Source organism: Actinoplanes sp. NPDC021490 (genome assembly GCF_055562135.1).
The window spans coordinates 57280-113496 of record NZ_JBVHFW010000001.1 but is presented as its reverse complement, the minus strand read 5'-3'; the positions used below and the strand labels follow the sequence as shown (position 1 = coordinate 113496).

The following is a 56217-nucleotide window of genomic DNA, read 5'->3' as shown; positions in this document are numbered from 1 at the left end:
GAGCAGCGCACCCTGCAGGAAGACGGTGGGACCGTCGACGGCGACCGCGCCGCCGATCGTGATCTTCCGGGTGTTGTGCTGGACGACCACGGCCACGAACGACGCCGCAATGGCCAGGAACCCGAGGGTCAGCTGGATCGCGTGGCGCGAGCGCCGGGGTGCGAAGACCTCGATCAGGATGCCGACGCACGCCGCCCCGAAGAGGATCAGCATCGGCAGCAGCGCGCCGTAGTCGATGCTGGGCAGGTTGAGCTCTCCCATGGCTAGCGCGCCACCCTTTCGTTAGCGACGACCGACGTCGGGCCCGGGTCCTGGACGCCGACGTCCTGCATGGTCGCCTGCACCGCCGGGTTGATCACGTCGGTGACCGGCTTGGGATAGAAGCCGAGCAGAATGATCAGCAGGATCAGCGGAGCCACCACGACCTTCTCGCGAAGCGTGATGTCCTTCTTCATCTCCGGCACCTCGGCGAGGGCCGGGTTGAGGGTGCCCTGCGTGGTGCGCTGCACCATCCAGAGCACGTAGGCGGCGGCCAGGATGATGCCGGCCGTGGCCACCACCGCGTACGCCGGGTGCACGGTGAAGGTGCCGATCAGCACGAGGAACTCGCTGATGAACGGGGCCGTGCCGGGCAGCGCGAGCGAGGCCAGACCGGCGAAGAAGAACACCCCGGCCAGGACCGGGACGAGCTTGCCGGCGCCGCCGAAGTCGCTGATCAGGTTGGAGCCGCGGCGGGCGACGAACATGCCGACCACGATGAACAGCAGGCCGGTCGCGAGACCGTGGTTGACCATGTAGAGCACCGATCCGGTGCCGGCCTGCGTGGTGAAGGCGAAGATGCCGACGCCGATGAAACCGAAGTGCGCGATCGACGTGTACGACACCAGGCGCTTGAGATCGTTCTGGCCGACCGCGAGCAGCGCGGCGTAGATGATCCCGATGACGCCGAGCACCAGGGCGGCGGGCGCGAACCAGCGGGACGCCTCCGGGAACAGCGGGAGGCAGTAGCGCAGGATGCCGAACGTGCCGACCTTGTCCATGACGCCGACGAGCAGCGCCGCGGCACCGGCCGGGGCCGCACCACCGGCGTCCGGGAGCCAGGTGTGGAACGGGAAGAACGGCGCCTTGATCGCGAAGGCGACGAAGAACCCGAGGAAGAGCCAGCGGGCGGTGCCCTGGTCGATCGACGCGGCGACCTCGGTCAGCTTGCCGAAGTCGAACGTGTTGCCGCCGACCACCCACAGCCCGATGACCGCGGCCAGCATGAACAGACCGCCGACCAGGCTGTAGAGGAAGAACTTGACCGCCGCGTACTGGCGTCGCGGGCCACCGAACGACCCGATGATGAAGTACATCGGGATGAGCATGATCTCGAAGAACACGTAGAACAGGAAGATGTCGGCGGCCGCGAAGACCCCGATCATCGTGAACTCGAAGGCCAGCAGCAGCGCGAAGTACGTCGGGGCCGAGCGGTTGCTCTTGTCGACGTCGTGCCAGGACGCCAGGATCACGACCGGGAACAGGATCGCGATCAGCATCAGCATGACGAGCGCGATGCCGTCGGCGGCGAACGTGAACCGGGCGTCCCAGGACGGGATCCAGGCGTACGACTCGTGGAACTGGAAGCGGTCGCCGTCGACCTTGAAAGCGATCCACATGAAGATGCTGAGCACCAGCACGACAAGCGACCAGGCGAGCGCGACGATCTTGGCGAGCTCGGCCTTGGCCCGGGGGATCAGCGCCACGACGATGGCGCCCACCAGGGGCAGCAGCGTCAGGATGGACAGAAACGGAAAGTCGTTCACGCCAACCACCCAAGCTGGATCGCGAGGAAGGCGCCGACGACAAGGACGGCACCGGTGAGCATCGAGAGGGCGTACGAGCGGACGAAGCCGGTCTGGAGCCTGCGGAGCCGGCCGGAGCTTCCGCCGATGCCGGCCGCGATGCCGTTGACCAGACCGTCGATGCCCTTGTTGTCGAGGAAGACCAGCGCCCGGGTCAGATAGATGCCGGGGCGCTCGAACACCGCCTCGTTGACCGCGTCGGTGTAGAGGTTGCGGCGGGCCGCGGTGACGACGATCCCGGCCGGCTGCTCCTGCAGGGCCGTGCCCCGGCGGAACATCGCCCAGGCCAGACCCGCGCCCAGCACCGAGATCACGATGCCCAGGATCTGGATCAGCGTGTGCGGCATGACCGCCTCGTGGTGGGTCTCCTCGGGGCCGAAGACCGGCTCGAGCCAGCCCGGCACCGAGGTCGACATGAGCCAGCCGGCGCCGATCGAGCCCAGAGCCAGCAGCATCAGGGGCACGGTCATGATGAACGGCGACTCGTGCGGGTGCTTGTTGTCCTCGGTGTACCGCTCCGGCCCGTGGAACGTCAGCACGAACAGGCGGGTCATGTAGAACGCGGTCAGACCCGCGCCGAGCAGCGCCGCCATGCCGTACAGCCAGGAAGTCCAGTCGCCGCGCTCGAACGCCGCCGCGATGATCGGCTCCTTGGAGAAGTAGCCGGACAGCGGCGGGATTCCGATGATCGCCAGCCAGCCCATCATGAAGGTGAGCCAGGTCCACTTCATGTATTTGCGCAGGCCGCCGAAGCGCCGGATGTCCACCTGGTCGTGCATGCCGTGCATGACCGAGCCGGCGCCGAGGAACATGTTGGCCTTGAAGAAGCCGTGGGCCAGCAGGTGGATGATCGCCAGCGCGTACGCCCCGCCGCCGAGCCCGACGCCGAGGAACATGTAACCGATCTGGCTCACGGTCGACCAGGCCAGCACCCGCTTGATGTCGTCCTTGGCCGCGCCGATGATGCAGCCCATCAGCAGCGTGAGCGCGCCCACGCTGACCACGACCGTCTGCAGCGTGGTGTTCGCGGTGAAGATCGCGTTGGACCGGGCGATCAGGTAGACGCCCGCGGTGACCATCGTCGCCGCGTGGATCAGGGCCGAGACCGGGGTCGGGCCCTCCATCGCGTCGGGCAACCACGCCTGCAGCGGGAACTGACCGGACTTACCGGCCGCGCCCAGCAGCAGAAGCAGACCCATGATCAGTACGGTCGTCGAGCTCAGCGCGCTGACGTTTCCGAAGACCTCGTCGTACTGGGTGGTGCCGAGCGTGGCGAACATCAGGAAGATGCCGATGGCCAGGCCGGCGTCGCCGACCCGGTTCATCAGGAACGCCTTCTTGCCGGCGGTGGCCGCGGACGGCCGGGTGTACCAGAACGAGATCAGCAGGTACGACGCGAGACCCACGCCCTCCCAGCCGAAGTAGAGCATCACGTAGTTGTTGCCGAGAACCAGCAGCAACATCGCCGCGACGAAGAGGTTGAAGTAGGCGAAGAACTTCCGCCGGCCCGGGTCGTGCTCCATGTAGCCGACCGCGTACAGGTGGATCAGCGAGCCGACGCCCGTGATCAGCAGGACGAACACGCCGGCCAGCGGGTCGAACAGCAACCCGAAGTCGACGCGCAGGTTCCCGACGGCGATGAAGTCCCACAGGCTCAGCTCGGCCGACCGCTGTTCCGGGTCGAGACCGCGCAGGTTGAAGAAGAAGATCAACCCAAGCACGAAGGAGGCAGCCACCGCGAGGACGCCGAGCCAGTGCCCCCACTTGTCGGCCCGCTTGCCCAGGAGCAGCAAGATCGCGGCGCTGACCAGCGGAATGGCGACAAGCAGCCAGATACCGCTCAGCGCCCCCGTCGCGTGGGCGTACTCCACTGTTGGTTCCACGTGAAGGCCCCTTTAGTACTTCAGAAGGTTCGCGTCGTCGACGCTCGCCGAGCGCCGCGTACGGAAGATCGACATGATGATCGCGAGACCCACCACGACCTCGGCGGCCGCGACGACCATCACGAAGAACGAGATGATCTGGCCGTCCAGGCTGCCGTTGATCCGGCTGAAGGTGACCAGGGCGAGGTTCGCGGCGTTGAGCATGAGCTCGATGCACATGAACAGCACGATCGCGTTGCGGCGGACGAGCACCCCGGCGGCGCCGATGGTGAACAGGATCGCCGCGAGCACCAGGTAGTAGTCGGGTGTCACTTGTCAGTTCCCTTCGGTGCCGCCTCGTCCGCCGTCAGCTCACGGATGGGCAGGATCGCGGAGATGCTGCGCTCGGCGCCGTTGCCGTCGGGCAGTCGCGCGGGCGCGGCGACCGACATGGTGTTGGCGTAGACGCCGGGGCCGGCCTTGGGACCGGGGTAGTTGCCGGGCCGGAACCGCTCCTTCATCCGCGTCAGCTGGTCGGCCGCGTCCTCCTTGGCCCGCTCGACGTGCGCCAGCATCATCGCGCCGACCGCGGCGGTGATCAGCAGCGCCGAGGTGATCTCGAAGGCGAAGACGTACCGGGTGAACAGCAGCGCGGCGAGCCCCTCGACGTTGCCGTTCGCGTTGGCCTCGGTCAGCCCGGCGGCGGGGACGTCGCCCATCGCGCGGGCCAGTCCGGCGCCCATCAGCGCGGCCAGACCGACGCCGAGCACGATCGCGGCGACCCGCTGGCCGCGGAGCGTCTCGATCAGCGAGTCCGACGCGTCCCGGCCGACCAGCATCAGCACGAACAGGAACAGCATCATGATCGCGCCGGTGTAGACGATGATCTGCACCGCGCCCAGGAACGGCGCCGAGTTGACCACGTACAGGAAGCCCAGGCAGAGCATCGTGACGACGAGCCACAGCGCGGAGTGGACCGCGTTGCGGGCCAGCACCATGCCGAGGGCCCCGATCACGGCGAACGAACCGAGGATCCAGAAGGCGACCGCTTCACCGGTGGACACGTGGTCCATCACACGGCCTCCTTCGCGCTCTGGCCCGGACGGCGCAGCGTGCCCGCGGTCTCGGGCCGGTCCTCCGAACCGGTCGCGGTCGACGCGTCCTCCGTGCCCGAATCCGACCACGGCGCCCGCTCCGCGCCGGCCGAGGTGCCCGGGTTGGTCAGCGCGCCGACGTAGTAGTCCTTGTCGGTCTCGCCCAGGCGCATCGGGTGCGGCGGCTGCTCCATGCCTTCGAGCAGCGGGGCCAGCAGTTCCTTCTTCGTGAAGATCAGGTCCTGCCGGCTGTCGCGGGCCAGCTCGTACTCGTTGCTCATGGTCAGCGAACGGGTCGGGCAGGCCTCGATGCAGAGCCCGCAGAAGATGCACCGGGCGTAGTTGATCTGGTAGATCCCGGCGTAGCGCTCCCCCGGCGAGTAACGCTCCTCGTCGGTGTTGTTGGCGCCCTCGACGTAGATCGCGTCGGCCGGGCAGGCCCAGGCGCACAGCTCACAGCCGATGCACTTCTCCAGGCCGTCCGGGTGCCGGTTGAGGATGTGCCGGCCGTGGTAGCGCGGGGCCGGCGTCGGCGGCTTGAACGGGTAGTCGGTCGTGATGACCTTGCGGAACATGTGCGCGAAGGTCACACCGAAGCCCTTGAACGAGCCCGTGAACGTCCCCACGTCACACCTCCTTGTCTTCGGGAGTGGGCGAGGAGTCGCCGCCGACCGTGGCCGGGGCGCGTTCGGCCACTGCCCGGCGGGCACGTGGACTGGGGGGAACTTGAAGATCCATTGGTGGCACCGGGAAACTGCCCGGTGGTCGCGAGGCCAGCTCCTCCTCGATGGAGAGCTGCCTCGGCTTCCGAGCGGCCGGCCAGAGCATGGCGACCAGCAGGATCACGACCACGATGCCGACGATCGAGAACCACTTGGCCTGCTGCGAGAGCTCGTTGTTGGCGACCTTGACGTAGCTCAGGAAGAGGATCCACACCAGGTTGACCGGGATGAGGACCTTCCAGCCGAACCGCATGAACTGGTCGTAGCGCATCCGGGGCAGGGTGGCCCGCAGCCAGATGAAGCCGAAGAGCAGCAGCAGCACCTTGCCGAAGAACCAGATCAGCCCGAAGTAGCCGGAGTTCGCGCCCTCCCAGATCCACGTGATCGGCCACGGGGCCCGCCAGCCACCGAGGAACAGCGTGGTGGCGAAGGCCGAGACGGTGATCATGTTGATGTACTCGGCCAGGAAGAACAGCGCGAACTTGAACGACGAGTATTCGGTGTGGAAGCCACCGACCAGCTCGGACTCCGCCTCGGGCAGGTCGAAGGGCGCGCGGTTGGTCTCGCCGACGGCCGCGATGCAGTAGATGACGAAGCTGGGCAGCAGCAGAACGGCGTACCAGCTCGGGGTCGTCACCTCCCAGCCGAAGAGGTTGACCGGGTTGCCGTGCGCCTGGGCGGCGACGATCTGCGACGTGCTCATCGTGCCGGCCGTCATGAACACCGCGACGATCGACAGACCCATGGCGACCTCGTACGAGATCATCTGGGCGCTCGACCGCAGACCACCCAGCAGGGGGTAGGTCGAGCCGGACGCCCATCCGGCCAGCACGACGCCGTAGACGGCCATCGACGAGCAGGCCAGCAGCACGAGCACCGAGACCGGCACGTCGGTGAGCTGCAGCGCGGTCTGCCGGCCGAACATGTTGACGACGCCGCCGAACGGGATGACCGAGAACGCCGTGAAGGCGACCGTCGCCGAGATCACCGGAGCGATGAAGTAGACGACCTTGTCGGCCGTCTTCGGGATGATCTCCTCCTTGAACGGCAGCTTGACGCCGTCCGTGAGGCTCTGCAACCAGCCCCAGGGCCCGACCTGGTTGGGGCCCGGCCGAACCGCCATCCGGGCCACGACCTTGCGCTCGTAGACGATCGTGAAGAGCGTCAACAGGAGCAGCAGGACGAAGACGCCGAGCAGCTTGATCAGCGAGATCCACCAGATGTCGTTCTCGAACGTCTGCAGCGTCGGGTCGACGGCATGGGCCGCGAGAATCGACGTTTTCATGCTGCACCCCCGTTGTCATGCCGTTCCGGCCGTGCGCTTGCTTCGCTCAATCCGCTGCAAGCGGTCATGACGCAACCTCCGACGACGCGAGGATCGGGCCGCTGCGCCCGGCCGACAGCCGGACGACCGCACCCGCGGTCACGCCGAGGCTGCGACCGACGGTCGAGCCGGGCGAGTTGGTGGGCACCCACACCACACCGGCCGGCAGGTCGGTGATGGCGGCGGGCAGGGTGATCGCGCCGTGGTCGGTGCCGACGGTGATCGCGTCGCCGTCGACCACGCCGAGCGACTCGGCCAGCCCCTTGCCGATCCGCGCGACCGGCGGCCGGGCGGTGCCGGCCAGCGCCGCGTCGCCCTCGAGCAGCGAGCCCTGGTCGATCGCGTAGCGCCAGGTGGCCAGCACGGCCTCGTGCTCGCCGAGCGCGGGCAGCGCCGACGACGAGACCGTGGGAGCGGCCGGGCGGGCCGCCTTGCTCAGCGGCATCGCACCCAGCTCACGGCGGATCGTCATCACGTCGCCGGTGGCGAGCGTGGTGTCCATGAGCGCGGCGACCGCCTCGAGCACCCGGCCGTCGGTCATCGCCGTGCTCGGCAGGACCGTGCCGAAGGACCGCAGCCGGCCCTCCCAGTTCAGGTAGGTGCCGGACTTCTCGGCGGCCGGGGCGATCGGAAGGACCACGTCGGCGCGGCGGGTGACCGCGCTGTGCCGGATCTCGACGCTGACCACGAAGCCGACGTTGTCGAGCGCCTGCTCGGCCAGTCGCGGGTCGGACAGGTCACCCGGGTCGACCCCGGCGACCAGCAGGCCACCGAGCTCGCCGGCGGCAGCCGCCGCGACGATGCCGTCCGTGTCACGACCCGGGCCGCTGGGCAGGGCGCCGGCCTCGACGTCCCACGCCAGCGAGAGCTCGGCGCGGGCCGCCGGGTCGTTGACCGGGCGGCCGCCGGGCAGCAGGTTGGGCAGGCAGCCGGCGTCGATCGCGCCGCGGTCGCCGGCCCGGCGGGGCACCCACGCGAGGCGGGCGCCGGTGCGGGCGGCCAGGGCGGCCGCGGCCGAGAGACCACCGGGCACGGTGGCCAGGCGCTCACCGACGAACAGCAGCGAGCCGGGCGCGGACAGCGCGGCGGTCAGCGCCGGGTCTCCGGCCAGCAGCCGGGCCTCGTCGCCGGGCACCGCCTCGACCAGGGCGGCGCCGAGCTTCTCGAAGCCCCGCGTGAGGAACGGCGCGACCGCGGTGACCTGCAGCTTCTTGCGGCTGTGAGCCTTGCGGAGCCGCAGGAACAGGATCGGGCACTCTTCCTCGGGCTCGAGCCCGACGATCACGGCCGACGGGGCGTTCTCCACGTCGGCGTACGTGACGTCGGAGATCCCGGCGACCGAGGCGGCCAGGAAGTCGGCCTCCTCGGCGCTGAGCGGGCGGGCCCGGAAGTCGATGTCGTTGGTGCCGAGGGCGACCCGGGCGAACTTCGCGTACGCGTACGCGTCCTCCACCGTGAGCCGGCCGCCGGTCAGCACGCCGACGCCGCCCCGGGGCTTGGCCGCGGCCAGCCCCTCGGCCGCCGCCAGCAGGGCCTCGCTCCAGGACGCCTCACGCAGCTGACCGGTCTCGGGGTCGCGCACCAGCGGGTTCATGATCCGGTCGTTGGCGACCTGGTACTGGAAGCCCCAGCGGCCCTTGTCGCAGTTCCACTCCTCGTTCACCGCCGGGTCGTCACCGGCCAGGCGGCGCAGCACCTTGCCGCGGCGGTGGTCGGCCCGCATCGAGCAGCCGGCCGCGCAGTGCTCGCAGGCGGTCGGCGTCGAGACCAGGTCGAACGGACGGGCCCGGAACCTGTACTGCTCGCCGGTGAGCGCGCCGACCGGGCAGATCTGGATCGTGTTGCCCGAGAAGTACGAGTTGAAGGCGACGTCGCCCTCGCCCTCGCCGACCTGGCCGTCACCGGTGCCGGCGCCGCCGAAGAAGTCGTCGCGGTACACGTTGATCTGCTCGCCGGACGAGCGGTCCATCAGGTCGATGAACTTGTCGCCCGCGATCTCCTCGGAGAAGCGCGTGCAGCGCTGGCACAGGATGCAGCGCTCGCGGTCGAGCAGCACCTGGCTGGAGATGTGGATCGGCTTCTCGTACTCGCGCTTGTGCTCCTTGAAGCGCGAGTCGGCCCGTCCGTTGCTCATGGCCTGGTTCTGCAGCGGGCACTCGCCGCCCTTGTCGCAGGTCGGGCAGTCGAGCGGGTGGTTGGCCAGCAGCAGTTCCATCACGCCGCCCTGCGCCTTGGCGGCCACCGGCGAGGTGAGCTGGGTCTTGACCACCATGCCCTCGGCCACCGTCTGGGTGCACGAGGCGACCGGCTTGCGCTGGCCCTCGATGTCGACCAGGCACTGGCGGCAGGCGCCGGCCGGGGCGAGCAGCGGGTGGTCGCAGAACCGCGGGATCGCGATGCCCATCCGCTCGGCGACCCGGATGACCAGCTCGCCCTTCTCGGCGGTCACCTGGATGCCGTCGATGGTGAGCGTGACGGTGTCGGTTTGCTTGGCAACGTCCGTCATCAGTGCGCTCCAACCAGAGCCTTGGCGGACAGCCGCGGAGCGGTCCGGCCCTCGATGTAGTCCAGGTAGTCCTGGCGGAAGTACTTGAGCGTCGACATCACCGGCGTCGCGGCGCCGTCGCCGAGACCGCAGAACGACCGGCCGAAGATGTTGTCGGCCGTGTCCTGCAGGGTGTCGAGGTCGGCGTACGTGCCCTCGCCGGAGAGGATCCGGCGGTAGGTCCGCACCATCCAGTAGTTGCCCTCGCGGCACGGGGTGCACTTGCCGCACGACTCGTGGTGGTAGAACTCCAGCCACCGCCAGGTCGAATAGACCGGGCAGTCCTGGTCGCTGAAGATCTGCATCGCGGTGGTGCCCAGGATCGACCCGGCCGCGGCCACGCCCTCGAAGTCCATCGGGGTGTCGATGTGCTCGGCCGTGAGCAGCGGGGTGGACGATCCGCCCGGGGTCCAGAACTTCAGGTTGTGCCCGGGCTTCATGCCGCCGGCCAGCTCGATCAGCTCGCGCAGCGTGATGCCGAGGCCGCATTCGTACTGGCCGGGGTTGGCGATGCGGCCGGACAGCGAATAGATCATCGGGCCCGACGACTTCTCGGTGCCCATGCTCTTCCACCAGTCGGCCCCGCCGAGCACGATGTACGGCACGCTCGCGATGGTGCCGACGTTGTTGACCACCGTCGGGCTGGCGTACAGGCCCGCGATGGCCGGGAAGGGCGGGCGGAGCCGGGGCTGGCCGCGGAAGCCCTCGAGCGAGTCGAGCAGCGCCGTCTCCTCGCCGCAGATGTACGCGCCCGCGCCGCTGTGCACGACCAGTTCCAGGTCGAAGCCCGAGCCCAGGATGTTCGTGCCGAGGTAGCCCTTGGCCCGGGCCTCCTCGACGGCGTTGCGCAGGCGGCGCGCGGCGTGCACGGCCTCGCCGCGGATGTAGATGAACGCCCGGTTCGCGCGGATCGCGTACGAGGCGATGATCGCCCCTTCGATCAGCGAGTGCGGGTCGTACGTCATCAGGGGCAGGTCCTTGCAGGTGCCCGGCTCGCCCTCGTCCGCGTTGATCACGAGGTAGTGCGGCTTGCCGTCGCCCTGCGGGATGAAGCCCCACTTGAGGCCGGTCGGGAAGCCCGCGCCGCCGCGGCCGCGCAGACCCGAGTCCTTGATCAGCTGGATCAGGTCGTCGGGGTGGACGTCGAGGGCCTTGCGCAGGGCCGCGTAGCCGTCGAGACGCTCGTAGGTGCCGATCGTCCAGGCGTCCGGCGACAGCCAGCGCTTGGTCAGGACGGGGGTCAGCTTCTGGAGAACCTCACGCCGTGGCTGAGTCACTTCGCCTCCTCGGTACGGGCGGTGTCCCCGGCGGGTTTGCCGTCGCCGGCAGGCTGGTTGGACGCGCTGCCGGCGGCCTCGGCCGGGTTCGACGGCACGGGCTTCTTCTCGTCGGTCGTCCCGGTCTTGTCGGGCGTGCTCGCGTCGGGGTTGCGCTGCTCCGCCGTACGGGTCTGTGGGTCCTTGACGTCACCGGACCTGGTCGTCTTGCCCGCGTGCCCGGAGGTGACATTGCCGACGGCACTCTTGACCTTGTCGACCACCGTGGCGACCTTGCCGCGGCTCTCCTCGCGGGGAGACGGCTTCGTCTTGGTGATCGGCGTGTCCAGGTTGAAGTTCGCGACCGCGACCCCGTGTTCCTGGGCCAGCGTCACGCCGCGCAGCGTCGGCGCCCCGGCCACACCGTCGGCCACCGCACCGTCGCGCGGGTCGGCGAACCCGGCCAGCTGGACCTGCATCTCCTTGAGCGAGCAGATGCGGGCGCCCCGGCTGGGGGTGGGACGCTCGCCGTTGCGGAGCTGCTCGACCAGGCCCACCGCCGCCTCCGGGGTGGCCTCGTCGATCGCGAAGTCGTAGTTGACCGTCACGACCGGCGCGTAGTCGCAGGCGGCCAGGCACTCGGCGTGCTCGAGCGTGATCCGGCCGTCGGCCGTGGTCTCGTCGTGCCCGACGCCGAGGTGCTCGGACAGCTCGTCGTACACCTCTTGCCCGCCCAGCGTGTTGCAGAGCGTGTTGGTGCAAACGCTGACCAGGTATTCACCGGTCGGCCGGCGCTTGTACATCGTGTAGAACGTGGCGACCGCGCCGACCTGGGCCTTGTTGATGCCGAGCACTTCGGCACAGAACGCGACGCCGGTCGGGCTGACGTGCCCCTCCTCGGTCTGCACGAGGTGCAGCAGCGGCAGCAGCGCCGAGCGGCTGCGGTCCTCCGGGTAGCGGGCGATGATCTCTAGAGCCTGCGGAAGCAGGCCCGCCAGCGCAGCGGCGGCCGGGGAGAATTCCACCGTGGTATCGGACATTTAGCGGTCACACCCACCCATCACAGGGTCCAGGGACGCGCCACCGGCGATCACATCGGCCAGCAGTGCGCCTTCGGCCATCGCCGGGATGGCCTGCAAGTTGACGAAGCTCGGATCGCGATAGTGCACCCGGTAAGGATGGGTGCCGCCGTCCGAGACCGCATGGACGCCCATTTCGCCGCGCGGATGCTCGATGCCGACGTACACCTGGCCCGGCGGGACCCGGAAACCCTCGGTCACGAGCTTGAAGTGGTGGATCAGGGCCTCCATCGACTGGCCCATGATCTTGGCGACGTGCTCGAGCGAGTTGCCGAGCCCGTCGACACCCATCGCCAGCTGGGACGGCCACGCAATCTTCTTGTCGGCGATCCAGATCGGGCCCGGGCGCAGCCGGTCGAGGGTCTGCTCGATGATCTTGAGCGACTCCTTGATCTCGGCCAGTCGCACCTGGTAGCGGCCCCAGACGTCGGCCGTCGTCGCGGTCGGCACGTCGAACTCGTAGTTCTCGTAGCCGCAGTACGGCATCGTCTTGCGCAGGTCCCAGGCCAGGCCGGTCGAACGCAGGACGGGGCCGGTAATGCCCAGCGACAGGCAACCGGTGACGTCGAGGACGGCCACACCCTGGGTCCGCTGCTGCCAGATCACCTGACCCGAGAGCATGTCCTCGTATTCCTTGAGCTTCTTCGGCAGGTACTTGAGGAAGTCGCGGATCTTGCGGATCGCGGACTCCGGAAGGTCCTGCGAGAGGCCGCCGGGACGGATGTAGCCGTTGTTCATACGCAGGCCGGAGGTCTCCTCGAAGATGTCGAGGATGTACTCCCGCTCCCGGAAGCCGTACAGCATCATCGAGATCGCGCCCAGCTCCATGCCGGTGGTCGCCAGCCAGACCAGGTGCGACGCGATGCGCTGCAACTCCATGAACATGACGCGGATCGTGGTGGCCCGCTCGGTGATCTGATCGGTGATGCCGAGCAGTTTCTCGACCGCGAGGCAGTAGCCCGCCTCGTTGAACATGTTGGACAGGTAGTCCATGCGGGTCACGAACGTGACGCCCTGCGTCCAGTTGCGGTATTCGAGGTTCTTCTCGATGCCCGTGTGCAGGTAACCGACGACCGGCCGCACCTGCTGGACCGTCTCGCCCTCGAGCTCGAGCACGAGGCGCAGCACGCCGTGGGTCGACGGGTGCTGGGGACCCATGTTGACGACGATCTTCTCGTTGCTGAGCGGGTCGACCGAGTTGGTGACGCTGTCCCAGTCGCCGCCGGTGACCGTGAAGACGCGGCCCTCGGTGGTCTCGCGCTCGCTCGCGTATCCGGACTGTGTCATTGGTAGACCCTCCGCTGGTCAGGAGGCGGAATCTCGGCGCCTTTGTATTCGACGGGGACGCCGCCGAGCGGGTAGTCCTTACGCTGCGGGTGACCTTCCCAGTCGTCCGGCATGAGGATCCGGGTGAGGTTGGGGTGGCCGGGGAAGACGACGCCGAACATGTCGTAGACCTCCCGCTCCTGCCAGTCGGCCGTCGGGTAGACGGCGGTCACCGACGGCACCGGCACGCCGTCGGGCACGGCCACCTCGAGCCGGACCCGTCGGCGATAGGTCATCGAGGTGAGCTGGTAAGTCACGTGGAACCGGGCCGGATCGCTGTTCAGGTAGTCCACGGCGTCGACCGACGAGCACAGCTCGAAGCGCAGCGACTCGTCGTCCCGCATGATCTGCACGACCTCGGCGATGCGTTCCGGCTTGATGTGCAGGGTGAGCTCGCCGCGGTCGACGACCACCTTCAGGATCGCGTCGCCGAAGCCCGGGTACGCCTCCTCGAGCGCGTCCGTGACCTCGTCGAAGTACCCCCCGTACGGCTTCGGGGTCCCGACGATCTCGGCATGCCGGCGCACCAGGCCACCGAAGCCGGAGACGTCGCCGGTTCCGGTGATGCCGAACATGCCCTTCTGCGGGCTGGCCGGGGTCTGGGCGGGCGCGTCGATGTCGGCGCCGGCCGGGTCGGAACTGGCCGGCACGCCGCCGGTGGCGTTGTTGGGCTCGACGGTCACTTGCCCTCCCGGAGGTGCGGCTGCAGCTTCATCCAGTTCTCGATGCGCAGCTGTTCCTCGCGGCCTTCCTTGACCGCCTGGGTCCACTCCGCACGCCGGACCTTGTCGACCCGGTACGACGAGGGCATCGCGCCCGGCGCCACGATCGGCATCTTGCCCTCGGCCTTGCGGGCCTCGAGCATCTTGCGGCCGTTGGGGCCGAGCGGCTGGGCCATGACCTTCTCGCGCATCTTGAGGATGGCGTCGATCAGCATCTCGGGCCGCGGCGGGCAGCCGGGCAGGTAGATGTCGACCGGGACGATGTGGTCCACGCCCTGCACGATCGCGTAGTTGTTGAACATGCCGCCGGACGAGGCGCACACGCCCATCGAGATGACCGAGCGGGGCTCCGGCATCTGGTCGTAGATCTGGCGGACGACCGGCGCCATCTTCTGGCTCACCCGGCCCGCGACGATCATCAGGTCGGCCTGGCGGGGCGAGGCCCGGAAGACCTCCATGCCCCAGCGGCCCAGGTCGTAGTGCGGGCCACCGGCGGCCATCATCTCGATGGCACAGCAGGCCAGGCCGAACGTGGCGCCCCAGAACGAGGACTTACGCGCCCAGTTCGAGACCTTCTCGACGGAGGTGAGCAGGATTCCCGCAGGGAGTTTCTCTTCGATACCCATGACGCATCAGTCCCAGTTGAGTCCGCCACGCCGCCACACGTACGTGTAGGCGATGAAGACGGTGACGATGAACAGGACCATCTCGACGAACCCGAACAGCCCGAGCGCTCCGAAGGAGACGGCCCACGGGTACAAGAAGATGGTCTCGATGTCGAAGATGATGAAGAGCATCGCGGTCAGGTAGAACTTGACCGGGAACCGGCCACCCCCGACCGGCTGCGGCGCCGGCTCGATGCCGCACTCGTACGCGTCGAGTTTGGCGCGGTTGTAGCGATGCGGGCCGACGATCGGCGCGATCGACACCGAGAACAACGCGAAGAGCGCGCCGAGGATCAGTAACCCGACGATCGGGACGTATGGGTTTACCGTCATCGTTTCTCCTGCTCGACTATTAGCCAGTTAACACTATTAGTCCGAATTGTCGGTGTCGGTCGCGGGGTGCTCATACGGCCGGCGCGACCTTCGTGAGGCCGTTGATGATCCGATCCATGCTGTCGCCGCCGCGCGGGTCCGTGAGGTTGGCCAGCAGTTTCAGAACGAACCGCATCAGGGTCGGATGCGGCATGCCGTGCTTGGTGGCGATCCGCATGATTTGAGGATTGCCGATCAGCTTCACAAATACGCCACCAAGCCGGTAATAACCGCCGAACCGCAGACTGAGTTCGGACGGGTACGCCCGCAGGGCACGTTCGCGGTCGGCGCCGGCCGGGCGGGCGAGCGCCTGAACCGCGACCTCCGCCGCCAGTTCGCCGCTCTCCATCGCGTACGCGATGCCCTCGCCGTTCATCGGGTTGACCATGCCGCCGGAGTCGCCGACCAGCATCAGCCCGCGCGTGTAGTGGGGAACCCGGTTGAAGCCCATCGGGAGCGCGGCGCCCAGGATCGGGCCGTCGGCGTTGGACTCGTCCCGCATGCCCCAGTCGGCCGGCGTCCCGGCCAGCCAGTCGGTCAGCATCGCGCGGTAGTTGGTCTTGCCGAACGCGTTCGAGCTGTTGAGAATGCCGAGGCCCACGTTCACCCTGCCATCCCCCATGCCGAAGATCCAGCCGTATCCGGGGAGAAGGCGTTCGCGGTCGGTCGCGCTGCGCAGCTCGAGCCAGGACTCGAGGTAGTCGTCGTTGGCGCGCACCGGCGAGTGGTAGTAGCGCCGGACGGCCACGCCGAGCGGGCGGTCGTCGCGCTTGGTCAGTCCCATCGCGATCGGCAGCTTGCCCGAGACACCGTCCGCGGCGATCACCAGCGGAGCGCGGAACTCGACGGGCTCCTTGCCCGGGCCCACCTTGGCCTCGACGCCGATCGCGTGGCCGTCGTCGTCCAGCACGGGGCCGGTGACGTTGGTGTTCGTGTGCAGCACGACACCCGCCTCGACAGCCCGCCGGGCCAGCATGTCGTCGAAGTCCAGCCGGGTCCGCACCAGACCGTAGTTGGGGAAACTGGCGAGATCGGGCCAGTCCAGTTCCAGCCGTACGCCCCCACCGATGACCCGCAGACCCTTGTTCTGCAGCCAGCCGGCCTTTTCCGAGGTGTCGATGCCCATCCGCACCAGCTGGCGGACAGCACGCGGGGTCAGCCCGTCGCCGCAGACCTTCTCGCGCGGGAACTCGGTCTTTTCGAGCAGCAGGACTCTGAGCCCGTGCCGCGCCATGTGATAGGCCGCCGCAGATCCTCCCGGACCTGCACCGACGACGATGACATCAGCCTCGTCGGCTATTTGGCCGGATGGTACTTGGTTGCGCACACCACACCTCCGTCTCGCAGCAGCTCGTGAAACAGTTCACAAGCATGCCCAAGTCGGAGTCTAGGACGGCCATTGAAGGTCGTTCTGGTTAGGGGAACCTAACTATTTCGGCCGGGTGAATTGCCCGGCGTGAGTACTCTGTCCGCGGCCTCCCGCGCGTCGCCGTCCAGGTACTCGCGGAAGTTGCCGCCCATCGCCTTGTCCAGCGCGATGATCAGGTTGTCGACCAGCTCCTGAGCCAGGTCGGGATCCTCGGCGGCGACCATCCGCAGGCGAGTGGCCAGTTCGATGCCCCGGCGCTCGCCGGCGTCGCTCTCGTCGATCGCGATGTCGATGTCGGTGTCTTCGAGATGCCCGAAGGTCGTCATAGATCGAGACAAACAGGCCGTACGCCGTTTCGCGGCAAAAGCCGCTTTTATCCCTCTTTAGGCCTTCGTCGCGCGGTGCAGGGCCACCACGCCGCCGGTCAGATTGCGCCAGCCGATCCGGGTCCACGGGCCCGCCGCGGCGATACGCGCCGACAGGGCCGCCTGGTCGGGCCAGGCGCGGATCGACTCGGCGAGATAGACGTACGCGTCGGGGTTGCTCGACACGCTGCGGGCCACCGCCGGGAGCGAGCGCATGAGGTACTGCATGTAGACGGTCCGGAACGGCCCGAACGTCGGGGAACTGAACTCACAGATCACCAGCCGGCCGCCCGGCCGCGTGATCCGGCTCAGCTCGCGCAGGGCGCCCTCGACGTCCACGACGTTGCGCAGCGCGAACGAGATCGTCACCGCGTCGAACGTCTCGTCGGCGAAGGGCAGCTTGAGCGCGTCCCCGGCGACCAGCGGGACCTGGGGGCGTACCCGGCGTCCGGCCTGGAGCATGCCCGTGGAGAGGTCGGCGCCCACCGCGAACGCGCCCGAGCGGCCCAGCTCCTCGGTGGAGATTCCGGTGCCGGCGCCGACGTCGAGCACCCGCTCCCCCGGCCGCAGGCCCAGGGCGGCGCGGGTGGCACGGCGCCAGCCACGGTCCTGCCCGAACGAGAGCACGGTGTTGGTCAGGTCGTACCGCTCGGCCACGCCGTCGAACATCTCGGCGACCTCGTGCGGTTGCTTGTCCAGATCTGCGCGAGTCACGCGGACAACTCTGCCACCCGGACAAACAGATCGGGCGGGATGGTCACCCATCCCGCCCGTCCCTTGTGCGTTATATATACGACCGCCATCGGTCGGGTCCGCGACCATCGCCGGGGCAAACCCGGGTCCGAGTCAGGAAGTTCTCAGGCCTTACGCAGGCAACGTAACCGCCTGTGCAACATCCGCAACAGGGGTTCACAGGGCTCGTTACGAAGGAGCAACCCGCCCTCCACACTTTGGGGAGGGGTACCTGACCGAACGGGCAATGGCGGTACGTCTATTTGGCTTCGACGAGCGGGAGTTGAGCGCGGCCGGCGCCGCCGCCGGGCATCGCGATCGAGGAGAAGTGCGAGACGACGCGGTCGTCGGTCGGGTCGTCGGCCGGGGTGTGGTGCACGGCCAGATGGCGATAGAGCGTGTCGCGCTGCGCCGGGGTGCGGTCGGCCGTCCGGATCATCCAGATCAGCTCGTGCAGGTTGGACCGGTGGCGGGCGCCGGCCGAGGAGATCACGTTTTCCTCGAGCATGATCGAGCCCAGGTCGTCCACGCCCAGGTGCAGCGAGAGCTGGCCGACGTCCTTGCCCGTGGTCAGCCAGGAGGCCTGCAGGTGGGCCACGTTGTCGAAGAACAGCCGGGACATGGCCAGGAACCGCAGGTATTCCATGGTGGTGGCCTGCGTCCGGCCCTTGAGGTGGTTGTTCTCCGGCTGATAGGTCCACGGGATGAACGCCCGGAAGCCGCCGACCTCGTGACCGGTCTCGACGGCGTCGTCGCGGTAGCCGTTGGCGACGGCCAGATCCTGCACGTCGCGGATCATCCGGATGTGCTCGATGCGCTCGGTGTGCGTCTCGCCCGTGCCCATCATCATCGTCGCGGTCGACGAGAGACCGTGGCGGTGCGCGACCGTCATCACCTCGAGCCACCGGGCGCCGCTCTCCTTGAGCGGAGCGATCGCCTTGCGCGGCCGGTCGGGCAGCATCTCGGCGCCGGCGCCGGCGATCGAGTCGAGACCGGCCGCCTTGATCCGGACCACCGCCTCCTCGATCGAGACGCCCGAGACCTTGGCCATGTGCAGGATCTCGCTGGGGCCGATCGAGTGGATCGCGACCTGCGGATAGGCCTGCTTGACGGAGGAGAACAGCTCCTCGTAGTACTCCACTCCGAAGTCGGGATGGTGACCGCCCTGCAGCATCACCTGGGTGGCGCCGAGATCGATGGCCTCGCCGCAGCGGTGCAGGATCTCCTCCATCGGGTGCGACCAGCCCTCCTTGTGCTTGGGGGCACGGAAGAAGGCGCAGAACTTGCACGCGGTGACGCAGACGTTCGTGTAGTTGATGTTGCGATCGATCAGGTAGGTGACGACGCCGTCGGGATAACGACGGCGCCGGACCGTGTCGGCCGCCTCGGCGAGCGCGTGGAACGGCGCCTCCGTATAGATGAGCAGCGCCTCCTCGGGCGTGATCCGCCCGCCGTCGGCGGCTCGCTGCAGGATGCTGTCGATCTCCGGGTTCGCCGTCACGTAGTCGAGGTTACGTCCCCGGATCGCCGGGCGTCAGTCGGCACGTTGCGTGGCGATGAGCACTCCGAGCCCGTCGAGGACCCGTTCCAGACCGAACGCGTACGCGTGATCGGGGTTGATCGCGGCCCCCTGGGCGGCCCCGGCGGCGGCACCCACCCGCGCGGCCGTGGGATAACTCCGCTCGTCGAGGACGACGCTGAGGCGGGGACGGTTCAGCTCCCACCACTCGGCGTCGGTGCCTTCCTGGGTGGCGGCGACGGCCGAGGCCCGGGCCGAGGACTGGACGAAGCCGATCAGGAAGGTGAGCGCGGCGTCGGTGGCCACGTCGTCGAGCCCGCAGCCGTCGAACGCCTTGAGCTCGTGCTCGTACTTCGCCATCAGCCCCGGCCCCAGCGGCGGGCGACCGGCGGGCATCTCCGCGGCCCACGGATGCTCGGCGTAGAGCCGGCGGTTCTCCTCGGCGAGCGCGGCCAGGCGGTCACGCCACGGCTCGTCCGGCCGCTCGACGCGGGTCATCCCCAGGTAGATCCGGTCGAGCATCAGTTCGAGCAGCGTCGCCTTGTCGGGCACGTAGGTGTAGAGCGTCATCGGGACGACGCCCAGCTCCTGGGCCACCCGGCGCATGGTCACCGCCTCGAGGCCCTCGCCGTCGGCCAGCGCGATGCCGGTCTCGACCACCTGGGGCACGCTCAGCCCCTGGCGGCGGCCGCGCCGCTTCTCCACCGCGTCGGGAAACCACAGCAGATCGATGGTGCGTCTGGCCTCGGCCACCGGGTGGCACTCCTTTCTTGTACGACGTATTGTGTACGACGTACAGACATACCGCTTCGTTCCGGGAGGCGCCCGTGCGCAACACCTCGCCCCTAACCGTTTCCCACGTGCTCGCCTCCGGCAAGTTTCGCGCCTCCCCGGGCGCTCAACGCCGGGCTTGATCCGTCCTCTAGCTTTCGCCGGCCGCCGCCCCAACGCTGGAGGCTTCCCATCAAGCTGTCACCGCATTCCCTGAGCCGTTCCGGTCGTCGCCGCCGCCCTTGGGGCGCGTCACCCTGGGAAAACCTGCCCGAGACCGGGTTCTCTCCCAAGACCACGGCGACCCTCGTACGGCTTCTCAACGTTCTGGCGGTCCGCGGTCTGCGACGGCGCAGTCCCCGGCTGTCACCCCTGTCCGCCGACCGGCCACCCCGCTCACCGGCTGCGGTCGCGCCTCCGGCCCGGCCCTCCGATCGGCCGGCCTCGCGCCTGACGGCGAGGTCCCTGGCGCTCGGCAATCCCGTTCCTGTCGAGTGGCCGTCGGGTGGCGAGTCGTTTCGGCGGGCCGGGGTCGTTAGTCTCGATGCGTTCTTTCAGGGGGTGGGTGTGCTCGTCGTGCATGGCGGCTGGGTGCCGGGCACGGACCGGCCAGGACAGCTCGCGCTCTGGGCCGAAGATCCGGATCTTCCGTCGACCACCCGTTCCCGGGCGCAGGCTCGGCCGCATCCGTTCGCGGCCGGCGCCGAGGCGCTGCTCACGGAGTTGACCGAGACGTCGGACGACGTCCGCGACGGGCTGGGCAAGGCCGTCGCCGGGTCGCTGACCCTGCGGCTGCCGAGTTCGGCCCGCGGACCGCTCCCCTCCCCCGACACCGGCATCGAGTCGCCCACCCGCGGCGTCCGGCTGGCCGAGTGGTCGGTGCCGGTGCTGCTGCTGCCGGGTGACGCGGCGCTGAACGCCCTGGCCGCCCTGTCCGACCCCGATCCGGCCGGTTCGTGGCTGGCGGGCTCGTCGTTGCGCTATCTCGGCGTGCTGGCCGGCCACGCATGCGACCTGGCTCGCCGGGGCCGCATGCTGCCTCAGCTGGTCACCGAGTCCGGCGTGGCCGCCGCCCGTTGGCGCCCGGTCGTCACCGGCGCCGACGCCGCCACCTATCGCGACTTCGCCACCGCCATGCCCGCCGCCGTCCGGGCCGCCGTCCCACCCACCGCCGCGACCGCCGACGGCTTCGGAGTGGCCGTCACTCTTCGCGACGCGCTGGCCTCGCTGCTGGACGGGGCGGCGCGGGCCGTCATGCCCGAACGGATCCTGCTCGGGCATCGCGCCGGCCCCAAGGGACCCCTTCCGGACCGGTGGATCGCGGCCCTGACCACGGCCGACCCCGCGCTGCCCGGGGCCAAGCCGGCCGAGGAACGGGAGCTCCGCAAGGCGCTGGACGAGTGGCTCCGGGCCGCGCACGAGGCCAACGGCCCGATCCGGGTGAGTTTTCGGCTCAGCGAGCCCGAGGTCGGCGCCGACACGTGGGGGCTGGAGTTCGCTCTCCAGTCGGCCGAGGATCCGAGTCTCTATCTACCGGCGGCCGACGTGTGGACCGGCGGACGGATCCCGGGGCTCCCGGCCCGGCCCGACGAGACCCTGCTGGCCGGGCTCGGGCGGGCGGTGCGGTTGTTCCCGCTGCTGCATCTCGCCCTTCAGGATCAGGAGCCCGCCGGCCTCGAGATCAACACCGGCGAGGCCCACGAGTTCCTGCGCCAGGCCGCCCCGCTGCTGCAGGCGGCCGGGTTCGGCGTGCAGCTGCCGGCCTGGGCCGGGCGCAAGGGCGTCGGGCTCAAGCTGACCACCCGGTCGAAGTCCCGCGGCACCGCGACGCGGGCGGTGGCCGATTCCGGGTTCGGGCTCGACGACCTGGTCGACTTCAAGCTCGATCTGGTGATCGGCGACGGCGTGGTGACCGCCGAGGAGCTGGCCGAGCTGGCCCGGCTCAAGGTGCCGCTGGTGCGGGTGCGGGGGCAGTGGGTCGAACTCGACGACCGCCAGCTGAAGGCCGCCCTCAAGGCCGTCGGCAAGCGGCGCGAGGGCGAGCTCACCGCGGGCGAGGTGCTGCAGCAGGTCATGGACGGCGGCGAGGAAGACCTACCGCTGGTCGACGTCGACGCCGACGGGATGCTGGGCGACCTGCTCTCCGGTCAGGCCGCCGAAGGTCTCGCCCCGGTTCCCACGCCGGCGAACTTCCAGGGCGCCCTCCGGCCATATCAGGAACGCGGCCTCTCCTGGCTGCACTTCCTCTCCCGGCTCGGCCTCGGCGGCATCCTGGCCGACGACATGGGTCTCGGTAAGACGGCGCAGACGCTGTCACTGTTGCTGGCCGAGCGGGCCTCGGATCCGGACGGCACGGCCGCACCGGGTTCGCCTGTCGCGCCGACGCTACTTATCTGTCCTATGTCTCTGGTCAGCAACTGGCAGAAGGAGGCCGCGCGGTTCGCGCCCAGCCTGCGGGTCTACGTGCATCACGGCGGGACGCGGCAGCGCGGCGACGACTTCGATGCCGCCGTCGGCCAAGCCGATCTGGTGCTGACCACCTACGGCACGGCGGTTCGCGACATCGAGGCACTGCGCAGCGTCCATTGGGGACGCGTCGCGTGCGACGAGGCGCAGGCCATCAAGAACAGCGGCACCCGGCAGGCTCAGGCCGTGCGTTCGGTACCGGCGCGCACCCGCCTCGCCCTCACCGGCACGCCTGTCGAGAATCATCTGGCCGAGCTGTGGTCCATCATGGACTTCTGCAACCCCGGTCTGCTCGGACCGGTCAAGCGGTTCCGCCGGCGCTTCCAGGAGCCCATCGAGGTCCGGCAGGACGAGGATGCCGCCGCTGCGCTGAAGCGGGCGACCGGGCCGTTCGTGCTGCGCCGCCTCAAGACCGACAAGACGATCATCTCGGACCTGCCCGAGAAGAACGAGATGAAGGTCTGGTGCACGCTCACGCCCGAGCAGGGCACGCTCTATCAGGCCGTCGTCGAGGACATGATGGAGGCCATCTCGGGCAGCGAGGGCATCCAGCGGCGCGGCAACGTGCTGGCCGCGATGACCAAGCTCAAGCAGGTCTGCAATCACCCCACCCACCTGCTCAAGGACGGTTCGCGGCTGCCCGGGCGCTCGGGCAAGCTGGCCCGTCTCGAGGAACTGGCCGAGGAGATCATCGAGGACGGCGACAAGGCTCTGATCTTCACTCAGTACGCGGAGTGGGGCTCGCTGTTGCAGCCCTATCTCGCCGCCCATCTCGATCGTCCGGTGCTGTGGCTCCACGGTGGACTTTCCAAGGTGAAACGCGACGAGATGGTCGAGCGGTTCCAGACCGACGACGAACCGATGCTCTTCCTGCTGTCGCTCAAGGCGGCCGGCACGGGTCTCAACCTGACCGCCGCCAACCACGTGGTCCACTTTGACCGGTGGTGGAATCCGGCGGTCGAGGATCAGGCCACCGACCGGGCGTTCCGTATTGGACAGTCGCGCAATGTGCAGGTGCGCAAGTTCATCTGCACGGGGACGCTGGAGGAAAAGATCGACGGGATGATCGAGCGCAAGAAGGCGCTGGCCTCGTCGGTCGTCGGCACCGGCGAAGAGTGGATCACCGACCTGAGTACAGATCAACTGCGCGAGCTGTTCGCGCTCGACCCGGCGGCGGTGCGCTGACATGCCTGTGGATCCCGAGGGCCGGTTCTTCGAGTCCGGGCGGCCGATCGAGGTCGAGGGCGGCATCGCCGTCCGCGCGAAACGCGGCAAGATCGGCGACAGCTGGTGGTCGCGCCGGTTCGTCGACGTGCTCGAGCAGATCTGTGACGGTGGCCGGCTGGCGCGGGGACGGACGTACGCGCGCAAGGGGCAGGTGATGGACTTCGCGCTGACCGCGGGCCGGGTGACCGGTCGGGTGCAGGGTTCGCGCCCCCAGCCGTACGAGGTCACGATCGACATCGCGGCGTTCGAAGAGACACAGTGGACCGAGTTGACCGAAGCGCTCGGATCCCAGGCCCTGTACCGCGCGGCGCTGCTGGCGGGCGAGATGCCGCACGAGATCGTCGACCTGTTCGCCGCGCACGAGGCGCCGCTCTTCCCCGACCGGCTCGACATCCGATGCAGCTGTCCTGATTGGAGCGTGCCCTGCAAGCACGGGTCGGCGGTGCTCTACGTGCTGGCCGAGGCCTTCGACGACGACCCGTTCCTGGTGCTGGCCTGGCGCGGGCGGCCCCGCGAGGCCCTGCTCGACGCGTTGCGCGGCACTCCGGAACCCACCCCGCCGGTCGATCCGCTCGCCGTCGAAGAGTCCCCTTTGGAGGACCATCTCGCTGACTTCTACACGCCCGCGATCAGCCTGAGTCGCCTGCGCGAACGGCCGTCCCGCATCACGGCTCCGCCCGAGTTGCTGCTGCGTGCGCTCGACGCCCCGCAGATCCGCGTGCGGCACATCCCGCTGGTCGACTTGTTACGTCCGGCCTACCGAGACCTGGCCGGCCCACCAGACAGCTGACGGCAGGATTGCACCGGACCGTCGGCAGCGGGCTCCGGGTAGCAAGCCTCGGGCAGCGGGCCTCGGCGGGCACGTGTCGGGCAGCGGCCGTCGGCGATGGTGCATGGAGTCCCGCGTCGGTCGCTGACGGACACGTCGTAGCCAGGCAGGAGGGCGGGCAGGAGGCGTTGGCGCAGCAGGCGGCAGCCGCCGGGCAGCAGCCGCGGCGCAGCGGGCGGGCGGCGGCGAGCAGCGATCGGCGAGCGGCGGCCTACGATCTTTGGCGTGGCTATTCCGATGCGTGAGCTGACCGCGGATGACCTGGAACTCGTGGAGTTTGCTCGGCGGATCGTCGATGCCAACACCGACGGCGAGACGGGCGTGCACACCATGGGCGCGGCCGTGCGGGGCGTCGACGGGCAGATGTACGGCGGCATCAACATCTACCACTTCCTGGGTGGGCCGTGTGCTGAGCTGGTGGCGCTGGGGAATGCGCGGGCCTCGGGCGGGCGGGAGTTCTCGACCATCGTCGCGGTGGGGAATTGCGATCGTGGGCCGGTCGGGCCGTGTGGGCGGGATCGGCAGATTCTGTTCGACTACCACCCGGGCATTCGCGTGATTCTGCCGACCGAGCACGGTGTTCGCAGTGTCGCCATTACCGACCTGCTGCCGCTGGCCGCTCGCTGGGACGCCGACTCGGGGACTCAGGCCTACGATCCGGCGCTGTTCAGCGACCACAGTGGCCAGTGATCGCCTGCCGCGTACGTTGTGCTCGCGCCGGGTGTGAAGACGTGGACCGGTGAGGGCCCGGCATTTCTGGCCATAGCGCCGTCGACGATCACGCCGGCGGTCTCGGGGATGGCCAGCACCGCGACGTCGTGGTCGTTGGCCCAGCGCGCGGCCGTCTTCTCCTGGTCGGCGGTGAAGTGCGGATAGACGACGTGGCCGGACAGCAGGTCGGCGCCCGCGGTGTCGGTCAGCCCGAGGTGGTTCGCGTCGAGAATGCCGGCGATGTCGATGTCGGCGCCGAGCAGGATGGCGCCCGCGCTGCCGCCGTAGATGTGGCCGCCCCGCTCCACGAACGGACGCAACGCGGGCAGCATGGGACGCACGGCCGCCAGCAGCTCGTACGTGTTGCCGCCCGGAACAACGAGAACATCACCGAGGTCCGGGGCGTCCGCGAAGTCGATGACGAAACGGCCGCGCGGCGCGAGCGCCTGCCGGAACCACCGCTCGACCCGCGGCCACTCGGTGCTCGGCATCGCGTAGGGCCAGACCACGAGCCGGCGGCCCTCGACGAAAACCTCGTCCCACAGCCGGGCCTCGTCGGATTCGCTGCCGCCGCCCCCGAGGAAGATCATGCGGCCAATCTGACATCCGCGGGGCAGTGGGGGCAACCAGAATGACGGCCCCACCGCGAGTCGCAGTGGGGTCGTCCAACGCCGTCAGCTGAAGCTTGTCAGCCCTTGCGCCATTTCTGGTTGGACGCGCCCAGGCAGTCCCACAGGTGCAGGCGGGCACCGTCGGCCGAGTTCACGTCCTTGATGTCGACACACCGGTTGGCCTGCGGGTTGACCAGGTCACCGGCCCCGCTCAGCACGAACTGCTGGGCGGCCGTTCCGTTGCAGGTGTAGAGCTGGATCGGCGAGCCGTTGGCGGTGCCGGCCGCCTGCACGTCCATGCATTTGCCGCCGGCCTGCAGGGTGCCGCCCGTGAAGTTCCACTTCTGCGCGGCCGAGTTGTTGCAGGTCCACATCTGCAGCGGCGCGCTGTCGGCGAAGTCCGCGTTCGGCACGTCGATGCACTTGTTGTTGAGCGAGCTGATCACCGAGACGCCCGTCGGCTGCGGGTTGGAGCCGCCGCCACCGGTGAACGGGGTCAGGTGGATGCCGGCCGAACGCGGGTCACCGTCGTGCACGAGCGACTCGAACGCGCCGACGTCGTCGAAGGCGAACGCGTACGCCTTGCCGTCCTGCATGTTCGCGTGGACCACCTTGGCGTACACGTTGGTCGGGTTGTTCTTGTAGAAGTCGGCCGCGTTCGTGCTGGGCTGCGTGTCGATCGTGCCGAGCGTGCCCCGGTTGAGCGCGGCGCAGAGCGTACGGGAAATCGGGCCGACAACCTGGTCGTTGGGGGCGGGCAGATCGCCGTCGCAGCCCCACACCGACGCCGACGACGGCCGGTTGAACGACGCCACCTGCGCGCCCGACGAGTTCGTGAACCGCATGACGTTGCCCGATGTACGCCCGGTGTAGCGCGTGTTGGGCTGGTCGCCGAACGGCACAACGGTCAAGTTCTTGCTGGTGTATGCGTTCCACGCCGACGCGATGTACGAGTCGAGGTACGTGGTGCTCATCAGCCCGGCGCCGGCCGCCTTGCCCGGCGCGAGCACCCGCAGCACGGTCCCGTCCGCGCGGGAGTAGACGGTGCTTCCCAGGCCCGCGTTGCGAACGCCGTTGATGATGTTGTCGCGCCCGTTGGCGACCAGGTCACCCGTACGCCTGGACGCGCCGTTGGCCCCGGTCACCGAGACCGCGTGCGGCACCGCGAACATGTCGACCTGCGAGCTGTTGAGCCACAGACCCGAGTCGTTGTAGGTGAACTCGCTCCAGTCGAACAGGATGTCGCGGTTGGCGTCGCCGCCGGCCCACGGCGCGGGCTGCACCAGGCCGTCCGGGGTGAGGAAGAACTTGAGCTTCTGGCCCAGCGAGAAGTAGACGCGTCCGGAGAAGCCGCGCGGGAACTGGATCGTCGTCGAGCCGCCGTTACCGGCCGCGTTGATCGCGACGTCGGGCGCGGGGGCGGGCGGGTTGGCGCCACCGGTCCACGGGCTGAAGGTGCCGGCCTGGTTGACGTACCCGAGACGGCCGGACGACAGCTGGATGCCGATGACGTACAGGTAGACCGCGTCACCGCGACCGGTGTTGTTGGAGACGGTGACGGGCAGCAGGTTCGGGCCGATGGCCTGGGCCGCCGGTGGGGACACCGCGGCCGCGACCGGAATGGTCAGGGCCAGAGCCGTTAAGACTCGGAGGACGGTACGCACGGGGACACCTTCCGCTTCAGGGGGAACGGGCTGAGCTTCTGGCGGATGGGGGAAGAGAGCGCTCTCAGAAAAGAGTCCTTTTTGTTTCGGACCTGTGTCAATAGACGACTGCCGATGGGTGCCGTCCCGGGCAAACGTCGGCACGAACGGGCATAGGGTCGTGCTCATGAGTGACATGAGCTACCGCCGGCTGGGCACCTCGGGCCTGGCCGTCTCGGTCGTCGGCATCGGGTGCAACAACTTCGGACGCAAGCTCGACGCCGACGGCACCCGCGCGGTCGTCGACGCCGCGATCGGCGCCGGGATCACGCTGTTCGACACGGCCGACCGGTACGGCGAGCCGGCCGGCGAATCCGAGCGGTGCCTGGGCGCTGCGCTCAAGGGGCGCCGCGACGAGGTCGTGCTGGCGACCAAGTTCGGGCTGGACGTGGGCCGGCTCAACGGCAACGACTTCGGCGCCCGCGGGTCGCGCCGCTACATCGTGCGCGCGGTCGAGTCCTCGCTGCGGCGGCTCGAGACCGACTACATCGACCTCTACCAGATGCACGAGCCCGACCCGCAGACGCCGATCGACGAGACCCTGGCCGCCCTCGACGACCTCGTACGCTCGGGCAAGGTGCGCTACCTGGGCAACTCCAACTTCGCCGGCTGGCAGATCGCGGACGCCGACTGGACCGCCCGGGCCGGCGGCCTGACCCCGTTCATCAGCGCGCAGAACCAATACAGCCTGCTGCACCGGGAGGTCGAGCAGGAGGTCGTGCCCGCCTGCGAGCATTTCGGGCTGGGGCTGCTGCCGTTCTTCCCGCTCGACTCGGGGCTGCTCAGCGGCAAGTACAGCCGCAATGAGAAGCCGGCCGAGGGCACCCGGTTGTCGCTGCCGCGCTATCAGCGCTGGGTCGACGGCGCCGACTGGGACACGATCGAAGCGCTGACAGCGTTCGGCGCCGAGCGGGGGCACAGCCTGCTCGACGTGGCGATCGCCGGACTGGCCGCGCGTCCCGCCGTGACCAGCGTCATCGCCGGCGCCACGACCGCCGAGCAGGTGCACGCGAACGCCGCCGCCGGCGCCTGGGAACTGACGGCCGACGACGTCGCGGCGCTGGAGAAGGTGCTGGACAAAGCATGATCAGAGGCCGAAGCCGCCGGACACCTCGACGTTCTGGGCGGTGATCCACCGGCTGTCGTCACCGAGCAGCGCGGCGATGGCGACACCGATGTCGTCGGGCTCGCCGAGCCGGCCCAGCGCGGTCTGCTCGGCGAGCATCGGGATCACTTCCGGGTACGCCTCGAAGCCCACCACACCGTCGGCATCGGCGAGCCGGGTGCGCGTCGGGCCGGGCGACACCGCGTTGACCCGGATCCGCCGACCGGCGAGTTCCTTGGCCAGCACCCGGGTCCACACGTTGAGCCCGCCCTTCATCGCCGCGTAGGCCGTGTAGCCGACGTCGGCCGACCCGGTCGGCAGCGCCGAGTTGCTGCTCACGTTGACGATCGCCCCGCCGTCGGCGAGCAGCGGCAACAGCGTCTGGGTGAGGAAGTACGGGCCCTTGAGCAGCACCCGCAGGAACCGGTCGAACAGCTCCTCGGTCATGTCTTCGAACATCGCCATGCCGCCGAACCCGGCGCTGTTGACCAGATAGTCGAAGGTGTCCCTCTGCCACGTGTCGCGCAGCGCGGCCACCACCTGCTCGCGGAACGCCGGGAACTCCTCGGTGCGCCCGACATCGAGCCGGAAAGCGAGCGCCCGTCCACCCTCGCGCTCGACCGCGGCCACGGTGTCCTTGGCCCCCGCCGCGTTGCCGCTGTAGGTGACGATCACGCCGACGCCCCGCCGCCCCAGCTCGACCGCCGCCGCCTGCCCGATCCCCGAGCTGCCCCCGACCACAATTCCGACTCGCATAATCCGACCCTTCTTCCCGTACGCCGTGAAGTTCCTCCTTCAATGTCACCAGTTGGAGGTCGTACGGAGTAGAACGAGGCTCGTCACTACTTGCCCATTCCTCTCAGCGCCGATTGAATGGGGTCGTGTCACTCGACGAACTGCGAGGCCTGCTGGACCGTCATGCCCGGGGCGATGCGGCCACGGCCATCGACGGCGTGCTGATCGGCCGGGCCACCCGGGCGTACGAGAACAGCGCCTCGATGTCGGGAACCGTGCTCGCTCTGATCGCGCAGGGCGCCAAGACCCTGGCGCTCGGGGATCGCGTCTTCGAATATCGGGCCGGGCAATACCTGGTGGCCTCGGTCGACGTGCCGGTCACCGGCTATTACACCGAGGCGCCGGCCCTTGGGTTCGGGCTGCTGCTCGACCCGGCCGAGATCGCGGAACTGCTGCTCCAGGCGCCCGCCGGTTCCCTGCCCCCGGCGTCCGGCGCGCCCTCGGCCGTCGCCGTCAGTGACGCACCGGCCGAACTCGTCGACGCCGCCGTCCGCATGCTGCGCCTGCTCGAGACACCGCGCGACATTCCGGTGCTGGCCCCGCTGATCCGGCGCGAGATCCTGTGGCGGCTGATCATCGGCGAGCAGGGGGCGACCGTACGGCATCTGGGTCTCGCCGACAGCAGTCTCGCCCACGTGGCCCGGGCCGTGCAGTGGATCCGCGAGCACTACCGCGAGGCGTTCCGGGTCGAGGACGTGGCGCGGCTGGCCGGCATGAGCGTGTCCGCTTTCTACCGCAACTTCCAGGCGGTCACGGCGATGAGCCCGATCCAGTTCCAGAAGCAGATCCGCCTGCAGGAGGCCCGCCTGATGCTGGCCACCCGCCCGCACGACGTCACCGGGGTCGGCCACCGGGTCGGCTACGACAGCCCGTCCCAGTTCAGCCGGGAATACCGCCGCCAGTTCGGCCGGCCCCCGAGCCGGGACGTGGCCCACCTGCGCGCCGCACCTTTGTCAGTGCCGTAACCCGGACGCCAGTAACGCCGAGGCGGGGAGCGCGAGCATCCCGTCGTCCGTCCGATAGGGAGCCGTGACTTGCTCGAACGCGGCCCGCACCTCGGGTACGACGGATCGCGGCTGGTGATCGAGGATCAGTCCGGCGGTGCTCAGCCCGGCCGCGGGTCCGGCCCACCAGTCGTCCGGGTCGATACGCAGCGTCCACGACACCGTCTCGCACGTGACCGCGCTCAGGCCCGCGCTTTCGAGCAGGGCGGACAGTCCGGCTTCCGTACGGGGAAAGTCTTTGGCCGCCTCGAGCCGGGGCAACGACGAGGGCCGTTCCGCGCCCGCCGCGTCGAAGATCTCGCTCCACAGCCGCTGGGCCGTCGGCGCCGGGGACGGCCACAGAGTCACCGCGACCCGGCCGCCGGGGCGGGTCACGCGGGCCATCTCGGAGACCGCGGCCCCCGGGTTGCCCACATGGTTGATCACGAAGTTGCCCACGGCCGCGTCGAAGGCCCGGGCCGGGAACGGCAGCACCGGAAGGGTGGCGAGCACCGTGGCCCCGGGCGGAAGCCGGGTCGCGGCCAGTTCCAACATCGACGGCTCGGCATCGACAGCCAGAACCGACGCGCCCCGCGACGACGCGATGGCGGCCACCGTGCCCGTGCCGGTGCCGACATCCAGCAGGTGGTGCCCCTTGTCGACACCCGCGGCATCGAGCAGGGCCTCGGCCGGGTGCGCGCAGAGCCGGGCAAAGCTGCGCTCATAGGCGAGGGCACGCCCGGACCAGCGGGCCCGCTCGTGACCGTCGAATTCGGGACTCTTCATGATCCGTCGGACCCTAGCAAGCACGAGCAAGCGACAAACCGGACGACAAGAACAGTCAGGGCCGTCCCGAGCAGCCCGGGACGGCCCTGATCGGCGACTGTCGCGCGGCGACGTCGCGTACGTCTGCGTCTAAAGCGTCGTCACCACGCGCCGCCGGCGGAAGACGAAGGCTGCCACCGCGCCCGCGATGAGCAGGACCGCGCCGCCCAGGGCGACCCACCCGGCGGGTGCGCCGGTGACCGGAAGGCCGCCACCCTGCCCGCCCGAGGAGGACGCGAGGACGATCGTGGCCTTGTCGTTGGCGCCGTTGGTGTCCTGCACGCCGCCGTCGACCACGACCGAGCCCTGGCCGCTGCCGGTGACCGTTCCGGTGAAGGCGAACTTGATGGTCTCGCCGACCTTCGCGCCGTATTCGGGGAAGCAGATGTAGTCGAGGCCGTCGACGGTTCCGGCGGTTTCAAAGTCCCATTCGGTGGCGTCGGTGCCGGGCACGCAGTCGCCGTCGACTTCGGACAGTTTGAGGCTCGCCGGCACGGAGACCCGGACGTTCGGGTACCAGGTGAAGTCGTCGCTGCCGGGGATGAGGGTCGTCGGGCCCTTGTTCTGCATGCCGACCACGACGGTCAGGTCGTCGCCCTCGGCCGCCTCGACGGAGGCGCCCAGCGCGGCGATGTCGGCGACCGACTTGCCGACCGCGACGCCGAAGTAGGCGCTGTTGTCGTCCTCATTGATGTCCTCGGGCGCGTCGCCGTCGGTGATGCCCGAGGTCTTGCGGAGCGCGTCGAGGGTCAGAACCTTGCCGGACTTCTTCTTGGCCAGCAGCGAGGCGTCGGAGTCGTTGACGCCGATGGCCAGAACGGCGCCGGCGTACGTGTAGGGGCCGCCCGCGTCCTTGTCCAGCTTGATCGCGAGCGGGGTCGCGGCCGGCACCTCGAAGGTGGCGCCCGGCTCGAACGTCTCGTCGAACTTGCAGATGACGCCGTTGCCGAGGTCCTCGTCCTCGCCGAGCTCGTTGAGGTTGAGGCAGTTGCGGAAGTCGCCCAGCGCGGTCAGGCCTTCCTCACCGAGCACCACCAGACCGACCGAGTCGACCGCTTCGGTGCCGCTGTTGTGCAACACAACCGGCAGTTTGGCCGACTGGCCGCGGCTCAGCTTGAGGTCGTCGATCGGTTCGATCTCGAGGTCGACGCCGCCTTCGGAGCGCACGACGGCCACCTCGGTCTGGAAGGTGCCGGTCGAGACCTCGAAGGTGGAGGCCAGCTTGTCGCCGGTCACGCCGATCTTGAGAGTGAGGGTCTTGCGGGCGCCGGGCGCGAGGTCGCCCACCTTGCAGGAGGTGGCGTCGCAGTTCTCCGGCAGGGTGAGGGCGAGAGACTTGTCGATGTCGCCGAAGGTGACAACCACGTTCTTGGCCGGGGTGGACGCTGCATTGATCACTTCGGCCCGGACCGTCTTGGTCTGGCCGGCGATCACGGCCACCTGCTCGGGCAGGATCACGCCGACAAGTGGCTCTTCGGACGCGGGCGCGGCCTGAGCGGGCGCGGCCAGGCCGGCGAGAGCAACGGCCGCAAGCGCGGCCGGGAGGGCGAGTCGGCGCATCAAATCCCCGTTTCCAATGAACCTGCTGAGAGGTTCCGGGAGCGTAGGACCTGCACGCGCGAAGATCAAACTTCGGCGAAAAGCGGTCCTTCGGCGGGCAACGGGGGCACCTCCCCGCGAGCCGCCGCACGCCGGGCGAATTCCCGCACACCGGCGATCTGGCGCTCGCCCAGCGAGAAGTCGAGCGCGCGGAAGTAGGTGGCCAGGGTGTCGGCGTCGAACGGTTCCCAGCGGGCAGCCGCGGCGGCGACCTCGTCGAGTTCGCCCAGGCACAGGTCGCGGGAGCGCTGGAACGCCTCGTGCACGTCCTTGACCACGCCGGGGTGGGCGGCGGCGAAGTCCTTGCGGACGGCCCAGACGGCGAAGACCATCGGCAGGCCCGTCCAGTCGCGCCAGGCCTGGCCCAGGTCGGTGACCTCCAGGCCCAGGCGGGGCGCCTCGTACATGGCGCGCAGGGCCGGGTCGCCGATCAGCACGGCGGCGTCGGCCTCGATGAGCATCTGGGTGAGCTCGGGCGGGCAGCGGAAATACTCGGGTTCGGCGCCGTACTGCTCGGCCAGCAGCATCTGGGCGAGCAGCACACCGGTACGCGACGTGGAGCCGAGCGCCACCGGCCGCCCGTCGAGCTCGGCCAGCGGCCGGGTCGAGATCAGGTTGACGCTGAGCACCGGGCCGTCGCTGCCGACCGCGAGGTTGGGCAGCAGGAGCAGCTCGTCGGCGTGGCGCAGGTATTCGACCAGCGTGATCGGGCCGATGTCGAGGTCACCGGCGACGAGCCGGGCGCTGAGCCGGTCGGGGGTGTCCTTGCGCAGATCGACGTCGAGCAGGGCGCCGGACCGCATCAGACCCCAATAGATCGGGAGGCAGTTGAGGAACTGAATGTGCCCGACCCGGGGCCGACCGGCGCTGTCGCTCATGCTGCGACGCTATCCCGCGGCGGCAGCGGTCCGCTCGTGAGCGGATCCGAAGGTGGCTCATGTCGCACCAGCGGCAGGCTGACCAGGGTCATGATCAGGCCGAACGCGCCGGCCACGGCCATCAGCAGCCGCGGGTCGGTCACTTCGACCAGCGGGCCGGCCACGAGCAGGCCCATCATGCCGGACCCCTGGACCGCGGCGTTGAGGGCGGCGAAGGCCCGGCCCCGGGCGGCCGACGGGGTGCGACCGGCCACGATGACCATGGTGAAGACGTTGATGCCGCCGTTGCACACGCCGCCGAGAATCCAGAGCGGGATCAGCCAGTACGGCCCGGGGACGGTCGAGCCGAGCAGCAGCGGCAGGCACGAGCCGGCCACTACCAGCAGCACCGCGGGCACGGTTATCCGACGGGGCGGGACCCGGCTGAAGACGACGTTGCCGAGCAGCATGCCGACGGTCCACGACGCGGCCACGAAGCCGAACAGCGTGGTCGAGGCGCCGAGCGTGTCCCGGATGAAGAACACCTCGACGACCTGCACCATGCTGACGCCGGCCACGGTGGCGGCCAGCACGCCGATCAGGATGGTGAGGGTGCGGTCGTCGCGCAGCCGCCATGGCGTGAGCGGCGCTTTTCTGTCTTTCAGACCTTTTCGGCGCGTACGCAGGCAGAGCGCGGCCGCGACGAGCGCCAGGTAACTCGCCGCATCGATGAGGAGCGGCAACCGGGCGCCGGACCGGCCCACGAGGATGCCGGCCAGCGCGGGCGCGACCAGCATGCCGATGTTCCCGGCGGTCTGGCTCAGCCCGCTCGCCTTGGCCAGATCCTCCCGGCGGGCGATCTCGGGCAGCAGGGCCGCCGTGACCGGCTGGGTGAAGGCGAGACCGCAGGCCAGCAGCGCGACCAGGCCGACGATCGCGACCGGATGGCCGGTGAACGCAAGGGCCAGGCAGACCCCGGCCTGCAGCAGCGGCACCAGGGTCAGGATCGTCCGGCTGTCGGCGCGGTCGGCGAGCCGCCCGGTGAGCGGCGCGAGCAGGGCCAGCGGCAGGCTCGCCGCGAGCATCAGCCCCGAGACGGCCAGGCCGCCGTGGCCACTCTGCTGCAGCACGAGCGCCAGCGTCGTGGCGGCCAGGAAGTCGCCGCAGACCGACACGGCCCGCGACCCGGCCACGACGTAGACGTCGCGCCAGCACGTCACAGCAGATGTGAAGGACATACTTCGAAAGTAATCCTTCACATCTGCTCAGCGCCAGAGCGCCCGCGTGTCAGGTTTCCGGCGAGTCGTCCGGGAAGGCCATGAAGTTGACCTGGACCCGCCGGGCCCGCGGGGGCGGATCCTCCTGACGCCGGCGCATTCGGTACGGCTCCACGAGGGCGTGCACCTTCTCGTTCAGCTCGCGCAGCTCATCGGCGGTGAGCAGCAACTGATGGCTGGCCAGCGTCGCCGTCTCGCGCCACTCCTCCGGCTCGCCCGAGGCCCGGGCGATGAACTGCCGGGCCCGTTCCATGTCGCGATGGAGAAACACGTCGACCAGCGCCGACCGGGCCGAAACCGTCTCCAGATCGTCCGCGTCGGCGTCGATGCGCAGCCCCGTGCCGGTGCTCCGCCAGACCCGCTCGCGCCCGTCCCCCCGGCTCGCCGCCTGCTCCACCAGCCCATACTTGGCCAGCTCGCGAAGGTGATAGCTGGTCGCGCTGGGCGACAGCCCGACCAGGTCGGCACACTCGGTCGCCGTCACCACGGCCCCCGAACTGTTCAGGTATTCCACGATCGCGATCCGGGCCGGATGAGCCAGCGCCCGCATGACTTGTGGATCCGTGATCCGAACCCCACCACCGCGCTCACGCTCATCCGTCATGCGCTCATTCTTCCAACGACGGGCGGGCGCCGTAATTCGGTGGAGGTGGGAGTGGGGGCGGCGTAACGTGGACGGCCGCTTGACGGCCGTGGTGAGCATGCACCGCAGCGGACGTCCCTTCGCGCCGACGGGCGACGTGCAGCCCCTCGGAAACGCGAGCAGATGAGGTAACACCTGCCTGAGGATGCACCGTGCCCGCATTCGACCTGGACACCGAACTCACCGCCGAACGACACCACCTCGCCCAGTCGCGCGCCGCGCTGGCCCGCATGCGGGGCCGGGCCGAGGCCCTGTTCTCCACCGGCGACAAGGTCGCCGGTGACGCGTACACCGCCGAGCAGCTCGGCCGGCACATGGCCCGCCGGGTCAAGGAGCTGGCCGACGATCCGACCACCCCGCTGTTCTTCGGCCGCCTCGACATCGAGGAGGCGGCCTACCACGTGGGTCGCCGGCACGTCACCGACGACGCCGGCGAGCCGATGGTGCTCGACTGGCGCGCGCCGCTCTCCCGCTCCTTCTATCGGGCCAGCGTGCGCGACCCGCAGGGCGTCGCCACCCGCCGCCGGTTCGGGTTCGTCAAGGGCGAGCTGACCAGCTTCGAGGACGAGCACCTGGACCGCGGCGAGGAGCTGGGCACCAAGAGCCGCATCCTGACCGCCGAGATCGAGCGTCCGCGCGTCGGGCCGATGCGCGACATCGTGGCCACGATTCAGCCCGAGCAGGACGAACTGGTGCGGGCCGAGCTGGGCGATTCGATCTGCGTGCAGGGCGCCCCCGGAACCGGTAAGACCGCCGTCGGCCTGCACCGGGCCGCCTATCTGCTCTATCTGCACCGGGAACGGCTGCGGCGCTCGGGCGTGCTGATCGTCGGGCCGAACACGGCCTTCCTGTCCTACATCTCGGCCGTGCTGCCCGCCCTGGGCGAGGTCGAGGTGCAGCAGGCCACGGTGGACGAGCTGGTCGGTCGGGCGCCGGCGCGGGCGGTCGACTCGCCGGCCGCGGCGCTGGTCAAGAACGATGTGCGGATGGCCGAGGTGCTGCACAAGGCACTGTGGCGCAAGCTGGCCAAGCCCACCGATCCGATCATGGTCTCGGACGGGTCGTACCGGTGGCGCATCGACGCCGAACCCCTGCGGCGCATCGTCGACGAGGCGCGGCGTGAGGGCCTCCCGTACGCGGTGGGGCGGGACCGCGTACGGGCGCGTGTGGTCGGTCTGTTGCAGCGGCAGTCCGAATATCGCACCGGGAACTCGCCGGGTGAAGGCTGGCTGCGCAAGATGAGCAAGGTCGCGCCGGTCACCGGGTTCCTCGAGGCGTCCTGGCCCGCGGTCACGCCCGAGCAGCTGGTGGCCGAGGTGCTGACCGACCCGCCCGAGGGCGTGCTGACCGACGAGGAGCGGGCGGCGATCCGCTGGGTCAGGCCGCCCAAGTCAGTGAAGTCGGCCAAGTTCAGCCTGGCCGATCTGCTGCTGATCGACGAGGCGGCGGGGCTGCTCGAGCGCGAGACGAGTTTCGGGCACGTGGTGGTCGACGAGGCGCAGGACCTCTCGCCCATGCAGGCCCGCGCGATCGCCCGGCGCAGCGAGCACGGGTCGATCACCGTGCTGGGCGACCTGGCCCAGGCCACCGCGCCGTGGGCCGCGGCCGAGTGGGGGGTAACGCTGGGCCACCTGGGCAAGCCGGAGGCGTCGGTGGTGCCGCTGACCGTCGGGTTCCGCGTGCCCGCCTCGGTGGTCGAGCTGGCCAACCGCCTGCTGCCGGCGCTCGGCGTCGACGTGCCCGAGGCGGTGTCGCTGCGCCGCGACGGTGACCTGGTGATCGTGCCGGTGGCCGACCCGTCCGATCTGGACGCGGCGACTCTGGCCGAGGTGACCGCCGCCCTGGCCCACGAGGGTTCGGTGGCGGTGATCGCGGCCGACGCGGCGGTCGAGCGGCTGCGCGAGCACCTGACCGCGGCGGGCATCGAGCACGCGACGGCCGACGACGTCGACTCCGAGGCGCGGGTCACGGTGGTGCCGGCCACGCTGGTCAAGGGCCTCGAGTACGACCATGTGGTCGTCCACGAGCCGGCCGACATCGTCGCCGCCGAGGCCCGGGGGCTGAACCGGCTCTATGTCGTGCTGACCCGCGCGGTGTCGCGGCTGTCGGTCGTGCACGCGAAACCTCTGCCGGGACCGCTCGCCTGACCCCTACGACCCCTAATCTACTTTACGACACAAACCTCTTTGACTTTGTGCGGTAAAGTTCTTTGCATGACCCCGATCGACGACGACGCTCCCCCGCTCGACCCGGCCGAGTCCCTCGCGCTGATCGAGCGGGAGCGGCACAACGTGGGCCGCGATCTCGCCCCCGACCCGCGCTTGATGTATTGGCCGTGGGGCGTGGCCTGGCTCGTCAGCTTCACGCTGTTCTTCCTGCGGTTCGGCCCCGACGGCCGGGTCTTCGTCGACCTGCCCGCGTGGCTCCCGCTGGCCGCCATCGCCCTGCTGATGATCTCGGCGGGCATCCTCACCGGCATCGCCGGCAGCCGGGTCAGCCGGCGCATCTCCGGCCCCAGCACCCGCCAGGGGATCATGTACGGCGTCAGCTGGTCGATCGCCTTCACCGGCTTCTCGATCCTCTTCGCGCAGTTCAGCGACGTGCTGCCGGAGGACAAGGCCGGCCTGCTGTGGGCGGGCGGCATGGTCGCGCTGACCGGCGCGCTGCACATGGCCGGCGGCGCGGTGTGGAACGACCGTGAGCTGTTCATCCTGGGCGCCTGGACCAGCGCGATCAACATCATCGGCATCCTGGTCGGTCCCGGCTGGCACTCGCTGATCGTCGCCGTGGCCGGGGGCGGCGGCATGATCGCGGCCGGTCTCATCGGCTGGTTGCGGCTGCGATGAGCGACAAGAGCGAACCCCTGGTCACCGAGCTCGACCCGGTGATCCACGCCCAGGCCCGCCTGCGCGTCGTCTCGGCGCTCTCGGTCTTACGCGAGGACGACCGCATCACCTTCCCCCAGCTGCAGGAATCGCTGCGGATGACGGCCGGCAACCTCTCGGTCCACCTGCGCAAGCTCGAGGACGCCGAGTACGTCGAGGTCACCAAGACCCACCAGGGCCGCACCCCGGCCACCCTGGTCCGGCTCACCCGCCGCGGCCGGCTCGCCTTCGACGACTACACCGCGGCGCTGCGTGCGCTGCTCAACCCCTGAGGAGCAAGTCGTGATCCTGGCCCGCGCCACCGACGTCACCCACCGCTACGGCGACAAGGTCGCCCTCGACGGCGTCTCGTTCGAGGTGGAGTCCGGCGAGCTGGTCGGCCTGCTCGGCCCGAACGGCGCCGGCAAGAGCACCCTGGTCAACCTGCTGATCGGCATCCGGCGGCCCACCTCGGGCCAGGTCGAGCTGCTCGGCGGCGACCCCCGGCTGCCGCGCAGCCGGCGCCACCTCGGCGTCACTCCACAGGAGACCGGCCTGCCCGCCTCGCTGCGCGTCGGTGAGGTCGTCGACTTCGTCTCCGCCCACTACGACGATCCGCTGCCCAAGGGCGAGCTGCTCGACCGGTTCGGGCTGACCGACCTCGTACGCCGGCAGACCGGTGGCCTGTCCGGCGGGGAGAAGCGCCGGGTCGCCGTCGCGCTCGCGTTCGTCGGCCGCCCCCACATCGTGTTCCTCGACGAGCCCACCACCGGTCTCGACGTGCAGGCCCGCCGGTTCCTGTGGGACGGCATCCGCGCCTTCCAGGCCGACGGCGGCACGGTCGTGCTGACCAGCCATTACCTGGAGGAGATCGAGGCTCTGGCCCGGCGGGTGGTGGTGATCGGGGGTGGCCGGGTGCTGGCCGACGACACGCTCGGCGCGGTACGCGGCCTGGTCGCCGTCCACCGGGTCAGCCTCAGCCTGACCGGGTCGATGCCCGACCTGGCCGGCATCGCGAGCTCCGAGCGCGACGGCGACCGGCTGCACCTGCTGACCACCGACGCCGACCGTCTGGTGCGCGACCTGGTCGCGTACGAGGTCCCCTTCAAGGATCTGGAGGTGCGCCCGACCTCGCTCGAGGAGGCGTTCCTGACCATCACCGAAGACCGCGCGCCCGCTGCCGCCTGAAAGGGCTTCCGATGACCTCCCTCGCGATCACCCACGCCCGTTTCCAGCTGCTCGAGACCGTCCGCATCCCGATCGCCCTGTTCGGCAGCGCCTTCTTCCCGGCCGCGGCGATGCTCGCCTTCGTGGTGCCGTTCGTCGGGAGCAACGCCGAGTACGCCACCGCCGCGACCGCCTCGATGATCACGTTCTCGGTGATGTCGACAAACCTCTTCCAGCACGGCGTGGGCGTCTCGGAGGACCGGGCGCAGCCCTGGGATCCGTACATGCGCACCCTGCCCGCCGGGGCCGGGCCCCGCTTCGCCGGACGCATCCTGGCCGGGCTCTGCATGATGTTCCTCTCGCTGATCCCGGTCGTTCTCATCGCCGCGTTCCTGACCGAGGCCACGCTGACCCCGGTGGCCTTCGCAGTCACGACGGGCACCGTGGTCGTCATCGCGGTCCCGTTCATCCTGATGGGACTGGCGATCGGTTACTCCATGCCGCAGAAGGCCGCGATCGTCGTCGCCCAGCTGCTGTTCTTCCCACTGGCCTTCCTGGGCGGGCTGATGACCGGGCCGGGAATGGCGCCCGGCATCGTCGAGGACATCGCGCCCTACCTGCCGACCGGTGGCGCGGCCCGGCTCATGTGGGCCGCGGTCAGCGATTTCCCGTACGACCTCAGCTCGATCGTCGCCCTGGCCGGCTGGACCATTGCCCTAGGTTGGGTGGCTGTGTGGGCCTATCGACGGGATGAGGGTCGGCGGTTCAGCTAGAACAACGACACTTAAGCCCGTCCAAAGGTGCGCGGTGCGACGATGCGGCGATGACTCCATCGACTCCCGGATCACCTGCCTGGGTCGATCTCGGTACCGCCGACCCGGCCGACGCGGAAAGGTTCTACACCGCGCTGTTCGGGTGGACCTCGGACGTGGCGGGCGACTACATCACCTTCCTGCTGAACGGGCGTCCGGTGGCCGGGGCCGGCCCGCTGTACGGGGTCGGCCAGCCCACCGCCTGGAGCACGTACATCGGCACCGACGACGCCGACGGGGTCGCGGCCCGGGTGGCCGCGGCCGACGGCAAGGTGCTGGTCCCCCCGTTCGACGTGCAGGACCAGGGCCGGATGGCCGCCTTCCTCGACCCGGGCGGCGCGCCGTTCAGCGTGTGGGAGCCGGGCACGATGCGCGGCGCGGAGCTGTTCGACGTGCCCGGCGCGCTCACCTGGAACGAGCTGAACACCCGCGACCTGGACGGCTCGACGGCCTTCTACCAGGCGGTGTTCGGCTGGAAGTTCCGCAACAGCTCGATGTCCGGCATCCCGTACCTGGTGGCCAAGGTGCACGACACCCCGGTCTGCGGCATCCAGCCGATGCTTCCCGACGAGTGGCACGACGACGTCGGTCCGCACTGGACGGTCTACTTCGCGGTGCAGGACTGCGACGCCGCCACCGATCGCGCCCTGTCGCTGGGCGGCGCGATGGTGCGTCCCCCGACAACCCTTCCGATCGGCCGGTACGCCGTGCTGGCCGACGCGCAGGGCGGCTGGTTCGCCGTGCTCGCCGGCAACCGCTAGCGCCTTACGGGCACCACCAGCGGGCCGTGCTCGCCCTCGATGATGCGCACGCACACCCGGTAGTGCTTGGCCAGGTTGTCCTCCGTCAGCACCGCACGGGCCGTTCCGGCCGCGACCACGGCGCCCTCGGCCAGCAGCACCATGCGGTCGGCATATTCGCCCGCGACCGAGAGGTCGTGCATGGTGGCCAGCACGGTCAGGCCGCGTTCGGCCCGCAGCCGGTCGATCAGCTCGAGCACCTCCTGCTGGTGCCCGATGTCGAGCGCGCTGGTCGGCTCGTCGAGCAGCAGGATGCCCGCGCCCTGGGCGAGCGCGCGGGCCAGGAACACGCGCTGCCGTTCGCCGCCCGACAGCGTCTCGAGCCGGCGCCCGGCGAACTGCGCGACGTCGAGCGCTCCCAGCACTTCCTCGACGGCGGCGAGGTCGGTAGCGGATTCCCGGCCGAGCGGAGCGATGTACGGCGTCCGGCCGAGCAGCACGTAGTCGAGAACGCGCATCCCGGGCGGGACCGTGGGCGTCTGGTTGACCATGGCGATCGTCTTGGCCCGCTCCCGGCGGTGCAGCGTGTCGATCGGCCGGTCGTTGAGCTCGACGCGGCCGGTGAAGGGCAGCAGCCCACCGATCGCGCGCAACGCCGTCGACTTGCCCGCGCCGTTGGGCCCGATCACCATGACCCACTCGCCCCGGGCCACGTCCAGGTCCACACCGTCGACGATCAAGTTCCCGTCCAGGCGTACGCGCAGATCCTGGGCCCGGACAGCCAGGTCGCTCACGTCGCCCCCGCCCGGCTGCGGCGCAGCACCACCACGTCGCTCACGTCGCCCCCGCCCGGCTGCGGCGCAGCACCACAATGAAGAACGGCGCGCCGAAGAACGCCGTCACCACGCCGATCGGGATCTCGGCCTGGCCACCGGCCGTACGGGCGAGAAGGTCGGCCAGGGCCAGGAACGCGCCCCCGAAGAGCACCGAGAGCGGCAGGATCGAGCGGTAGCTGGGCCCGGCCAGCAGGCGCATCGTGTGCGGGACGATGATGCCGACGAAGCCGATCAGGCCGGAGACCGAGACCGCGGCCGCGGTGCCCAGGGAGGCGGCCACGATCAGCAGGTATCGGCTGCGCTGCGGGTGCAGCCCCAGACCTCTCGCCTCCTCGTCACCGACGGTCAGCACGTCGAGTTCGCGGCGCTGGGCGAGCACGATCACGGCGGTCACCACGGCGTACGGGAGGACGATGAGGACGTCGTGCCAGCCCGCGGTGGCCAGCCGGCCGAGCAGCCAGGAATAGACCTCGCGCAGCGTCTCGACGTGCTGCTGCATGAGATAGGTCTGGCCCGCGGCGAGGAAGCTCGAGACCGCGACCCCGGCCAGGATCAGCGTGGCGGGCGAACGGTCGCGTCCCCCGGCCGCGCCGAGCAGCCAGGTCAGCGCGACCGCGATCAGGGCGCCCGCGAACGCCGCCGCCGGCACCCCGACCGGCAGGTTGGCCGTGGCGTCGCCGGTAGCCCCGGCCCGCAGCGAGATCACCGCCGTGACGCCCAGGCCCGCGCCCGCCGCCACCCCGAGCAGGTGCGGATCGGCCAGCGGGTTGCGGAAGACGCCCTGATAGGCCGCGCCGGCCAGGGCGAGCAATCCGCCGACGAGCAGGCCGAGCACGACCCGCGGCAGCCGCAGCTCGGTGAGGATGGCCACCTCACGCTCGGTCAGGCCGCTGTGCAGGTGGACGCCGGGGATCAGGTTGAGCAGTTCGATCGCCACGCCGCCCGGCGGCAGCGGCACCGACCCGAGGGCCAGCCCGGCGATCAGCGCAACGAGCACGGCGACGACGCCACCGGCCAGCCAGCCGGCCCGGAGGCCGGCCGGCTTGAGCACCACGCCCCGGTCGGCCCGGAGCGCTGATGTCATGCGGGGACCTTGGCCACCGCGTCCGCGATTGCTCGCACCAGGTCGACCGTGCGCGGGCCCCAGCGGGAGGCGATGTCGTCGTCGAGCGGGTAGATCTGCTTGGTCTTGACCGCGGTGATGGTGTTCCAGCCCTTGCGCGCGGCCACTGACTGCGGCGACTGCTGACAGCACTTGCTGTCGGCCAGGAAAATCGTGTCCGGGTCGGACTTGACCAGCGCCTCCTGGGAGAGCTGCGGATATCCGCTCTTGGCGCCGTCCGGGTCGGCCGCGTCGGCCACGTTCTCCATGCCGAACATCGAGAAGATCGAGCCGACGAAGGTCTTCGACGTGACCGAGTAGAAGGTCGGGTCCAGCTCGTAGTAGTAGCTGAGCGGCGTGCTCCGCTTCGGCACGTCCTTGACGATCTTGTCGATGTCGGCCTTCATCTTCGCGGTGAGCGCGTCCGCCTCGGCCTTGTGCCCGGTCAGCGTGCCGAGTTGACCGATTTCCGCGTACGTGCCGTCGAGGTCGGTCGACGCCTCAACCAGAAACGTCGGGATCTTGAGCGCGTCCAGCTGCAGGATGATCTTGTCCTGGTCGTTGGACAGCACGACCAGGTCGGGGTCCTTGGCCGCGATCGCCTCAGCGTTCGGCTTGAGGCCCGACAGATCGGTCTTCGGTGCGTCGGCCGGATAGTTCGACTGGTCGTCGGCCGCGGTCACCTGCGGGCCGGCCCCGATCGCGAAGAGCATCTCGGTGACGGTCGCGCTCAGTGAAACGATCTTCTGCGGCTGCTGGTCGAGGGTGAGATTGCCGACGGTGACCGGGTACGCCGCGGCACCCGCGCTGGACGGCGTCGTGCCCGACGGCTCGTTCGAGTCGTCGTTGCCGCCGCACGCACCGGCGAGAAGCAGGGTGGTGGCCGCCAGGGCAGCCGTGAGCATGCGTTTCATGAGGTCCTCCGGTCGGCCGGGTGCTGTTGCCGACGGGTGTCGGCCGGGTGCTTCGCCGACGAGGCCTCGGGGGCGGTCCGTCCGCGAGGCGCCCCTCCCCGGGAGCGCTGGTTCGCGACCGGCGTCCAGGCGACCTGGCTCGACCCCATAAGAAGGGCCACACAGTTGCGGGACAGCGCCGGACTCGCACCGGCTTCGCTGAACGCGGTCCCTCCGACGCTAACCCACCAAGGGGTCAGGCGCGGTCGGCGGGCTTGCCTTCGACCTTCGCCCCGGCCGCCCGGTCGCCCTCGGCGGCCGCGTCCTCGTCGCCGGCCAGGGCAGCACGGAGCCGGTCCTTCTCGGCCTTGCGACGGGCGGCCACGCCGACCAGCTGCTCGTTCATCTGGTTGCGCCACTTGGCGAGCAGGAAATACGACGCGACGGCCGACACCACGATCGCGATCATGCCGGCGACCAGGAAATTGAGCGGGAAGAACGAGAGCGCGCCCAGGACGACCACGAACAGGCCGACCCGGCCGAGCGTGTACTTGATGGCGGGACTCATCTCTCCCTCTCCTCAGCCCATGCGATGGCTGAGCCACCGCAGGCCGTAGAACCAGACCAGGCAGTAGACGACGGTGAAGGCCGCGGCGCCGGCCAGCCCGCTGACCAGCGTCGGGAACTGGCCGGCGGCGAACCCGGCGATCGTCAGGCCGGCGACCACGCCGAAGCCGGCGGCCAGCAGCGCGACCACCACGCGGGACGCGCCGAAACCCTCGGCCCGGAACTCCTCGACGAACAGCCAGACCGGCAGGATGATGGCCAGCCAGCCGCTGGTGTCGCCGAACGTGGAGATGTGGGTCAGCGACAGGATCGCCTCGAGGATCAGCAGCAGAACCGCGCCCACGACCAGCCCGGCCATGGCGGTGCCGACGAGGTCACCGATGGTGGCCAGGCGTCCACTGGGGTCGCGGCGCGGACGGCGCTCGCTCTTCGTGTCCGTCATGACATGTGCAGCGTACGCGCTCGGCTCAGGCCCAGACCTGCTGCGGCTCGCTGCGCCGCTCGGCCAGCGACGGGGCACTGTCGTACTCGCGGACGACCTCGAACCGGGCGTCCCGCTCGACCGGCCGGAAACCCGCGTCCCAGATCAGCTCGACCAGGTCGTCGGCGGCGATCCCGTCCTCCGCGAGGGAACCGGCCAGGTCGTCGGCGCCGAAGTTGAGCGTCAGCTGCGCGACCGACAGGCCGTACCCGTTCCAGAGGCACTGCAGGTGGGGCACGTTGTCGAACAGCAGCCGGGCCACGGCGAACGTCTTGAGCGACGCGGCCGGCGCGGCCATCGTCGTCCGGTCCTGCGAGTCGCCGGACTGGTGACGCACCGGGACGAGAACCGCGAAGCCGCCGGTCTCGTCCTGCAGGTCGCGAAGCCGCAGCAGGTGATCGACGCTGTCCCGGTGCTCCTCGTCGTGGCCGAAGGGCAGGGTGGCCGCCGTCTTCAGACCCTTTTCATGGGCCGCCCGGTGGGCCGGCAGGTCGGTGGCGGCCTCCTCGGCCACGTCCAGGCTGCCGTCGACTGTGAACGTCACACGGTCGCCGTTGAGCTCGGTGCGCCGGCGATGGGCCAGCCGGCCGAGCCACGCCAGGTCGTCACTCGCGAAGAGCGCCTCGCCGTCCTCGCGGCTCAGTCGCTCACCCGCGTAGACCTTGGCCTCGAGCTCGCGCTTGCGTCCGGCATCCATGAGTCGCACCCCTTCTCCGCTGCCTCGGCGTCGAGCCTACGTTCCCGCCTTTGACGATCTTGACTGGGTCGCTCGGGACAGCGGTGCAGGTCACGCGGTTGTTCGCCAGATTCCCAGGCTTCTTTCATCTTCGATCAATCGACAGGCGTGTTCAGGGTGATGTATGCCTTTAGGGGGAACGGCGTGCGATGGGTGACATCGCGGCGGGACGGGGAGCAGATGGCGACAGCACGAGTTGGGGTCCGGCGATCACGCAGAGCGCACGCGTGGTGGCGCCCTGTCGCGTTTTCTGCCGTCGCCGCCACCATCGCTGCCCTGTTCCAGCCCCTCCCCGCTCTGGCCGATCCGGCGGCCGCCCCGCAGGACACGTTCAACCTCGCCGTGCCCGACGTCGGCTCCCGGCCGATGGCGCTCGGCACCCTGGCCCTGCCGGGTCAGAAGGCCGCCACTCCCACCCCGACCACCTCGCTGGCCGGCGCCGCCACCAGCCCCGCGCTGCAGCAGATCGAGAAGGGCCGCAACGCCATCGCGACCCTGGGCGACCAGCTGATCCAGGTCGGGCAGGATCGCGATCTCGCCCGTGACCAGCGCACGGCGGCCAATCAGAAGGTCCAGCAGGCGTCCGAGGTGCTGCGGCAGGCGCAGACCGCCGCGGCCGACGCGGCAGCCGAGGCCCTCATCGACGCGGCCGCCGCCCCGCCCGGAGGCATCGGCGGGCTCTCCGGCCTCGACGACCTGGCCCGGCTGCAGCGCGGCGACGACACCCGCCAGGCCGTCGCCCGGCAGATCGAGCTGGCCCAGGTGACCACTCAGCTCGCCCTCGACGAGCAGGCGCTGAGCACCGAGCGGTTCACCGAGCTCGAAAAGAAGTACAACAAGCTCAACGCCACGCTGACCCAGAAGCAGGCCGCCCAGCAGCGCCTCGAGCTCGCGCACTCCGACGAGCTGGCCGCGGCCGAGGCCAGCCAGGCCGGGGTCGACAGCGCGCTCGGCGCGGGCTTCCTGGCCGGCGCCGAAGCAGGTCGTGGCGCCGACACCCGGGCCATCCAGGCGCTGCAGTTCGCGCTCGCCCAGCGCGGCGACCCGTACGTCTGGTCCGAGGAAGGCCCGGACGAGTACGACTGCTCCGGTCTGATGTACGCGGCGTACCGCTCGGTCGGCTTCCAACTGACCCGCGTGTCCCGCGACCAGTACTGGCAGACCCGCAACAAGGTCGTGTCGCGCTACTCGCTGCTCCCCGGCGACCTGCTGTTCTTCAGCCATTCGAACAGCTGGCGGGGCATTCACCACGTCGCCATGTACGCCGGCAACGGCATGATGGTCGAGGCCCCGCGCTCGGGTCTCAACGTGCGCCTGGTCCCGGTCCGCTGGTCGCGTCTGTTCCAGGCCACCCGCATCTTCGGCTCGATCGAGGGCATCGTCCCCGGTCCCGAGCTGGGTGCGCCCGACCCGGAGCCGACGGGCAACCCGGCCACCAGGCCGACGACGCCGCTTCCGACCCTCCCGACGCTGCCGCCCAAGAGCCCGTCGACGCCGCCGAAGAGCCCGTCGACCCCGCCCAAGACACCGTCGTTGCCGCCGAAGACCCCGTCGACCCCGCCCACGACTCCGACGACGCCGCCGACCACCCCGACGACCCCACCGGCAACCACCCCGCCGGCGACGACGCCCACCACCAACCCGCCGGCTACGACGAACCCGCCCGCGACCACGGCCCCGACGACCAACCCGCCGTCCAACGGCGGCGGTTCGAGCTCGGGCGGCGAGACCAGCCCGGCGGGCGGCGGCTCGAACTCCAGTGGCTCGTCCCCGGGCAATTCCTCGTCGGGTGGCTCGTCCTCGGCCAACACGCCCAGCGGCACGGCGAGCTCGTCCAAGGCCACGGAGTCGGCGAGCAGCCGGTCGGCCTCGGCGTCCGCTTCCGGGTCCTGACGCCGCCTCGCGGCACGATCGTCCGGTTCGGCCTCGCCGCGCCGGTCGGCGATCAGCCGCGCGGTGTTGAAATTTGGTCTTTCCGGTGGTCAGGGTCCGACCGGCGGCATAGTCCGGTTGATGCCGGGTGTGCTGACGCGCACGGATATGGCACGGTTATGGGCAGCGCCCGACGACCGAATCCGTCGGCACGCGGCGGTCGGGAGGATCCATGGACGAGCGGCAGGCGGCACGGGACGGCGACGGCATGAAGCCGCCCGCTGCGCGGACGCCGCCGGGCGATCAGGACGAATACGCGCCCCCACCGCCGCCCGCGCCGGGCGCTTTGTGGGCCGCTTCCTCCTCCGGCGAGACCCCCGCCCCGCCCGCTGCGAGCGGCTCGGTCAAGGCGTCGGCGCCCGTCTCGAGCGCGCCCGCCCAAGACGCCGCTCCTTCGAGCGGCTCGGCCAAAGCATCGGCCCCGGACGCCGACGCTCCGAGCGGCTTCGCCAAGGGATCGGCCCCGGTCTCGGCCGCCCCTTCGAGCGGCTCGGTCAGGGCTTCCGCCCCGGTCTCGGCCGCCCCCGCTGCGGTCCCTTCGGCCGGCTCCGTGAAGGCTTCCGCCCCGGTCTCGGCCGTTCCTTCGACCGGCTCCGTGAAGGCTTCCGCACCCGTCTCGGCCGTTCCCGCTGCCGCTTCCGTCCCTTCCAGCGGCTCCGCGAAGGCTCCCGCGCCGGCCTCGGACGCGTCGGTTTCCGGAGGTCCGATCTCGGAGGTGGCCGCCTCGGACGAGAAGGCCAAGGGATCGGCGTGTCCGGTCAGCCCCGCCTCCGACCTCGTGCCCGAACAGGTCGACGGGGGAAGCCGCCGCCTGCCCACCACGCTCGGTTCAGGCGCGGCCCGGGCCAGCGTGCCCGGATCGATCAGCCCCGAGTCGGCGGGCGCGGCCCGTGCGGCCGGCTGGGCCACCGGCGAATCCAAGATCTACGGCAGCAAGCCCTCCGAAGACGCCGGCGCCAAGGTGGTCAAGCCCACTGTGGTCGCTTCCGCTCCGGTCTCGGCAGCACCATCAGCACCGGTAGTTGCATCGGCCCCTCCGGCCACCGCGACACCGTCGGCCGCCTCCGATTCGGCTGCAGCGGCCGCGGCGTCTTCTTCGGTCGCCACCTCGAAGTCGGCGGACGGGCAGGGGTCTGCGATCTCGCGGCCGCCCTCGGCTGAGCCGGGACAGGAAAGCCGCTCTTTCGTTGCGCGCGCCAAGGTTGCGCCGCCGTCGACCGGGTCCGAGCCGTCGCGAGCCACGGAACCCACGCCCGGGCCGGGCGACCCGACACCATCCGAGCCCCAGCCCGGCCAGCCCCAACCCGGCCAGCCCCAACCCGGGGAGCCGGAGCCTGCGAAGCCGCAGCCCGGTGACCCGCAGCCGGCCGACCCTGAGCCCGATCAGCCCGAGCCGGGGAAGCCGGAGCCGCAGAGGCCGCAGCCCGGCGAGCCCGAGCGTCCGGGTCCCGGTGAGCCCGGTCGTCCCGGTGAGCCCGGTCGTCCCGGTGAGCCCGGTCGCCCCGGTCCGGTGCCCGCGCCGCCGTCGCGGCCGCAGCCGGCCGAACCCGAGCCGGCCGGCCCCCCGCCCGGGCGTCCGGATCCGATCCGGCCTCCGGATCCGTTCCCGGCCCCGCCGTCGCCCGGCCCGTTCCCGGCGCCGAGTCCCGGACCGTTCCCGAGCCCGTCTCCCCGCCCCGCCCCGACGCCGCCCGGCCCGGCGCCCGACCCGACCCCGGGTCGGCCGCCCGCGCCCAGCCCTGTGCCGCCCGGCCCGGTTCCGCCGGGTCCCGGCCCTTCGCCCGTGCCGCCGGGCCCGGGTCCGTCGCCCGTGCCGCCCGGTCCGGGACCGTCGCCGACGCCGCCGGGTCCGTCGCCCAGTCCGGTGCCGGGGCCGCCCGGTCCCAGTCCCGTGCCGGGACCGCCGCAGCCGATCGTGCCGCCTCCGCCGATGATCCAGTCGGGTGGGAGTGGCCTGCCGACGTACACTGTGCCGTCGGCCACCGGGGGCCGTTCGCCGGCCGCCACCACCCCGTTCGGGGTCGTCGGGGCGGAGGCGAAGACCGCGCCTTTCGGTGCGACTTCTCCTCAGCCGTTCGGCGCGCCCGCCGGCCGGACGGGCCAGGCCACCCAGCCCGGCCCGGCCACTGCACCGAGCCAGACCAAGCCCAGCCGAGACGTGAGGCCGAGCCACGACATGAGACCGAGCCAGGATTCGCACGGCCCGGCCGCACAGGCCACTCAGGTCGGTGCCGTTCCCGCCTATCCCCCGGGTTTCGACCCCGAGCCGACGATTGCCGTGCCGCAGCAGCGGATGCAACCGGGCACGCTCTACGGGACCGGCGGATACGAGACGATCGACGCGACGATGCCCGTTTCGACCAACCCTGTGGAGACTTCCGGGTCGCTTACCGGACACATCCTGGCCCAGGGCTGGCGTGACGAGAGCATCGACCGCCGGCGCAGCAACCTCAAGGTCGCGGTGGCCATGCTGGTGGTGCTGGGGCTGCTCGTGACGGTGAGCATCGTCTTCCTGCTGACCGCCGGGAGCTCGTTCAGCGACTGGCTCGGCGGGGTGTTCTCGTAGTTCTCGGCGCACTGTGACGCGTACGGGAAAATTTGGTTTGTAGCGTTGCGTGACCCTAAGCTGGTCGGGTTTGCGTGTCCGGGTGCTGGTGCCGTGTGTCACTTGTGCGGTGAGCCTGCCCACTACCGGCGCGGAATGCGGTCGGCGTGCAAAACGTTGAGCCGTACACTTATGACAGTTGTTGACGCGGCGTGCCCTTGCGGTGCACGCCACGGGCGTTCTTGCGGGCATTACAGCGTTCGGCTCAGAGCAGCCGCGGCGGGCCATTCGCGAGCATGCGCCCCCGTAGAGAGGTTCTCTTGACCACTTTCGCTGATCCCAGCACGTTCCCGTCCGTCTTCGAAAACCGTTCCACCGATGAGCAGACCTCCGAGGCCACGGCCGTCGACGAGACCGCCGTCACCGAAGAGACCCCGGCCGTCGAGGCCGTGGCTGTCGAAACTCCGGCCACCGAGGCTGTCGAGGCCCAGACTGTGATTGCCGAAGCTGTGACACCCGAAGCTGTAACCCCCGAAGCTGTGACACCCGAAGCTGTGACACCTGAAGCTGTGACCCCCGAGACCCTGACGGCCGAGACTGTCGCCGTCGAGGCTGCCGCTGAGGTCCCGGCCGAGGCCGAGGAGCCCGCCGAGGCTCCCGTCGTTCTGCCGACCTTCGCCGAGCTGGGCGTGCCGGCCGAGCTGGTGCGCGTCCTGTCCCGCGAGGGCATCACCACGCCGTTCGAGATCCAGGCCGCGACCATGCCCGACGCGCTGTCCGGCCGGGACGTTCTCGGCCGCGGCCAGACCGGCTCGGGCAAGACCCTGGCGTTCGGCCTGCCGCTGCTGGCCCGGGTGGCCAAGAGCGGCCGCGCCCGTCCGCACCACCCCAAGGCCCTGATCCTGGTGCCGACGCGCGAGCTGGCGATGCAGGTCGCCGACGCGCTGACGCCGCTGGGCCGCTCGGTCGGCGTCTTCCTCAAGACCGCCGTCGGCGGCGTGCCGTACGACCGTCAGATGGACGCGCTCCGCCGCGGCGTCGAGGTCATGGTGGCCACCCCGGGTCGTCTCGGCGACCTGATCGAGCGTGGCGCCTGCAAGCTCGACGACATCGAGATCACCGTTCTCGACGAGGCCGACCAGATGGCCGACATGGGCTTCCTGCCCGAGGTCACCGAGCTGCTGGCCAAGACGCCCGAGCACGCGCAGCGACTGCTGTTCTCGGCGACGCTCGACGGCGACGTCGACGCGCTGGTCAAGCGGTTCATGCACAACCCGGTCACGCACTCGACCGCCCCGGCCGAGGCCAGCGTGTCCACCATGGACCACCACCTGCTGCTGATCCCGCCGCATGACAAGTTCCCGATCGCCGCGTCGATCGCGAACCGGACCGGCAAGACGATCGTCTTCGCCCGTACGCAGATGGGCGTCGACCGGCTGGTCGAGCAGCTGCGGCAGGTCGGCGTCCGGGCCGGTGGGCTGCACGGCGGCAAGACCCAGCGGGTCCGCACGCGCACGCTCGCCGAGTTCAAGGAGGGCCGCAGCAACGTCCTCGTGGCGACGGACGTGGCGGCCCGCGGCATCCACGTCGACGGCATCTCGCTGGTCATGCACGTGGACCCGCCCAAGGACCCGAAGGACTACCTGCACCGGGCCGGTCGCACCGCCCGGGCCGGCGAGTCCGGCGCGGTTGTCACCCTGGTGCTGCCCAAGCAGCGCCGGAGCACGCAGGCCATGATGTCGAAGGCCGGTGTCGCGCCCACCGAGACGCGGGTGCGCAACGGCGACGAGAACCTGGCCGAGATCACCGGCGCCCGCGAGCCGAGCGGCGTGCCCGTGGTCGAGGAGCCGGAGCCCCGCCGCGAGCGTGGCGACCGGCCGCGGGGTCGCTTCGGTGACCGTCCGCGTGGCTCGTACGGTGACCGCCCCCGTGGTGACCGTCCGCAGCGTTCGTACGGCGACCGTCCGCAGCGTTCGTTTGATGACCGGCCCGCCGGTGACCGTCCGCAGCGCTCCTACGGTGACCGTCCGACCGGCGACCGTCCCGAGCGCGGCGGCTACGGCGACCGCGCCCGCAGCGACCGTCCGCAGCGTTCGTACGGTGACCGTCCCGACCGGGGCGGCTACGGCGACCGGGCCGGCTCCGGCGACCGGGCGGCCTCGGGCGACCGTGGCGGCTACAGCGACCGCGCCGCCTCGGGTGACCGCGGTGGCTACGCCGGCGGCGACCGTCCGCAGGGTGAGCGTGGTGGCTTCGGCCGCAACGGCGAGCGGGCCGGTGGTTTCCGGCGCGACACCAACCAGCGGAACGACCGCCGTGAGGGCCCCTCGGACCGCTTCGGCACGGCCCGCCCGGCGCGCACCTACTGACGCCGGCTGAACGAACGGACGCCCGGTTCCTCTCGCGAGGAGCCGGGCGTTCGGCTTTTCGGGGGCCGGTCGCGCGGGTAGACAAGGGGAATGCTGCCCTCCTCCTTGTTCTGGCAACGCGAGGACACCGCGGGGTCCGAGCACGTGCTGGCCGACACCGCTGACGGTCTCTACGCCCGCGGCACGGCGCTCGCGGTCGACCCGATCCCCTACACCTGCCGCTACGAGCTGCGCACCGATCCGGGCGGGGTCACCGGCTTCTTCGACGTGGCCGTCGAGGGTGCGGGCTGGAACCGCAGCGTGCGTCTCGAGCTGGCCGCCGGCCGCTGGCGGGCCACGACGGCCGAGCGCGGCGACCTCGACTCGGTGTTGTCGGCGGCCGGTCACGCCGGAGCGGGCCTGCCCGGCACCGAGGATCCCGACCTGCTGTACGGCGCGTTCGACGTCGACCTGGGCGGCTCCCCGCTCACCAACACACTGCCCATCCGCCGTCTCAAGCTGCACCGGCCGGCCGCGCCGGGCATCGGCGTCGCCCATCGGATCAGCGTGGCCTGGGTGCTGCTGCCGAGCCTGGAAGTGGTGCAGGCGGACCAGATCTACACGGCCCTGGGCGAGGGTCGCGTCCGATTCGCGAACGAGACGTTCAGCGCCGACCTGTCGATCGACGAGGACGGCTTCGTGATGGACTATCCGGGCCTGGCCAGGCGAGCTGGTGATCCACACCCCAAGCGGGCCGATTGAGCGGCGCAGATGGCCTCTGACGGGGCCTTACCGGGCCTTGCCTTCGAGGGACAGCCTGCCCGATCGTCGATCTCCGCGGGCCGGAACCCGGAAGATCAGCCGATGCCGGGCTGAGGGCGGTTCTCCCACTTCGTGGAGAGGGCGATGGCCGTACGGGTGGAGGCCACGCCGGGCGTGCGGTTGATGCGCACGATGAGCTGCTCGAGCTCGGCGATCGTGCCGACCCGGACGGTCAGCTGGTAGGACTCCACACCGGCCATGAAATAGCAGCTTTCGACCTCGGGCATGGCCCGGACGGCGGCCAGCACGTCGTCGGTGTCGGCGCCCGAGTCCTCGATGATGCCGATCAGCGCGGTCACACCCAGTCCCAGCGCCTCGTGGTCGACCTCGGCCCGGTAGCCGCGAATGGTTCCGGCCGCCTCGAGCTTGCCCACCCGCTCGTGCACGGCCGGCGCCGACAGGCCGACCTTGCGTGCGAGTTCCGCGTACGAAGAGCGGGCATTGTCCCGTAGCAGGTCGATCAACCGAAGGTCGATGGAGTCCATGGTGATGACCCTAAACGGGTGGCAGATCGCCACTCACGCCCGGTAGCGGCGAATGGGCGGCAGGATAACGATCACTGTCGCAATTAGGGCTTTTTCCGCATTCCAGGGACTCGGTTCCGGGGCAATGCTCTAATGGCTTTACGTCCCGATCGAGCACGCCGACACTCACCGTGATCACGGCCGCTCCAACTGACCGACGCGAGGAGGGGGCTGTGGACACTGGAGATCGTCTGCTCACACCAGGCGAGGTGGCCGCGCTGTTCCGCGTCGACCCGAAGACAGTCACGCGATGGGCCGCCGCCGGACGTATCGGCAGCATTCGCACGCCGGGTGGCCACCGTCGATTCCGCGAATCCGAGGTCCGCGCGTTGCTGGAAGGCGACGGAGTGGTCGAGGAAATGCGCGAGGACGACGCGGCCAACCGCCCACGCAACGCGGGTCCGACGAACCCGGGCATGGGTTACGGCCCGCCCAACGGGTTGCGCTGAGCATTCAATTCGCCTTTCCACCGGGTCAGGAGCGTGTGCTCCACACCCATGGCGTCCAACGTCTTACCCGCTATGAAGTCGATGAGCTGCTGCGCCGTGGCCTCTGCCCCGGAGCCGTAGAACCCGGGGCTGGCGGGTAACACGACCGCCCCGGCGTCGTGCAGGGCAATCAGGTGCTCCAGGTGACTGCGAGTAACCGGCGTTTCCCGCGGCACGATGACTGTGCGTCGACGCTCCTTGAGGTTCACCTCGGCCGCGCGCTGCAGGAGATCCTTGGACAGACCGATGGCGATGCCCGCGCACGCCGCCGTGCTGGCCGGCACCACGACCATGCCCTTCGCCGGGTACGAGCCACTGCTCGGCCCGGCGGCCAGGTCACCTGCCGGCCAGTACGTCAGGTCGCCGAGATCGCGGCCCAGCCACGCGCCGACGTCGTCCTTCCAGTGCGCATCCCGTACGGTCGCACCGGTCTCGTCGAGGAGCGTGAGCCGGGCCGCCTTGGAGATCACCAGGTCGACGGCCTCGCCCGCTTCCAGCAGGGCCGACAGCACCGCCTTGGCATAGGGAGTGCCCGAAGCTCCCGAGACACCGACGACCCACGGTTCACGCATGCCTCAAGTGTGCAACCTAGTCGCGCGGCACCTGGGCCGAAGTGGGGAACGACTCGGTGGAATCGGCCCATCCGGGCCGGCCGTCGCGCAACTGCCCGGTGATCCGGGTGGCCGCGGCGACGCGCCGGATGTCGTCCAGCGGACGGGAATCGTCGCCCCGGACGGTCAGGAACGTCTCGTCGAACTGCACCACGCAATGCGCGGAGTCGTCGATCATCAGGACTCCCTGGCCGCCGGATTCCTGGCACTTGGGTGCCGGGCTCAGGTCGGTGCTTCCCCCGAAGCGGAGGGTCAGCTCCAGGACGCCCGGGGGCACCGGGGCCGGGCGCAGGAAGTCCGACTTCGGTGCGGAGTAGTACATCGACGAGAGCAGCCGGTCGGTGCGGCTGCCACGCCGGGTGACCTCGTAACCGGAGCTCTGCGCGGCCGGAACGAACAGCGCCGCGGTGTCGCCGTCCTCGCCGTTCTCGACCGCGACCAGACGCAGGCCGGGTGGCACCCAGGTGGTGGTGTACATCTGCCGGACCGGCCGCGGCGCGCTGACGGTGAACTGGCCGGCCACCCGCCGCATCTCGTCGCGGCTCAGACGGTGGTTGTAGGAGGTGACCATCCCCGTCGCTTTGTCGGCGTACTGCCAGATCAGCAAGCTGTCAGGAACCTCGGGGCCGTCCGCAGCGGCCCGGCTGGGCGCCACGAAGAAGGCGGGGCGTCCGCCGATGGGTTCGGTGGCGGTCACGGTGGCGCCGGCCCAGTGCCGTGAGGCGTCGAACCCGGCCCGGAAGACGGTGAGGTCACCGACCCGTTGCGGCATCCGATTGCGGGGCGTCGCCCGGACGATGTAGGTGTTCTGGTTGTTGACTCCCACCCATTCCGGGTCGCCGACCGTGAGTGTCAGCTTTTGCCCCTGACCCTTGACCGTGTAGCTCTCGAACAGGTAGTTCAGCGGACGCGTGGACGGCGCCGGGGCGACCGGCAGCGGATCGGCGTCGTGCCGGAGGAGTTGCGGCATCCCGACGGCGACGGCTACCGCCACCACGGCCGCGACGGCCCAGCCGGCATTCCGGCGCCGCTTCCGGCGCCGGCCCGCCACGACGAAGTCGTCAACGGTGTACCGGGCGGCCGGAGCCTCCGACTGGGCGGCCTCCAGCAGTTCAGACAGCTTCATGACGGGCCTCCGTCCGCTCGTTCAGGCTCAGGTCGACGCCGAGAATTTGGCGCAGCGTCTCGAGACCACGAGACGTGTACGCCTTCACGGTTCCCTCGGGGCAGCGCAGCGCGGCCGCGGTCTGCGGGACGCTCAGCCCCTCCAGGAACCGCAGCACCAGTACGGCCCGGTGCTTCACGGGCACCTGCAGCAGCGCCTGACGCAGGTGCACGCGGTCGTCGGCGTGCGGGAACACGTCGGGCGCCGGGACGTCGGGCATCGCGTCGCTGTGCGACTGTTCGCGCCGCCACCACGGCCGCCGCGTCTCGTCGATCGCCGCGCGGACCACGGCCGTACGGGCATAGGCGCCGTGGTTCTCGACCCGCCCCCACTTGACGTAAAGCCGGGCCAGGGCGGACAGAACCGCGTCCTCGGCCACCTGCCAG

At 70.2% G+C, this 56217-nt stretch carries 55 protein-coding genes and 1 riboswitch (2 of these 56 cut by a window edge); of the genes, 16 read left to right on the top strand and 39 right to left on the bottom strand.

Annotated features, from left to right (window positions below; all coding sequences use genetic code 11):
- From nuoN to ACZ3I4_RS00445, 19 genes are all read right to left on the bottom strand, one after another.
- Positions 1-261, bottom strand: the 5' end (the start) of a protein-coding gene (gene nuoN / locus ACZ3I4_RS00535; RefSeq protein ID WP_465379700.1) for an NADH-quinone oxidoreductase subunit NuoN. Its footprint begins 1272 nt before the window's first position; only the first 261 of its 1533 coding nucleotides appear in the window; it begins with the start codon at positions 259-261; the stop codon falls past the left edge of the window.
- A 2-nt stretch (positions 262-263) separates the two neighbouring features.
- Entirely contained in the window at positions 264-1805 is a 1542-nt protein-coding gene (locus ACZ3I4_RS00530; RefSeq protein ID WP_465379699.1) for an NADH-quinone oxidoreductase subunit M, read from the bottom strand.
- Positions 1802-3727, bottom strand: a complete 1926-nt coding sequence (gene nuoL, locus ACZ3I4_RS00525; protein WP_465379698.1) for an NADH-quinone oxidoreductase subunit L — start codon at positions 3725-3727, stop codon at positions 1802-1804. Before nuoL ends, ACZ3I4_RS00530 begins: the two co-directional genes overlap by 4 nt.
- A 12-nt stretch (positions 3728-3739) precedes the next feature.
- Positions 3740-4039, bottom strand: a complete 300-nt coding sequence (gene nuoK / locus ACZ3I4_RS00520) for an NADH-quinone oxidoreductase subunit NuoK (RefSeq protein WP_015618499.1) — start codon at positions 4037-4039, stop codon at positions 3740-3742.
- Positions 4036-4779: an NADH-quinone oxidoreductase subunit J gene (locus ACZ3I4_RS00515; RefSeq protein ID WP_465379697.1), complete on the bottom strand. Its 744-nt coding sequence runs from the start codon at positions 4777-4779 to the stop codon at positions 4036-4038. Before ACZ3I4_RS00515 ends, nuoK begins: the two co-directional genes overlap by 4 nt.
- Complete coding sequence (gene nuoI / locus ACZ3I4_RS00510; RefSeq protein ID WP_465379696.1) at positions 4779-5426, bottom strand: NADH-quinone oxidoreductase subunit NuoI; 648 nt, start codon at positions 5424-5426, stop codon at positions 4779-4781. Before nuoI ends, ACZ3I4_RS00515 begins: the two co-directional genes overlap by 1 nt.
- A gap of 1 nt (position 5427) precedes the next feature.
- Positions 5428-6807 carry an NADH-quinone oxidoreductase subunit NuoH gene (gene nuoH / locus ACZ3I4_RS00505; RefSeq protein ID WP_465379695.1) on the bottom strand — a complete coding sequence of 460 codons (1380 nt, stop codon included), beginning with the start codon at positions 6805-6807 and terminating at the stop codon, positions 5428-5430.
- Between the two features lie 64 nt (positions 6808-6871).
- The gene (locus tag ACZ3I4_RS00500; RefSeq protein ID WP_465379694.1) at positions 6872-9352 is read right to left on the bottom strand and encodes an NADH-quinone oxidoreductase subunit G; all 2481 of its coding nucleotides are present in this window, start codon (positions 9350-9352) and stop codon (positions 6872-6874) included.
- The gene (gene nuoF / locus ACZ3I4_RS00495; RefSeq protein WP_465379693.1) at positions 9352-10668 is read right to left on the bottom strand and encodes an NADH-quinone oxidoreductase subunit NuoF; all 1317 of its coding nucleotides are present in this window, start codon (positions 10666-10668) and stop codon (positions 9352-9354) included. The genes ACZ3I4_RS00500 and nuoF overlap by 1 nt, the downstream gene beginning before the upstream one ends.
- The gene (nuoE, locus tag ACZ3I4_RS00490; RefSeq protein WP_465379692.1) at positions 10665-11687 is read right to left on the bottom strand and encodes an NADH-quinone oxidoreductase subunit NuoE; all 1023 of its coding nucleotides are present in this window, start codon (positions 11685-11687) and stop codon (positions 10665-10667) included. The genes nuoF and nuoE overlap by 4 nt, the downstream gene beginning before the upstream one ends.
- Entirely contained in the window at positions 11688-13013 is a 1326-nt protein-coding gene (locus tag ACZ3I4_RS00485; RefSeq protein WP_465379691.1) for an NADH-quinone oxidoreductase subunit D, read from the bottom strand. It abuts the gene before it with no gap.
- Positions 13010-13735, bottom strand: a complete 726-nt coding sequence (locus tag ACZ3I4_RS00480) for an NADH-quinone oxidoreductase subunit C (RefSeq protein WP_465379690.1) — start codon at positions 13733-13735, stop codon at positions 13010-13012. Before ACZ3I4_RS00480 ends, ACZ3I4_RS00485 begins: the two co-directional genes overlap by 4 nt.
- Positions 13732-14400, bottom strand: coding sequence for a NuoB/complex I 20 kDa subunit family protein (locus ACZ3I4_RS00475; RefSeq protein ID WP_465379689.1), 669 nt, complete (start codon positions 14398-14400; stop codon positions 13732-13734). The genes ACZ3I4_RS00480 and ACZ3I4_RS00475 overlap by 4 nt, the downstream gene beginning before the upstream one ends.
- Before the next feature lie 6 nt (positions 14401-14406).
- Positions 14407-14772, bottom strand: coding sequence for an NADH-quinone oxidoreductase subunit A (locus ACZ3I4_RS00470; protein WP_221379813.1), 366 nt, complete (start codon positions 14770-14772; stop codon positions 14407-14409).
- A gap of 70 nt (positions 14773-14842) precedes the next feature.
- The gene (locus tag ACZ3I4_RS00465; protein WP_465379688.1) at positions 14843-16138 is read right to left on the bottom strand and encodes a geranylgeranyl reductase family protein; all 1296 of its coding nucleotides are present in this window, start codon (positions 16136-16138) and stop codon (positions 14843-14845) included.
- 98 nt (positions 16139-16236) lie between these two features.
- Positions 16237-16506, bottom strand: a complete 270-nt coding sequence (locus tag ACZ3I4_RS00460; protein ID WP_465379687.1) for a hypothetical protein — start codon at positions 16504-16506, stop codon at positions 16237-16239.
- Positions 16507-16563: 57 nt separating this feature from the next.
- Positions 16564-17310 (bottom strand): demethylmenaquinone methyltransferase, encoded by a 747-nt coding sequence (locus tag ACZ3I4_RS00455; protein WP_465379686.1) that lies wholly within the window; start codon positions 17308-17310, stop codon positions 16564-16566.
- A gap of 226 nt (positions 17311-17536) precedes the next feature.
- Positions 17537-18778 carry a cyclic dehypoxanthinyl futalosine synthase gene (gene mqnC, locus ACZ3I4_RS00450; RefSeq protein ID WP_465379685.1) on the bottom strand — a complete coding sequence of 414 codons (1242 nt, stop codon included), beginning with the start codon at positions 18776-18778 and terminating at the stop codon, positions 17537-17539.
- 33 nt (positions 18779-18811) lie between these two features.
- Entirely contained in the window at positions 18812-19549 is a 738-nt protein-coding gene (locus tag ACZ3I4_RS00445) for a TetR/AcrR family transcriptional regulator (protein ID WP_465379684.1), read from the bottom strand.
- A gap of 585 nt (positions 19550-20134) precedes the next feature.
- On the opposite strand from ACZ3I4_RS00445, the gene ACZ3I4_RS00440 reads away from it, so the two are divergent.
- From ACZ3I4_RS00440 to ACZ3I4_RS00430, 3 genes are all read left to right on the top strand, one after another.
- Positions 20135-23218 (top strand): DEAD/DEAH box helicase, encoded by a 3084-nt coding sequence (locus ACZ3I4_RS00440; RefSeq protein WP_465379683.1) that lies wholly within the window; start codon positions 20135-20137, stop codon positions 23216-23218.
- Position 23219: 1 nt separating this feature from the next.
- A complete protein-coding gene (locus ACZ3I4_RS00435; RefSeq protein ID WP_465379682.1) occupies positions 23220-24050 on the top strand; it encodes an SWIM zinc finger family protein in 831 nt (276 codons plus the stop codon).
- Between the two features lie 264 nt (positions 24051-24314).
- On the top strand, positions 24315-24779 hold the full coding sequence (locus ACZ3I4_RS00430) for a cytidine deaminase family protein (protein ID WP_465379681.1): 465 nt from the start codon (positions 24315-24317) through the stop codon (positions 24777-24779).
- Here the strand turns inward: ACZ3I4_RS00430 and ACZ3I4_RS00425 are convergent.
- Together ACZ3I4_RS00425 and ACZ3I4_RS00420 are read right to left on the bottom strand one after the other, a co-directional pair.
- Entirely contained in the window at positions 24740-25390 is a 651-nt protein-coding gene (locus ACZ3I4_RS00425) for a Type 1 glutamine amidotransferase-like domain-containing protein (protein WP_465379680.1), read from the bottom strand. The two genes, ACZ3I4_RS00430 and ACZ3I4_RS00425, sit on opposite strands and share 40 nt — an antisense overlap.
- 98 nt (positions 25391-25488) lie before the next feature.
- Positions 25489-27075, bottom strand: a complete 1587-nt coding sequence (locus ACZ3I4_RS00420) for a beta-1,3-glucanase family protein (RefSeq protein WP_465379679.1) — start codon at positions 27073-27075, stop codon at positions 25489-25491.
- Between the two features lie 166 nt (positions 27076-27241).
- Here ACZ3I4_RS00420 and ACZ3I4_RS00415 point away from each other — a divergent pair, with 166 nt between their 5' ends.
- Entirely contained in the window at positions 27242-28201 is a 960-nt protein-coding gene (locus ACZ3I4_RS00415) for an aldo/keto reductase (protein WP_465379678.1), read from the top strand.
- Here the strand turns inward: ACZ3I4_RS00415 and ACZ3I4_RS00410 are convergent, their stop codons facing one another.
- Positions 28202-28975, bottom strand: a complete 774-nt coding sequence (locus ACZ3I4_RS00410; protein WP_465379677.1) for an SDR family NAD(P)-dependent oxidoreductase — start codon at positions 28973-28975, stop codon at positions 28202-28204.
- 125 nt (positions 28976-29100) lie between these two features.
- Between ACZ3I4_RS00410 and ACZ3I4_RS00405 the strand changes: the two genes are divergently transcribed.
- Positions 29101-29979: an AraC family transcriptional regulator gene (locus ACZ3I4_RS00405; protein WP_465379676.1), complete on the top strand. Its 879-nt coding sequence runs from the start codon at positions 29101-29103 to the stop codon at positions 29977-29979.
- Here ACZ3I4_RS00405 and ACZ3I4_RS00400 read toward each other — a convergent pair.
- The 5 genes from ACZ3I4_RS00400 to ACZ3I4_RS00380 all read right to left on the bottom strand — a co-directional run bounded on the left by ACZ3I4_RS00400 (position 29968) and on the right by ACZ3I4_RS00380 (position 35159).
- Entirely contained in the window at positions 29968-30783 is an 816-nt protein-coding gene (locus ACZ3I4_RS00400; RefSeq protein WP_465379675.1) for a class I SAM-dependent methyltransferase, read from the bottom strand. The two genes, ACZ3I4_RS00405 and ACZ3I4_RS00400, sit on opposite strands and share 12 nt — an antisense overlap.
- A 129-nt stretch (positions 30784-30912) precedes the next feature.
- Positions 30913-32382, bottom strand: coding sequence for an LPXTG cell wall anchor domain-containing protein (locus ACZ3I4_RS00395; protein WP_465379674.1), 1470 nt, complete (start codon positions 32380-32382; stop codon positions 30913-30915).
- A 65-nt stretch (positions 32383-32447) separates the two neighbouring features.
- Positions 32448-33299, bottom strand: coding sequence for a menaquinone biosynthetic enzyme MqnA/MqnD family protein (locus ACZ3I4_RS00390; RefSeq protein WP_465379673.1), 852 nt, complete (start codon positions 33297-33299; stop codon positions 32448-32450).
- Positions 33296-34516: an MFS transporter gene (locus ACZ3I4_RS00385; RefSeq protein ID WP_465379672.1), complete on the bottom strand. Its 1221-nt coding sequence runs from the start codon at positions 34514-34516 to the stop codon at positions 33296-33298. The genes ACZ3I4_RS00390 and ACZ3I4_RS00385 overlap by 4 nt, the downstream gene beginning before the upstream one ends.
- 49 nt (positions 34517-34565) lie before the next feature.
- Positions 34566-35159 (bottom strand): helix-turn-helix domain-containing protein, encoded by a 594-nt coding sequence (locus ACZ3I4_RS00380; protein ID WP_465379671.1) that lies wholly within the window; start codon positions 35157-35159, stop codon positions 34566-34568.
- A gap of 191 nt (positions 35160-35350) precedes the next feature.
- Between ACZ3I4_RS00380 and ACZ3I4_RS00375 the strand changes: the two genes are divergently transcribed.
- From ACZ3I4_RS00375 to ACZ3I4_RS00350, 6 genes are all read left to right on the top strand, one after another.
- Positions 35351-37345: a HelD family protein gene (locus tag ACZ3I4_RS00375; RefSeq protein WP_465379670.1), complete on the top strand. Its 1995-nt coding sequence runs from the start codon at positions 35351-35353 to the stop codon at positions 37343-37345.
- A 66-nt stretch (positions 37346-37411) separates the two neighbouring features.
- Positions 37412-38044 (top strand): transporter, encoded by a 633-nt coding sequence (locus ACZ3I4_RS00370; RefSeq protein ID WP_465379669.1) that lies wholly within the window; start codon positions 37412-37414, stop codon positions 38042-38044.
- Complete coding sequence (locus tag ACZ3I4_RS00365; RefSeq protein WP_465379668.1) at positions 38041-38355, top strand: winged helix-turn-helix domain-containing protein; 315 nt, start codon at positions 38041-38043, stop codon at positions 38353-38355. Before ACZ3I4_RS00370 ends, ACZ3I4_RS00365 begins: the two co-directional genes overlap by 4 nt.
- A 10-nt stretch (positions 38356-38365) precedes the next feature.
- Positions 38366-39250: an ABC transporter ATP-binding protein gene (locus tag ACZ3I4_RS00360; RefSeq protein ID WP_465379667.1), complete on the top strand. Its 885-nt coding sequence runs from the start codon at positions 38366-38368 to the stop codon at positions 39248-39250.
- Between the two features lie 11 nt (positions 39251-39261).
- Positions 39262-40002 carry an ABC transporter permease gene (locus ACZ3I4_RS00355; protein WP_465379666.1) on the top strand — a complete coding sequence of 247 codons (741 nt, stop codon included), beginning with the start codon at positions 39262-39264 and terminating at the stop codon, positions 40000-40002.
- A gap of 50 nt (positions 40003-40052) precedes the next feature.
- The gene (locus ACZ3I4_RS00350; protein ID WP_465379665.1) at positions 40053-40802 is read left to right on the top strand and encodes a VOC family protein; all 750 of its coding nucleotides are present in this window, start codon (positions 40053-40055) and stop codon (positions 40800-40802) included.
- On the opposite strand, the gene ACZ3I4_RS00345 is transcribed toward ACZ3I4_RS00350, so the two are convergent.
- The 6 genes from ACZ3I4_RS00345 to ACZ3I4_RS00320 form a co-directional block, all read right to left on the bottom strand.
- A complete protein-coding gene (locus tag ACZ3I4_RS00345) occupies positions 40799-41575 on the bottom strand; it encodes an ABC transporter ATP-binding protein (RefSeq protein WP_465379664.1) in 777 nt (258 codons plus the stop codon). The genes ACZ3I4_RS00350 and ACZ3I4_RS00345 overlap by 4 nt on opposite strands.
- 40 nt (positions 41576-41615) lie before the next feature.
- Positions 41616-42701, bottom strand: coding sequence for a FecCD family ABC transporter permease (locus ACZ3I4_RS00340; RefSeq protein WP_465379663.1), 1086 nt, complete (start codon positions 42699-42701; stop codon positions 41616-41618).
- Positions 42698-43633 (bottom strand): ABC transporter substrate-binding protein, encoded by a 936-nt coding sequence (locus ACZ3I4_RS00335; protein WP_465379662.1) that lies wholly within the window; start codon positions 43631-43633, stop codon positions 42698-42700. Before ACZ3I4_RS00335 ends, ACZ3I4_RS00340 begins: the two co-directional genes overlap by 4 nt.
- A 133-nt stretch (positions 43634-43766) precedes the next feature.
- Positions 43767-43827: riboswitch (cobalamin riboswitch) on the bottom strand.
- Positions 43828-43868: 41 nt separating this feature from the next.
- On the bottom strand, positions 43869-44180 hold the full coding sequence (locus ACZ3I4_RS00330; RefSeq protein ID WP_465379661.1) for a DUF4229 domain-containing protein: 312 nt from the start codon (positions 44178-44180) through the stop codon (positions 43869-43871).
- A 12-nt stretch (positions 44181-44192) separates the two neighbouring features.
- Positions 44193-44621, bottom strand: a complete 429-nt coding sequence (locus ACZ3I4_RS00325; protein ID WP_465379660.1) for a hypothetical protein — start codon at positions 44619-44621, stop codon at positions 44193-44195.
- A gap of 25 nt (positions 44622-44646) precedes the next feature.
- Positions 44647-45357, bottom strand: a complete 711-nt coding sequence (locus tag ACZ3I4_RS00320; RefSeq protein ID WP_465379659.1) for a hypothetical protein — start codon at positions 45355-45357, stop codon at positions 44647-44649.
- Positions 45358-45576: 219 nt separating this feature from the next.
- On the opposite strand from ACZ3I4_RS00320, the gene ACZ3I4_RS00315 reads away from it, so the two are divergent.
- Positions 45577-47289, top strand: a complete 1713-nt coding sequence (locus tag ACZ3I4_RS00315; protein ID WP_465379658.1) for a C40 family peptidase — start codon at positions 45577-45579, stop codon at positions 47287-47289.
- Between the two features lie 282 nt (positions 47290-47571).
- Here ACZ3I4_RS00315 and ACZ3I4_RS00310 read toward each other — a convergent pair whose 3' ends face one another.
- Positions 47572-48237, bottom strand: coding sequence for a hypothetical protein (locus tag ACZ3I4_RS00310; protein WP_465379657.1), 666 nt, complete (start codon positions 48235-48237; stop codon positions 47572-47574).
- A gap of 15 nt (positions 48238-48252) precedes the next feature.
- Positions 48253-48570: a hypothetical protein gene (locus tag ACZ3I4_RS00305; RefSeq protein ID WP_465379656.1), complete on the bottom strand. Its 318-nt coding sequence runs from the start codon at positions 48568-48570 to the stop codon at positions 48253-48255.
- A 934-nt stretch (positions 48571-49504) separates the two neighbouring features.
- On the opposite strand from ACZ3I4_RS00305, the gene ACZ3I4_RS00300 reads away from it, so the two are divergent.
- From ACZ3I4_RS00300 to ACZ3I4_RS00290, 3 genes are all read left to right on the top strand, one after another.
- Positions 49505-49894 carry a hypothetical protein gene (locus ACZ3I4_RS00300; protein ID WP_465379655.1) on the top strand — a complete coding sequence of 130 codons (390 nt, stop codon included), beginning with the start codon at positions 49505-49507 and terminating at the stop codon, positions 49892-49894.
- 563 nt (positions 49895-50457) lie between these two features.
- Entirely contained in the window at positions 50458-52242 is a 1785-nt protein-coding gene (locus ACZ3I4_RS00295; RefSeq protein WP_465380428.1) for a DEAD/DEAH box helicase, read from the top strand.
- A 90-nt stretch (positions 52243-52332) separates the two neighbouring features.
- Positions 52333-52983: a putative glycolipid-binding domain-containing protein gene (locus ACZ3I4_RS00290; protein WP_465379654.1), complete on the top strand. Its 651-nt coding sequence runs from the start codon at positions 52333-52335 to the stop codon at positions 52981-52983.
- Positions 52984-53078: 95 nt separating this feature from the next.
- On the opposite strand, the gene ACZ3I4_RS00285 is transcribed toward ACZ3I4_RS00290, so the two are convergent.
- Positions 53079-53528 (bottom strand): Lrp/AsnC family transcriptional regulator, encoded by a 450-nt coding sequence (locus ACZ3I4_RS00285; protein ID WP_133873606.1) that lies wholly within the window; start codon positions 53526-53528, stop codon positions 53079-53081.
- 212 nt (positions 53529-53740) lie between these two features.
- Here ACZ3I4_RS00285 and ACZ3I4_RS00280 point away from each other — a divergent pair, with 212 nt between their 5' ends.
- Positions 53741-54016 (top strand): BldC family transcriptional regulator, encoded by a 276-nt coding sequence (locus tag ACZ3I4_RS00280; protein ID WP_030442123.1) that lies wholly within the window; start codon positions 53741-53743, stop codon positions 54014-54016.
- On the opposite strand, the gene ACZ3I4_RS00275 is transcribed toward ACZ3I4_RS00280, so the two are convergent.
- The 3 genes in view from ACZ3I4_RS00275 to ACZ3I4_RS00265 are tightly spaced (at most 16 nt apart) and all read right to left on the bottom strand, a layout consistent with a single transcriptional unit that may run on beyond the window.
- Complete coding sequence (locus ACZ3I4_RS00275) at positions 53989-54627, bottom strand: UbiX family flavin prenyltransferase (protein ID WP_465379653.1); 639 nt, start codon at positions 54625-54627, stop codon at positions 53989-53991. The genes ACZ3I4_RS00280 and ACZ3I4_RS00275 overlap by 28 nt on opposite strands.
- Positions 54628-54643: 16 nt before the next feature.
- Positions 54644-55792, bottom strand: coding sequence for a hypothetical protein (locus tag ACZ3I4_RS00270; protein ID WP_465379652.1), 1149 nt, complete (start codon positions 55790-55792; stop codon positions 54644-54646).
- Positions 55779-56217, bottom strand: partial view of a SigE family RNA polymerase sigma factor gene (locus ACZ3I4_RS00265; protein WP_465379651.1) — the 3' portion only. It continues 86 nt past the right edge of the window; the window shows 439 of its 525 coding nt (coding positions 87-525); its start codon lies beyond the right edge, outside the window; the stop codon is at positions 55779-55781. Before ACZ3I4_RS00265 ends, ACZ3I4_RS00270 begins: the two co-directional genes overlap by 14 nt.

Excerpts from the sequence above, each read along its gene's own strand:
- ACZ3I4_RS00515 (WP_465379697.1), bottom strand. The coding sequence starts at position 4,779 with ATGGACCACGTGTCCACCGGTGAAGCGGTCGCCTTCTGGATCCTCGGT.
- nuoH (WP_465379695.1), bottom strand. The coding sequence starts at position 6,807 with ATGAAAACGTCGATTCTCGCGGCCCATGCCGTCGACCCGACGCTGCAG.
- ACZ3I4_RS00500 (WP_465379694.1), bottom strand. The coding sequence starts at position 9,352 with ATGACGGACGTTGCCAAGCAAACCGACACCGTCACGCTCACCATCGAC.
- nuoE (WP_465379692.1), bottom strand. The coding sequence starts at position 11,687 with ATGTCCGATACCACGGTGGAATTCTCCCCGGCCGCCGCTGCGCTGGCG.
- ACZ3I4_RS00485 (WP_465379691.1), bottom strand. The coding sequence starts at position 13,013 with ATGACACAGTCCGGATACGCGAGCGAGCGCGAGACCACCGAGGGCCGC.
- ACZ3I4_RS00475 (WP_465379689.1), bottom strand. The coding sequence starts at position 14,400 with ATGGGTATCGAAGAGAAACTCCCTGCGGGAATCCTGCTCACCTCCGTC.
- ACZ3I4_RS00470 (WP_221379813.1), bottom strand. The coding sequence starts at position 14,772 with ATGACGGTAAACCCATACGTCCCGATCGTCGGGTTACTGATCCTCGGC.
- ACZ3I4_RS00460 (WP_465379687.1), bottom strand. The coding sequence starts at position 16,506 with ATGACGACCTTCGGGCATCTCGAAGACACCGACATCGACATCGCGATC.
- ACZ3I4_RS00455 (WP_465379686.1), bottom strand. The coding sequence starts at position 17,310 with ATGGGTGACCATCCCGCCCGATCTGTTTGTCCGGGTGGCAGAGTTGTC.
- ACZ3I4_RS00435 (WP_465379682.1), top strand. The coding sequence starts at position 23,220 with ATGCCTGTGGATCCCGAGGGCCGGTTCTTCGAGTCCGGGCGGCCGATC.
- ACZ3I4_RS00425 (WP_465379680.1), bottom strand. The coding sequence starts at position 25,390 with ATGATCTTCCTCGGGGGCGGCGGCAGCGAATCCGACGAGGCCCGGCTG.
- ACZ3I4_RS00415 (WP_465379678.1), top strand. The coding sequence starts at position 27,242 with ATGAGTGACATGAGCTACCGCCGGCTGGGCACCTCGGGCCTGGCCGTC.
- ACZ3I4_RS00410 (WP_465379677.1), bottom strand. The coding sequence starts at position 28,975 with ATGCGAGTCGGAATTGTGGTCGGGGGCAGCTCGGGGATCGGGCAGGCG.
- ACZ3I4_RS00400 (WP_465379675.1), bottom strand. The coding sequence starts at position 30,783 with ATGAAGAGTCCCGAATTCGACGGTCACGAGCGGGCCCGCTGGTCCGGG.
- ACZ3I4_RS00395 (WP_465379674.1), bottom strand. The coding sequence starts at position 32,382 with ATGCGCCGACTCGCCCTCCCGGCCGCGCTTGCGGCCGTTGCTCTCGCC.
- ACZ3I4_RS00390 (WP_465379673.1), bottom strand. The coding sequence starts at position 33,299 with ATGAGCGACAGCGCCGGTCGGCCCCGGGTCGGGCACATTCAGTTCCTC.
- ACZ3I4_RS00385 (WP_465379672.1), bottom strand. The coding sequence starts at position 34,516 with ATGTCCTTCACATCTGCTGTGACGTGCTGGCGCGACGTCTACGTCGTG.
- ACZ3I4_RS00380 (WP_465379671.1), bottom strand. The coding sequence starts at position 35,159 with ATGACGGATGAGCGTGAGCGCGGTGGTGGGGTTCGGATCACGGATCCA.
- ACZ3I4_RS00370 (WP_465379669.1), top strand. The coding sequence starts at position 37,412 with ATGACCCCGATCGACGACGACGCTCCCCCGCTCGACCCGGCCGAGTCC.
- ACZ3I4_RS00365 (WP_465379668.1), top strand. The coding sequence starts at position 38,041 with ATGAGCGACAAGAGCGAACCCCTGGTCACCGAGCTCGACCCGGTGATC.
- ACZ3I4_RS00355 (WP_465379666.1), top strand. The coding sequence starts at position 39,262 with ATGACCTCCCTCGCGATCACCCACGCCCGTTTCCAGCTGCTCGAGACC.
- ACZ3I4_RS00350 (WP_465379665.1), top strand. The coding sequence starts at position 40,053 with ATGACTCCATCGACTCCCGGATCACCTGCCTGGGTCGATCTCGGTACC.
- ACZ3I4_RS00340 (WP_465379663.1), bottom strand. The coding sequence starts at position 42,701 with ATGACATCAGCGCTCCGGGCCGACCGGGGCGTGGTGCTCAAGCCGGCC.
- ACZ3I4_RS00335 (WP_465379662.1), bottom strand. The coding sequence starts at position 43,633 with ATGAAACGCATGCTCACGGCTGCCCTGGCGGCCACCACCCTGCTTCTC.
- ACZ3I4_RS00330 (WP_465379661.1), bottom strand. The coding sequence starts at position 44,180 with ATGAGTCCCGCCATCAAGTACACGCTCGGCCGGGTCGGCCTGTTCGTG.
- ACZ3I4_RS00325 (WP_465379660.1), bottom strand. The coding sequence starts at position 44,621 with ATGACGGACACGAAGAGCGAGCGCCGTCCGCGCCGCGACCCCAGTGGA.
- ACZ3I4_RS00320 (WP_465379659.1), bottom strand. The coding sequence starts at position 45,357 with ATGGATGCCGGACGCAAGCGCGAGCTCGAGGCCAAGGTCTACGCGGGT.
- ACZ3I4_RS00315 (WP_465379658.1), top strand. The coding sequence starts at position 45,577 with ATGGCGACAGCACGAGTTGGGGTCCGGCGATCACGCAGAGCGCACGCG.
- ACZ3I4_RS00300 (WP_465379655.1), top strand. The coding sequence starts at position 49,505 with ATGAGACCGAGCCAGGATTCGCACGGCCCGGCCGCACAGGCCACTCAG.
- ACZ3I4_RS00290 (WP_465379654.1), top strand. The coding sequence starts at position 52,333 with ATGCTGCCCTCCTCCTTGTTCTGGCAACGCGAGGACACCGCGGGGTCC.
- ACZ3I4_RS00285 (WP_133873606.1), bottom strand. The coding sequence starts at position 53,528 with ATGGACTCCATCGACCTTCGGTTGATCGACCTGCTACGGGACAATGCC.
- ACZ3I4_RS00275 (WP_465379653.1), bottom strand. The coding sequence starts at position 54,627 with ATGCGTGAACCGTGGGTCGTCGGTGTCTCGGGAGCTTCGGGCACTCCC.
- ACZ3I4_RS00270 (WP_465379652.1), bottom strand. The coding sequence starts at position 55,792 with ATGAAGCTGTCTGAACTGCTGGAGGCCGCCCAGTCGGAGGCTCCGGCC.